The sequence below is a fragment of the Streptomyces sp. NPDC058697 genome (assembly GCF_042715345.1).
GTDB lineage: Bacteria > Actinomycetota > Actinomycetes > Streptomycetales > Streptomycetaceae > Streptomyces > Streptomyces liliifuscus.
In genome coordinates this window covers 171,055-226,560 of sequence record NZ_JBHXSU010000001.1, presented here as the reverse complement: position 1 = coordinate 226,560, position 55,506 = coordinate 171,055, and the positions used below count along the sequence as shown (strand labels likewise).

The window sequence follows — 55,506 nt, the reverse complement described above, 5'->3', positions numbered from 1 at the left end:
CATGATCGAGGCCGCGTTCCTGACGATGGGCCAGAACTGCACGGCGGGCTCCCGCATCCTGGTCCATCGCAGCATCGCCGACGACGTCCTGGCCCGGTTCACGGTCGCCGCGAGGGACCTGGTCATCGGCGACCCGGCCGACCCCCGGACGCGCATCGGCCCCCTGGTGAACCGCGCCGCCTTCGACCGGGTCGCGGGAGCCGTGGAGGCCGCCCGCGCCGAAGGAGCCCACATTCACACCGCGGGACTGCCCGACGGTCTGCCGCCGCGCGGCGCCTACTACCCGCCGACCGTCGTCACCCACGCCCCCGAGGGCAGCGACGTCCTCACCAAAGAGCTGTTCGGGCCGGTCGTGACGCTGCAGACCTTCACCTCGGAGACCGAGGCGATCGCCCTGGCCAACGCCACCCCGTACGGGCTCGCGGCCTCCGTGTGGACCCGCGACCTCGACGCCGCCCTCCGCCTGGCACGCGGCATCCAGGCCGGGGTCGTCTCGGTGAACTCCTACAGCGAAGGCGACATCACGACCCCCTTCGGCGGCTGGAAGGAGTCCGGCTTCGGCGGCGCGGAGAAGTCCACGAACGCCTTCGAACAGTGGACCAGGGAGAAGACGATCTGGATCCGAAGCCGCTGACCGACCACTGAGCAGGGCGCGTTCGAGGTGCCCCCTGCCGGCGTCAGCCCCGGGCCGGCCCCTCGGCGCCCAGCACTTCCTCCCGAAACCGCCGCGAAGAGGTGCCGTGCCAGCGGCGCACCGCTCGGCGCAGGGTCCGCTCGTCGGAGAAACCGGCCTGATGGGCGATGTCACGCAGGGTCAGTTCCGGGCGCCGCAGCAACTGTTCGACGCGCTCCCTGCGCACCCCGTCGACGAGAGCCTCGTACGTGGTGCCGCAGTCGGCCAGCCGGCGCCGGAGCGTGCGCTCGCTGGCCGTGTGCCGACGCGCCTGCTCGGCGAACGACGGCACCACCGGGAGGCTCTGCGCGATGGAGATCTCCATGACCTCCAGCAGCTCCTGGTGGTGCCGACGCGAGGTCATCTGCTCGTCGAGCGTCTCCAACGCCGACGCGAACGTCACCGGATCCCGGCCCGGCATCGGCGCCCGGGCCCAGCCGGGGTCGATGACGACACGGCTGACCGGCACACCGAAGCGGACCGGACAGCCGAAGAAGGCACCGTACGGGTCACTGTGGGCCGGTGCCGGTGCCGGTGCCGGTGCCGGTGCCGGGAACGCGAACTCCGCGATGCGCGGGGCGAATTCGGGGCCGACCGTCAACCGGGCCAGTGTGACCGCGGAGGTCAGCGCCTCCTCGATCAGAAAGACGGCGACACCCGGGTCCATGGCGGGATCGGGCAGGTCGGCACGGATGGCGAAGCCGCCGTCCTCCTCGCCGGCCGACCACACCACCATCGCCCCGGACAGGTTCTGGTACGTCACCCCGGTTTCGGCGGCCTGCCGCAAGTCCTCCGCGGCCATGAGCGCGAAACCGAGCAGCCCCCAGGCGGTCAGATGCTGCGCCGCGCCCACCTTCATGCCCAGGTGCGCGTCACCGGTGAGCTCCAGGGCTCGCCGGATCACCGCGCTGCCCTGACGGTAGGAGACCCTGAGGGCCGCCGAGCGCATCAGGGTCTCGTCCAGACCGACCTGCTCCAGATGCGGCCGCAGGTCGACACCGCGCTCGAAGGCGACCGAGGTGAGATAGCGCAGGATGTTCGGCTGGATCGTGGCCGATGTGCTGCGGCTGGTTCCCGCGGAGGCCGCCGGTACGTCGGCAACGGGCATCGCGCTCACCTCCTGCCTGGGCACACCCGTGTTCTGCCCGAGTGCACCCACCGCTTGCCTGGGCGCACCACTGTAGGCGGGCGGGACTCCAGCGGCAGCAGGTCTGGCCGGTGAAGTCCCCTGTCCGGCCCCTGGCGTCCCTCGTGTCCCGCGCGTTCGGCCCCTGGCGCCCGGGCCTGGCGTCCGGCACGCTCGGCTCAGGCCGGTTGCCTGATGCTTTCGATGATCCGGGCGAAGCCCTCCTCTCCGTGGCCGGCGTCGATCTGGCGCCGGACGAGTCGCTGGACCATGTCGACCACCTCGGTGCTGATGCCCTGGTCCGCACTGGCGGCCACCAGGTCACCGAGGTCGGAGAACGCGAGGCTCTGCTGCCCCGCCACGGTGTAGTCCCCGCCGTCGATGACCTCGGCGAACCCCTGGAAGCCGCCGGTCATGGCCGTCAGCCAGGGCGCGGCGAGCGCGGCGAACTCGCCCGCCGTCATGCCGACCGGGGCGACCATGGCGGCGCCGTGCATGAATCCGGCGAACATGACGTACATGCCGGCGAGCAGGGCGAGGTCGTAGAGGGACGCCAGCCCGGCGTCCTCACCGAAGTAGCTGGCGGTACCCCACAGTTCGAGCAGCGGCTTGTACTCGTCGAAGACCTCGGCCGATCCGCTGTAGAGGATCGAGGCCCCGGGCCGGCCGATCATGTCCGGCACGGCCATGATTCCGCCGTCCAGATACGCGACCCCTGCCTGGGCGGCCCACTCCGCCAACTCCCGTGACTGCGCCGGTGACGTCGTGGTCACGTTGACCACGGTTCGTCCGGCAAGTTCGGCGGAGATCGGATCGAGCACCTCATGGACCGACGCGTGGTCCAAGAGACACGCGATCACCAGTCGGCTGCCCAGGATCGCGTCCCGGGCTGTGGCGGCCAACTCCGCGCCCTGCGCGACGAGTTCGTCCGCCTTCCCCGGAGAGCGGTTCCAGCACGTGGTAGCGTGTCCGGCCTTCACCAGAGCACCCGCGAGAGCGGTGCCCATCGCACCCAGCCCGAGAACACTCACCCGGACACTGTTTTCGCTGTTGTCGGTCGTCATTTCCGGCGCTTCCCCTCGTGTTTGTGGTTCGGTTCGATCCTCTCCACGGCCGGTAGGGTTGACCAGTACGGACTAATTAGTCGGGTACTCACCTGTTGGTAAGTACCTTTGGGTTCTTGGGCTCTTGGGTCTTGGTTCTGGGGGGGACGGATGGCGACTTCGGCACGGCGTGGTCCCTATTTCTGCGGCATCGACGCGGCCATGGACGTCGTCGCCGGCAAGTGGAAGTCGCTGATCCTCTGGGAGCTGAACCACTACGGGGTCCGCCGGTTCGCCGAGCTGCGCCGCGGACTGCCGGGCGTCAGCGAGAAGATGCTGATTCAGCATCTGCGGGAGATGGAGGAGGACGGGCTCGTCCATCGTGAGGTGTACCGAGAGGTGCCGCCGAAGGTCGAGTACTCCCTGACGGAGCACGGCGTCTCACTCAACGCCGCCCTGGCCTCCCTCGGGGCCTGGGGCACCGAACGCATCCGGCGGATCGGCGCCGAGAAGGTCCCCGTCGACGCGGCGGGGACCCCTCAGAGCTAGACACCTGTACTGCCGGGCAGGCTCAACCGGCTTCCGGCAGGGCCCGGTTGAGGATCGCGTCCAGATCGGCCGAGGCGGGGAGCGTGCCGAAGGCGTGTCCCCAGTCGCCGCCGAGGCGGGTCGCGCAGAAGGCGTCGGCGACGGCGGCCGGGGCGTGCCGGACCAGCAGCGAGCCTTGCAGGACCAGCGCCATCAGCTCGACCAGCCGACGGGCGCCCGTCTCAGCACCGCCAGGGTCGGACAGCTGGTCCTTGAGCCGGAGCACGGCCGCGTCGAGCCGGGCGTCGGCCCCGTGCGCCAGGGCGAGCTCGGCGAACAGTGCCTCCGCGGTGTCGGGTGCCCGGCCGAGGGCGCGCAGGACGTCGAGGGCGTTGACGTTGCCAGACCCCTCCCAGATGGAGAGCAGGGGCGCTTCGCGGTAGTGGCGGGGCATACCCGACTCCTCCACGTAGCCGTTGCCGCCGAGACACTCCAGGGCCTCGGCGGTGAAGGCCGGGCCGCGCTTGGTCACCCAGTACTTGCCGACGGCGGTGGCGATCCGGCGGAACGCCGACTCCTGCGCGTCGCCACGGATCGAGCGGTCGGCCGCTCCCGCGAGCCGCAGGGTGAGCGTCGTGGCGGCCTCGGACTCCAGCGCCAGATCGGCCAGTACGTTGCGCATGAGGGGCTGGTCGATCAGCAGCGCCCCGAAGGCGCCGCGGTGCTTCGTGTGGTGGCCCGCCTCCACCAGCGTCTTGCGCATGAGCGTCGCGCTCATCATCACGCAGTCCAGACGCGTGCAGTTGACCATCTCGATGATCGTCTTCACGCCCTGCCCCTCGGGGCCCACCAGCCAGGCGACGGTGTTGTCGAACTCCGGCTCCGAGGAGGCGTTGGAACGGTTGCCGAGCTTGTCCTTCAGCCGCTGGATACGGAACGTGTTCCGGGTGCCGTCCGGCAGGATCCGCGGCACGAGGAAGCAGGACAGGCCGCCGGGCGCCTGGGCGAGGACGAGGAACACATCGCACATCGGCGCCGACGTGAACCACTTGTGGCCGCGCAGCGTGAACACGCCCGGCTCGGCCGTCGGCGCGGCCACCGTCGTGTTGGTACGGACGTCCGAGCCGCCCTGCTTCTCAGTCATCCCCATGCCCGCGAGCAGCCCGCGCTTCTCGCCCGGGACGCGCAGGCCCGGATCGTAGACCCGGCTGACCAGCAGGGGTTCGTAGACCGCGGCCAGCTCGGGCTGCCGCCGCAGAGCGGGTACGGCGGCGTACGTCATCGAGGTGGGGCAGCCGTGTCCGGCCTCGGTGTGCCCCCACACCAGTCCGGCGGCGGTCCGGGCGACATGGGCGCCGGACCTGTCGTCCGCCCAGGGCGAGGCGCCCAGGCCCTCGGCCACCGCCACTCCCATCAGCCGGTGCCAGCTCGGGTGGAAGTCGACCTCGTCGATCCGGTTGCCGTAGCGGTCGTGCGTCCGTAGCTCCGGCTCGTGGCGGTTGGCCTGCTCGCCCCACAGCTGGGCCTCTTCACCGCCGGCCACGCGACCAAGACGCCGTACATCCTCCTCGGCCCAGCTGGCGCCCTCGCGGCGCAGCCCCTCCAGCAGGGCCGCGTCGTCGGAGGCGTCGTACGGAGTGAGGGGCGGGGCCTGGTTGGTGACGTCGTGCGTGGCGGACTGCTCGGGCGCGAGTATCGGGACCATACGGCCAGTGTTGCACTATCCCTGCGGCTGCAGCAATGACGTAACACGGCATTCCTGGAGTGCGCTTCCCGCCTACGCGGGCGGTGCTGAATTCCTACGTTGCGCAGCCGTGCCCGCGTCCCGTCTCGCCTGACCGGGCACAATGCGGTCCATGCAGTCCATGCGGATGAACGCCACCCAGTCGTCGGCCGACGTCGAACTGCGCCCACTCTCCGCGCGGTCGGTCGTCCTGAGCCTGCTGCTCGGCGTGCATCCGCCGGAGCTTCCGGTGCGGGACCTGGTCCTCAGCGTCGAACCCTTCGGTATCGCCGGGTCCACGCTGCGGGCCGCGCTCAGCAGGATGGTGACGGCGGGCGACCTGGACCGCGCCGACGGGGTCTACCGGCTCAGTGAACGGCTCCTGGAGCGCCAGCGCCGCCAGGACGACGCGATCCACCCGAGGACCAGGGCCTGGGACGGCTCGTGGGAAACCGTCGTCGTCACCGCGACCGGCCGCGGACCGGCCGAACGGGCCGAACTGCGCGCCGAGTTGTCCCGCCTGCGACTGGCGGAACTGCGCGAGGGCGTCTGGCTCCGCCCGGCCAACCTGCGACGCCCCTGGCCGACCCACCTCACGGAGTTCACCCAACGCTTCACCGCACGCCCCGAACAGCCCGGCCGCGCCCTGGCCGCGACCCTGTGGCCGCTCGACGACTGGGCCCACACCGCGGCCGCGCTACTGGCCCACGTGGCCCGACTGACCCACCCGGCCGACCGCTTCGCCACCTTCGCGGCCATGGTCCGCCACCTGGTCACCGACCCCGTCCTCCCGGACGACCTCCTCCCCACCCCCTGGCCGGCACCGGCCCTGCGCGCCGCTTACACCGACTACCAACGAGAGGTGACGGAGGCGCTCCACCGGGAACCGACGTCCACGGAAGGTCTCGACTGATGGCGGCCAGGTCGGGGGAGCCGTTGTCCGAGGCGCCGGCCCGGGCGGATCCCCTGGTGCCGTCGGAGGGCTGAGGCGGTGCCGCGGTTGAGGTGGGGCCCGGGCCCCACCGCCGTTCACGGCTCTGATTCCGGGGTTTCCTCGGGAGCGGTCAGTTCGGCGACCGCTGCCGCCAGTTGCTGCCGCAGTGGTTCCGGGAGGGGCTCGCCCTGGACGGCGCCCACCATGTCCTCGGCCAGGTGGTGGAGCTTGGTGTTGGTGTTCTGGGAGACCGCCACCAGGACGTTCCAGGCGTTCTCCGGGCTCAGGCCGAAGGATGCCATCAGGACTCCGCGGGCCAGGTCGATGACCGGCCGGGTCTGCATGGCGCGCTTGAGCTGGACGACTTCCGCGCGCAGGTCCCGCTCGGCATCGTCGGGCAACGCGTCCTCCTCCGTGGGACGTTGTTTCCTGTCGGGGCGCGCGTCCTGGCCCGGAAGGGCCACGGCCCTGGCGGCCTCACCGGTGGGCGCGTACGTGGGCGTGAGTGCGGGCGCGAACAGCGACGACGTTCCGGTGACGGCGAGCAGCCGCTCGACCACCGGGTCGGCGGCCCGGATGACGACGGTCTTGGCGTCCTTCAGCGCACGCCGACGCACGCGCAGCAGGACGTTGAGACCGGAGCAGTCGCAGAACTCGACTCCGCTCAGATCGAGATCCACGCCGGTGACGGACTCGGCGAGGGCTCGACGCAGCTCCCGCTTCAGTTGCTGTTCGCCGTCGAGGTCGATCTCACCGGCGATCACGACGGCCGTACGCGCGCCGACTCGGTGTGCCTCGATCTTGAGGGACGCCGACGGACGCTCCTCCGCCGCGATGGCTGATGCCGCGCCGACGGGCTCGTACCCGCTCTCGAACTGCGAGGAAAGTGCGGTGTCTCGCATGGCAGCCGCTCCTGAGGCATCCGGCCGTCTTCAACTCCCCCAGGCTCAGCTCCCGAGCGTCACACGTCAAGCGATACATGAAAATTCTTTCGTGCTTTTGAACGCGTGAATGGCAGGTCCTATGCTGTGGCGCATGGGTGGAGTACCTGAGACACATTCCGGCTGGACCTTTCTCACCAACCACGCCCGCGTACTGGCTGCCATCGCCGACGATCAGAACACCCGCATCCGGGACATCGCCGCACGCTGCCGGCTCACGGAACGGGCCGTGCAGAAGATCATCGCCGATCTGGAACAGGGTGGTTATCTCACCCACACCAGGCAGGGGCGAACGAACGAGTACCACATCGAGCCGGGGACCATCCTGCGCCACCCGGCCGACGGCGGGCTGCCGGTCGCGGGTCTCCTCTCCGCACTGGCGCAGCACGACGCCGAGCGCGGCACCGGATCTCAGCAGCTGCAGACGGCATCCGTCTCCGAGCAGGGTTCCACCGCCGACGAGTGACGAGTGGCGCCAGGGCCACCCGGACCACCCCAAGATCGACTGGTGAGGCCGGGCGCTCAGGACTACCGTCGGTACAGCGAACGTCGACCTTCACGTCGTCGTACACGCAGGACACATGCCATGACGGGCGCTCAGACGACACCCTCGGAATCTGCCAAGTCCCCGGAGCGGGGCCGAGGCAGGGGGATCGCACTTCTCGTCATCGCCTCCTGCCAGCTGATGGTGGTCCTCGACATCACCATCGTGAACATCGCTCTCCCGCACATCCAGAGCTCGCTCGGCTTCTCTACCGAGAGCCTGTCCTGGGTGATCAACGCCTACACGCTGACCTTCGGCGGTCTGCTCCTGCTCGGCGGGCGGTTGGGCGACATCCTCGGCCGTCGCCGCGTCTTCATGTTCGGCGTCCTGCTCTTCGTGCTCGCCTCCCTGCTCGGCGGACTCTCGCAGGAGTCCTGGCAGTTGCTCGCGGCGCGCGCGCTGCAGGGCGTCGGCGGCGCCATCGCGTCCCCGACGGCCCTCTCGCTGATCACCACGACGTTCGAGGAAGGGCCCGAGCGGAACAGGGCGTTCGGCGTGTTCGCCGCGGTCTCGGCCGGCGGCAGCGCGATCGGCCTGCTGGCGGGCGGACTGCTCGTGGAGTGGCTCGACTGGCGCTGGGTCCTCTTCGTCAACGTGCCCATCGGCCTGCTGATCGTGCTGGCGACGCCCCGCTACATCCGGGAGTCCGAGCGCCATCCGGGCCACTTCGACATCCTCGGCGCGCTCACCTCCACCGCCGGCATGGTGATGCTCGTCTACGGCTTCATCCGCGCCTCGGAGGACGGCTGGAGCGACGGTCTGACCCTGGCGGCCTTCGCGGCGGCGGTCGTGCTCCTCGCCGCGTTCATCGCCGTCGAGCGCCGGTCGAAGCAGCCCATCACGCCCCTGTGGATGTTCCGCGACCGCAACCGGGCAGGCGTCTACGCGATCATGCTCAGCCTGGCCGCGGCGATGTTCGGGATGTTCTTCTTCCTGACGCTCTTCGTGCAGAACATCCTGGGCTTCAGCCCGCTGGAGGCCGGTCTCGCCTTCCTGCCGGTGAGCGCGATCATCGCCATCGGCGCGGGGTGCGCCTCGCAGCTGCTGCCCAGGTGGGGGCCCAAGCCCTTCATGACGGTCGGCGCGGTCCTGTCCGCCATCGGACTGGGCTGGCTGACCCTGACCGACGTCGACAGCACCTACGCGGGCAGCATCCTAGGTCCCATGCTGGTCTTCGGCTTCGGTATGGGTCTCAACTTCGTGGCCCTGACGCTGATGGCCGTGTCGGGAGTGGAGTCGCAGGACGCGGGCGCGGCCTCCGGGATCCTCAACGCCACCCAACAGGTGGGCGGTTCGCTCGGCCTGTCGGTGCTGGTGACCGTCTTCGGCACGGCCAGCCGCAACGAAGCCACCGATCAGGTCCGCGACTTCATGGCGGAGGCGACCCCGGCCCAGCGCCTCGAGTTCCGCAGAACCGGGGAACTCCCGCCACCCTGGAGCGACCAGGTGCTGACCTCGGGCATTTCGAGCGCGTTCATCGTCGCGGCGATCATCGCCGTCGTGGGCGCCCTGGTCGCCCTGATCGTCATTCAGGTACGCCCCGACGACCTGGAGCGCCTCCAGGGAAACGGTGCCATGGCGCCCGTGGCGTCAGGGGACGTTCCGCAGGCCGGGGACGTACAGGAGAGCCAGGCCGACGCGAGCAGGCCGCCTTCGGACCCGTCGGAGTCCCGCGAGGATCCTCCCCCGCACGGCTGAGCCTCAGGGCAGCGGCTGTTCGGTCCAGATGACCTTTCCTGCCGGGGTGTAGCGCGTGCCCCAGCGTTCGGAGAGCTGGGCGACCAGGAACAGGCCGCGACCGCCCTCGTCCGTGCTGGCCGCGTACCGCAGATGCGGTGAGGTGTTGCTGCCGTCGAAGACCTCGCAGATCAGGCTGCGGTCGCGCAGCATGCGGACCTGGATGGGACCGGTGCCGTACCGGATCGCGTTGGTGACCAGCTCGCTGAGCATCAGCTCGGTGGCGAACGCCAGGTCGTCCAGCCCCCACTCCGTGAGCTGCCGGGTGACCGACGCGCGCACCTCGCCGACGGCGGCCGGGTCGGACGGCACCTGCCACTCGGCGATGCGGTCGGCTCCCAGGGCACGGGTGCCGGCGACGATCAGGGCGATGTCGTCGCCGGGCCGGTCGGGGAGGAGGGCGTTGAGGACGCCCTGGCAGATGTCCCCGGGCGACCGGTCGGCGCCGGCCAGCGCGGTACGCAGCAGTTCGAGGCCGACGTCGATGTCCCGCTCCCGGTCCTCGACGAGCCCGTCCGTGTAGAGAACCAGACGACTGCCCTCCTCCAGCGTCAGTTCGGCCGTCTCGAACGGGAGACCGCCGAGACCGAGCGGCGGACCCGCGGGCACCTCGGGGAACTCCACGCTGCCGTCGGGGCTGACGACGGCCGGCGGTGGATGGCCCGCCCGGGCGACGGTGCATTTGCGGGAGGTCGGGTCGTAGACGGCGTACAGACAGGTGGCGCCGGTGATCGCGGCACCGCTGTCCTCGGCGGCCTCGTCCTGGTCGATGCGGCCGACCAGCTCGTCGAGGAGTCCGAGCAGCTCGTCGGGCGCCAGGTCGAGCGCGGAGAAGTTGTGCACGGCGGTCCGCAGCCGCCCCATCGTCGCCGCGGCGTGCAGCCCGTGGCCGACGACATCGCCCACGACGACCGCTACCCGGGCACCGGACAGCGGCAGTACGTCGAACCAGTCGCCGCCCACCCCCGCCTGCGCGGGCAAATAGCGGTAGGCGATGTCCAGGGCGCTCTGCTCGGGCAGATTGCGGGGCAGCAGACTGCGCTGCAGCGTCACGGCCATGGTGTGCTCGCGCGTGTAGCGGCGCGCGTTGTCGATGGAGACCGCGGCACGGGCGACCAGCTCCTCGGCGAGGGCCAGCTCCTCCTCGTCGAACGGCTCGGGCTTCTCCGAGCGCCAGAAGTTGACCACGCCCATCACCAGGTGTCCGACCCGCACCGGAACGATGATCAGCGAGTGGATCCCGTACTCCACGACCTGCGCGGTGCGCTCCAGATCCTGCGCGAGCCATCCCGGAGCCTCCCGGAGGCTGGGCTCGACCACGGCCTGGCCGGTGCCGATGCTGCGGGCCTGCGGCGTGGACGCCACGAACCGGATCCGCTCGCCCACCGGATAGAGAGGAGCGTCCTTGCGGATACCGCTGAACGCCGTACGGCGCAGATCGGTGCCCGCCTCCGGCTCCTCGCCGCTCAGCACGGCGTCGGCCAGGTCCACGGTGACGTAGTCCGCGAACCGAGGCACCGCCACCTCGGCCAGTTCCTCGGCGGTACGGGTCACGTCCAGGCCCGTACCGATGCCCACCCCGGCGTCGTACAGGAGCTTGAGGTGCTCCCGGGCCACTTCGGCCTTTCCGGACAGGGCGCGCAGCTCGGTGGAGTCGCGGAGTGTCGCGACGCTGCCGGCCGGGCCGCCCTTGAGGTCTGTGGGCCGCTGGTTGATCGCCAGCAGCCGGTCGCCGACCAGATGCACCTCGTCCGTCACGACGCGCCCCGAGGCCAGCAGACCGGCCGTGTCCGTGTCGAGGCCGAGTTCCAGCACATGCCGTCCCTCGGCGTCCCGGGGAAGATCCAGCAGCCGGTGCGCCTCGTCGTTGGCGAGCAGCAGCCGCCCCTCGCCGCTGGCGATCATCACGCCTTCGCGGACCGCGTGCAGCACCGCGTCGTGGTGCTCGTACATCCGGGTCATCTCGAACGGGCCGAGCCCGTGTGTCTGGCGCAGCAGCCGTCGGCTCACCAGTGCTGTCCCGCCCAGGGCCAGGGCGAGTGCCGCGGCCGCGGCGGTCAGCAGGAGCGGGAGCTGCCGGTCCGCGACACCGCCGACGTTCTCGGTCGTGATGCCCGCCGACACCAGGCCCACGACCTCGCCGTCGTCCGACTTGACGGGAACCACGGCCTGCACCAGCGGCCCGATGGTTCCCGTGATCTCCTCGGTGAAGGAGCGGCCCTCCAGGGCCGGTTCGAGGGTCCCGACGAACTTCTTGCCGATCCGGTCGGGCTTGGGGTGGGTGTAGCGGACCCCGTCGGTGTTCATCACCACGATGAAGTCCACCTTGGACTGCTCACGGGCCGCCTCGGCCCGCGGCTGAAGCACCGCGGTGGGATCGGAGGCACTCAGGGCGTCGCGGGTGCCGGGAGCGTTGGCGAAGGTCTCCGCGACGGCCAGGGAACGGTTCGTGGCCTCCTGGGTGCTGTCGTGCCGCACCTGCAGCACCAGGGCCACCACCGCGGCCACGACCAGCAGCAGCACGATCACCACTTGCAGGACGAACACCTGGCCCGCGACACTGCGCCCGCCCAGCGCCGACCTCAGCCCCGCCGAGGGCCCGTGCCCGCCGTCGTGGGCCCCCCGAGGATCGACTGGATGGCGCGGCGTCTGCCGTGCCCGCCGCGCATGCGCTCGGCGAGGCCGGTCACGCCTGCGCCGCGCACGCAGGCCATTGAGGCGGGGGGTCGACCGAGCCCAGGATCGACCCAAGAGTCGCACCATAAGCCCATGTCTACACTGCCGGGCGCCATGAGGCGAGAGGGTCGTGCCCCGGGAGGGGCCGACGGCCCGGGCCGAGTGGCCCAGACCAATGGCGGAAGGAGGGCCTCAGGTCCGTGGGGCGGCCCGGCTCAGGCAGGTGGGGCGGTACGTGGTGACCGCTGTCCGGTGCCGATGATCGCGGGCCGTCCGATGCTGCCGTGGGCACGATCTCGCCGCATCATGGAGAGGGGTTCCATTTGCGCGCATTTGTTCCTCAAGTGCGGGAGGCCGTCATGCACACCCCGGACCGGTACCGGCTGACCTTCACCCATGAGGGATCGGGCGTCGGCGCGACCACGGACAAGGTGGTCGTCGAAAGGACCGACACCCTGGGACCGGGCGGGAACCCGGTCTACTGCGATCCCACCGGCATCCTCCGTGCCGAGATCAGCCCGGCGGGGGAGGTGCGGATGCTGGCCAGCGGCGGCTACCAGTCGCCCCTTCCGCCCTCCGCCGAACCGCTCCGGCAGCCCTAGGAGAGTTCAGGGAACCCCCCAGGAGGTTCCTGCTTTTGGGTCCTGGGCGAGTGTTAGACGAGGAGCAAAGCGGCGGCGCTGCTGGCGCCGAGAGAGGCGCCGGCCACCGTCTGCGCGGTGGAGTGGTAGCCGAGCGCGACCCGTGACCAGCACACTCCGACCACGAGGACGTACGCGGCGAGCCACCACACGGTGTGCGTGGCGGCGAGCATCGCCACGACCCCGGAGGCGACGGCGGAGTCCACGCTGATCTTCCACGCCGTGTTCACGGCGAGCAGCACGACCGTCGTGACCCACAGGCCGAGCATCGCGACCAGGATCCCCGTGGGCGCCCCGCCGAGAAGCATGACCAGGGTCCCGAGCCCGAGGGAGCCGAGGATCACGAAGAAGATCGGCGCCCGCTGTGTACGGTCCACCACGTGCCGGTCGCCCCAGGTGCCGCGCCCGCGCTCCCACTGGATGTACGCGGCCGGCACGATCCCCGCGCACAGGGCGCCGAGCAGGCCCCACGGAACGCCGGTCCAGTCACCCGCGGCGGCGGCCCCGATCCCGGTCATTCCGCCGACCAGGACATTGCGGGACTGAAGGACGTCGGTCACGACACGGGCGGTTCTCATGCACTCGGCTCACGGGTTCCGGGGTGGGTGGCGGCGGGTGATCGGGCAGTGGCCCAGCATGTCATGTACGGCACGGGCGACGGCGTACGTCACATGGCGCGACGCGCCTGGCCGAAAGAACCGTTGGTCCCGTGCCGAGTCCCGGTTGGCGTGCTTTCAACGGATCATCAGGGGGAAACGGCATGTCAGCAGGGCCTGTTGTCGATCTGCAGCGACTCGGTGGGTACTTCACCCGCGACCCCTCTCCCGTCCACGCCGAACTCCGTGCGGGAACATCGGCCAGATCGTCAACGCGGACCGACTGGCGCTGGAGGACGTCGAGATGGGCGGGGTGGCCATCCCGGCCGGCTCCACCGTCCTGATCGCCATGGCCGGTGCCGACCGTGATCCGGAGCGCTTCCGGCAGGCCGACCGGTTCGACATCCGCCGGGACTTCCGCGGCCACATCGCCTTCGGCCACGGCCTGCACTACTGCCTGGGCGCCCCGCCGGCCCGGCTGGAGGGCCACATCGCGATCCGCGGCCTCCTGGAGCGCTGCCCGGACCTGAGGCTGGACGCCGACGGGACCGAACTGCCGTGGATGTGGGGGCTGTTGATCAGGGGTGCCCGCGAACTTCCCTTGCACTGGTGGCCGTCGGCGGGCCGGCCCTTGCTGGTTACCGGCAGTAACCGGACCGCTGTCGCCGGACCTCGGCCGCCACCAGTGCGTACGCGGTGGCAATTCCTCATCGACAACACGACCATGCGGCGCCCGGCAGGCCTGTCTGCCGGGCGCCGCAAGGTGTTTTCGGGTCGGTGCCCGCTCCGTGGCGACGAAGGCGGCACAGACGCGCCGCGCGCTCGCTGCCCCTCTCTGGGGTAAGGTCCTCGTCACTTCGGAGGCGCCCGTATCTCTCCGTCACATTGTCCGGCCGTGTACACCTGCCGGACGAGGAGGGCGTACGCGGACGAGGAGCAAGAAGCCGTATGGCGCCCTCGGGTGGGCTGGTTCATGAGAGGTTTCTATGAATCCGCGGGACGTTTGAACACTCGGGGCCTCCCCTCCGTATAGGGCGGGGGATTGCCATGCCGGCTCCGGCCAACAGAAGCGTAGGAGTAGATCCTTGGGACGCAACACGCGCAGACGCCCAACAGGCGCACGACGCGCGACCATTGGGGCGGTCGCGCTGATGCTGGGGGGAGGTGGGCTGGTAGCGGCGAACGTCTACGCGACGGCCTCCGAGAGTGGTCAGAGCCAGGCCGGTCAGGTCCTGGCCTCGGGCGCCGCCACGATCGACTGCCCGGACGTGGGCAGCCAGCTGACGGCGGTGCCGGACGAGGCGAAGGCCGAGGTCGACAAGGAACTTGCCCTCCTCGACAAGCAGATCGCCGAGGCCTACCAGCGGTTGCAGCAGTCGACGCAGGCCATCCAGCAGGACGGTGCCTTCGCCGAGAACTCGATCATGAACCCGCTGAAGGAGAAGCGAGCCGCGACCATCGAGCGGATCGCGATAGCCGTCGACCGGGTGGGAGACCGACCGCAGGGCCTTGAGTCCTTCGCGGCCTGCATACTTCGCGCCTCGGGCAACCAGGGCGAACAGGGTGGCGACGGACAGAACGGCGACCAGGGCGGCGAAGACCAGCAGGACGGCGCCGACCAGGACGGTCAGGGCCAGGACGGTCAGAACCAGGGCGAAGGCCAGGACAACGGCCAGAACCAGGACAACGGCCAGGGCCAGGGCGACGAGCAGGGCGGTCAGCAGGGCGGCAACGGCGGCCAGGCCGGCAACGGACCTGTGGCCGCCGACTTCGTGGACATCAAGTCGGTCCAGCCCAACGTGCAGAGCCCGCGCAAGCAGGGCAACGCCTCCCGCGGCACCTTCAGCACCTCCTGCGGTGTGAACGCGAACGGCCTGTTCAATTCCGACAACGTGATCGTGGCCCCCGGTGTCACCAACGGCGCCCACCACTTCCACGACTACGTCGGCAACCAGGACAACAACGCCTTCGCGAGCGACCAGGACCTGGCCAACGGCGACACGTCCTGCGAGAACAAGGACGACAAGTCCTCGTACTTCTGGCCCGTGATCCGTCTGCAGAACGGCGCCCAGGAGCAGGACGCGGGTTCGCCCGGCGGCGGCATCGAGGGCAACGCCGGTGAGATCGTCACGCCCAAGCAGGTGACCATGACCTTCGTGGGCAACCCGCAGAGCAAGGTCACCGAGATGCCGAAGCTGCTGCGCATCATCACCGGTGACGCCAAGGCGTTCGTGAACGGCACCGCCAACGCCAACGCCTCATGGAGCTGCACCGGGTTCGAGGACCGGCAGCTGAAGGACAAGTACCCGCTCTGCCCCCAGGGCAGTGACGTGGTCCGCACCTTCAAGTTCCAGAGCTGCTGGGACGGCAACAACATCGACAGCGCCAACCACCGCACCCACGTGGCCTTCGCCGACGCCAACGGCGTCTGCGGGAACGGCTTCAAGGCCATCCCGCAGCTCGTCCAGCGGATCGTCTACGACATCGACGCGCCCAGCCTGAACGACGGCGGCAAGACGACCCCGCTGTTCGCGGTCGACTCCTTCCCGGAGCAGCTGCACAAGCCGGTCACCGACCACGGCGACTTCATCAACGTCTTCGACGAGGACCTGATGGGGGAGATGGTGGACTGCATCAACGGAGGCCGGAAGTGCGACGCCGCCGACGGTGCGGGTGACGGCGCCGGTGGCGGCGCGGGCGAGGAGCCGGGCAACTCTCCGTCGCCGACGCCCGAGAACCCGCCCGGCGGGAACAACGGGGACGACGACCCCGCGGACAACGGCAACGGGAACGGCGGCGACAACGGCAACGGTGGCGAGAACACGCCGTCGCCCACGGCCACCGCCCCGTCCGGTGGGAACAACCAGGACGAGGAGCCGGCCGACAACGGCGCCGAGAACACGCAGAAGCCCTCCACCGACAGCACGCAGGCCCCCGACCCCGCCGACGGCGAGGACAAGGGCAGCGGTGAAGCGGTGCCCAAGACCGAATCGTCCCCGTCGGCCGTCCAGAGCGACGCGGCCGCGGCGACGGGTGGCGACGACAACGACCTCGGCGGCGCCGTACCGGGCCCCGAACCGTCGGGCGCCTCGGTGCTCGAACCGCAGGCGACCTCGGGCGGACTCGCCGACACCGGGACGCAGTTGTGGCCGGCCGCGGCCGGAGCGCTCCTCCTGCTCGCAGGGTTCGTACTGCTCCGCCGTATCAACAGCAGGCAGACGTGACGCGGTAGCGCCACAACGAGACAGAGCTGGGTAACGCCGTAGCGCAGTAGCGGTATCGAGGAGCCGGCCGGGGAAACCCGGCCGGCTCCTCACTTGTGTGCGCGACGGCTACCGCGACACCTCGTCCGGACCCGTGCCGAGAACCTCGGCGATGAAGCTCGCCAGCTGCTTCCGCATTTCATCCCGGGCTACGCCCTTCTGACCGGCCAGATGCTCGACGAGGTCGGCCCGGACCGTGGCGAGCAGGGCGTGCGCGGTGAAGCCGCTGTTGGTGAGGCCGGGAATCTGCTCCAGCGCGCACCGGAGCAGGCTGTGCCAACGCTCGTAGTGCTCCGCCTGGTAGGGGCTGTCGCTGCCGGTCGCCTCCAGGGCCAGGGCGAGATGGCGGTTGTCGAGCTTGAAGCACAGGAGCGCGTCGAGCAGGGCGGGTACGCGATCGAGCGGCGGAGCGTCGGGCCCCAGCGGCGGTGGGCCCTCCTCGACCGCACTCCTGACCGGTTCGAGTCGCGTCGCGTACAGCGCCCGGATCAGTCCGGTGCGGTCGCCGAAGGCCCGGAAGAGCGTCCCCTTGCCCACGCCGGCCGCCGTCGCGATGTCGGCCATGGTGACGTCGTCGGGGCTCTCGCACTTGGTGAAGAGCGTGTCGGCGGCCGCGAGTACGGCAGCCCGGTTACGGGCCGCGTCCTTGCGTGGTCTGCGCTCGGTCATGCTGCTCCTCCAGTTGCAAAGCGGACCCAGGGTCCGTATCGTCAATTGAAACGGACCGGTGGTCCGTATCGTACTGGACGGAGAAACGCATGCCCGCGAACACCTCACTGGCAGACACCTCACCGGAAGAGCTGTACCGCCACAGCCTGCGGCTGCTGCTGGACAAGGACATCGCCGCCTGGGTCGACCTGTGGGCCGAGGACGGCGTCATCGAATTCCCCTTCGCGCCCCAGGGCTGGCCCGGGCGGCTGGAGGGCAAGGAGGCCATCGCCGCCTACATGCGCCACTATCCCGACCACATCGACCTGCACGACTTCCCCGACCTGCGGATTCACCGGACCACTGAGTCGGACGTCATCGTGGTGGAGATGCGCGCCGTGGGCCGCCTCGTGGAGACCGACAGTCCCTACGACATGACCTACATCGCCGTCGTGACCGTCCGGGACGGCCTCATCTCCTCCTACCGCGACTACTGGAACCCGCTCGTCGTTCAGGAACCCGGCGTCGACTTCACCGCGAGCGGCACCCGATGAGCATCACCGGCACCACTCTGGTCATCGGTGCCACCGGCACGACCGGTAGCCGTGCCGCCGCGCGACTGATCGCCGCCGGCCACCGGGTGAAGGCCGCCAGTCGTCGCGCGACCCCGGTGCCCGGCGCGGAACCGGTCCGCTTCGACTGGGGCGATCCCGGGACCCACGCCGACGCCCTCGAAGGAGTCGACCGCGTCTATCTCATCCCGCCCCTGGGCGACTCCGACCCGGCCTCGGTCATGCTGCCCTTCCTGCGGCAGGCCCGCGCCGCCGGGGTGCGCCGCGCGGTGCTCCTCAGTTCCTCGGCCATATCCGAGGGCGGACCGGCGGTGGGAATGGTTCATCAGGCCCTGCCCGGTCTGTTCGACGAGTGGGCGGTGCTGCGGCCCTCGTGGTTCATGCAGAACTTCACCGGCGCGCACGCCCACGCTGAAACCATTCGCGAGGCCGGTGCCATCCTCACCGCGGCAGGCGCCGGCCGTGTCGGCTTCGTGGACGCCGACGACATCGCCGCCGTCGCCGTGCGCGCCCTCACCGACGACCGCGCCCCCAACGCCGATCTGGTCCTGACCGGGCCGGAGGCGCTCAGCTACGACGACATCGCCGCGATTGTCACGGAGGTCACCGGTCGACCCGTGGTCCACCATCGGCTGACCCATGAACAACTGCGCGACCGGCTCGCGGCGTTCATGCCGCTGGAGTTCGCCACGCTGCTGGCCGACATGGACCGCGCCATCGCCGATGGAGCCGAGGACCGCACCACTGGCACGGTCCAGCTCCTCACCGGCCGCCCGCCGAACGGCTTCCGCGCGGTCGCCGAACGCGAGTTGAAGGATCCGGTCCCCTCGTAGGGGACGGTACGCACCTGTGTTCGCCGGACACCGGGTCGGCCCGGCGCCCGACGAACCGCGTGCTGTCAGCCGTGGTAGCCGATGTAGCCGTTGCCGTCCCGGTCGTTGTCCCTCTTCGTGTAGCTGTGCACGTCCGCACGGCTGCCGGAGGGCTTGTAGAGGTAGATGGTGTCGGCGTCGTTGTTCCACATGAAGTTGCAGTTGTCGCGGTAGACGACGTTGTTGGCATCGGAGTCGTTGCCGTTGCCGCCGCGCAACTTCACAAAGTCACCGGGCTGGACATAGTGGTTCGCGGTGAAGGCGAAACGGTTGCCGGTCTTGTCCTTGACGACATAGCCCTTGAGATTGACAGTCGCCGAGGACGAGTAGTTCTTGATGGTCAGGTATTCCTGGTGCGTGTTGCCGGTGGTGCATCTGTTGGAGTCGCTGCCGGGTGCGTCGTACTGGACGCCCCGGACCTTCAACGCCGATGTGTACTCGGCCGCCTGGGCCGGGGCGGCAACGAGAACCGCCAGCGCACCGGCTGTGAAGGACACGGCTATGACAGGGTGCTTTCGCATGGGAATCCCCCTCCAGATCGCTATGAGGCACTGGAGCCTAGCCATGCCGTGAACGAAGTGTGTCTGGTTGGGAGTTATTGCGTCTTCCGTCATGAAAACGTGATAGTGGCCCGAAAGGTCAGGGCTGGGCCGAGCGCCCCGTCCAGGGCGGAAATCCGTTGAAACCTGTCGCCAATGCCCCTGTGGGGTGAATGCCCGCGCTCCTAGCGTGATGAACCGTCCCGCGTACGTCCGGCGGCACGTTCACACTCCAGGAAAGAGCACAGGCATGCAGTACTTCCTGCCGATCGTCATCGGCGTCGTCTACGCGCTGCTGATGTCCCTCATCCGCGAACCGCACCGGAGGCGCTTCAACGCCATCATGGTCGCGGGGGCGGGTGCCGCGTACCTCAGCGGCGGCGGGATGGGCGGCTGGGAGTTCGCGTTCACGGCGGTCGTGGCCTATGTCGCGTACCGCGGCCTGGACTCGTGGACGTTCATCGGTGTCGGCTGGCTGCTGCACACCGCGTGGGACGTCGTCCACCACGTCAAGGGCAACCCCCTCATCCCCTTCGCCCACGACTCGTCGCTGGGCTGCGCGATCTGCGACCCCGTCATCGCGCTGTGGTGCTTCATGGGAGGCCTGTCACCGCGTGAACTCCTGCGGAAGGTGCGGTCCGGGAAGACCCGGGACCACGACGCGAACGTCCCGGCCGACCCGCACTCGCGTGCAGGGCAGCCGGGACGGGCGGTGCCGCGGGATCAGACCGCCGGGGCCGGGTAGGTCGGATACTCCACCCCGGAGACGTGCTGGACGACTCGGATGACCTGGCACGAGTAGCCGAACTCGTTGTCGTACCAGAGGTAGAGGATCGCGTTGTCGCCGTCGACCTTGGTGGCGCCGGCGTCGACGATCGAGGCGTGGCGCGAGCCGATGAAGTCGTTGGAGACCGCGTCCGGGGCGCTGGTGAAGTCGATCTGGCGCTTGAGCGGTGAGGTCAGCGACACATTGCGGAGATAGTCGAGGACCTCGTCGCGGGTGGTCTCGCGCCCGAGCCGCAGGCTGAGGATCGCGATCGAGACGTCCGGCACGGGCACCCGGATCGAACTGCCCGTGATCGGCGCCTTGAGGTCGGGCAGCGCCTTGGCGACGGCGGAGGCGGCACCCGTCTCGGTGATGACCATGTTGAGCGGCGCGGAGCGGCCGCGGCGGTCGGCCTTGTGGTAATTGTCCAGCAGGTTCTGGTCGTTGGTGAACGAGTGGACGGTCTCCACATGGCCGCGCACCACGCCGTACTCGTCCGCCATCGCCTTCAGTGGCGGGACGATCGCGTTGGTGGTGCAGGAGGCGCAGGACAGGATCTGCTCGTCCGGCTTGATCGTGTCGTGGTTGACGCCGTGCACGATGTTCGGGACATCGCCCTTGCCGGGCGCGGTCAGGACGACCTTGTCGATACCCGGGCGCAGGTGCCCCGACAGGCCCTCGCGGTCGCGCCACTTGCCGGTGTTGTCGATGAGGATGGCGTCCCTGATGCCGTACGCCGTGTAGTCGACCTCCGACGGGTCGCTCGCGTAGATCACCTTGATCTCGTTGCCGTTGGCGATGATCGTGCTGTTCGCCTCGTCGACGGTGATCGTGCCCTGGAACTGGCCGTGGATGGAGTCGCGGCGCAGCAGCGAGGCGCGCTTCACGATGTCCTGCTCGCCGCCCCGGCGGACAACGACCGCGCGCAGGCGCAGGCCGTTCCCGGAGCCGGTCTTCTCGATGAGCAGCCGGGCCACGAGACGGCCGATGCGGCCGAAGCCGTAGAGCACGACATCGCGCGGCTCGCGGCGCTCGATCTTGTTGGCGCCCGTGGCGCCGGCGACGGACTCGGCGGTGAACTCGCGCACCGACAGACCGCGGTCGTCGGCCTTGTACGTCGCCGCGAGCATGCCGAGGTCGATCTGCGAAGGCCCGAGATCGAGTTCGGTGAGGGTCTCCAGGAACGGCAGCGTCTCGGTGACCGAGAGCTCCTCGCCAGCTATCTGCCGGGCGAATCGGTGGGTCTTGAGGATGCTGACCACCGACTTGTTCACCAGGGAGCGGCTGTGCAGCAGGACCGTGACGTCCCGCTCCCGGTGCAGCTTCCCGATGAGCGGGATCATCGACTCCGCGATCTCCTCGCGGGTCTTCCAGTTGGTGAACGAGTCGTCATTGACAGTCACAGGTTTATCTTTCGAGCTAGGCGGTGCTCATATGCTAAACCGCCGCCTTTTCGATCATGTCAGCGGCATCGTCAGCGGCAGTGCCGGCGGCATCGGTCGAGCGGATGGCGCACTCGCTCGCGGTGGCCGGACGGCGGCGCTCAGCGTCCCGGTGCGGCCGGTCCGGAAGCGGCCGGTCCGGATCCCGCCGGTCCGGGCGCTCCCACCCGCAGCCCGTCCATGACCAGGTCCAGGAGCCTGGTGGCGCGGGGCTGCCAGTCGCCGGCGGGGTCGATCAGCCAGAGACCGCCGATGGCGAGGATGAAGTCGTCCGCGGTGACGCCCGGGCGGATGGTGCCGGCCTCCTCGTTGGCGCGGAGGAGGAGTTCGGCCGCGGCGGACACCGGGGCGTGCCCCGGCTTCGCCAGATTCGCCGGGCCGCTGGTCGCCTGCTGGATCGCGTTCGCGATGCCGGCCTTGGCCATGCCGAACCGGGCGAGTCGGTCCATCCACTCGCGCAGGGCCTGCTCGGGTTCCCGCGTCTCGAGCAGTTCGGCGGCGCTTTCGGCGACCTGCTGTATCTCGTGGCGGTAGATCTCCAGGACGAGGGTCTCCCGATTGGGGAAGTTCCGGTAGAACGTGCCCTGCCCGACGCCCGCCTTCCTGGCGATCACGCTGAGCGGGGTGTCCGCGGAGTTCGTCAGCTCGACCAGGGCCACCTTCAGGATGCGTTCGCGATTCCGCTGTGCGTCCGAGCGCTGGGGCCCGTCCTTCTTCGGCTGCACTCGTCCTCCTCGCGGGTCCGTGTCCGAATCCCGACCTTGCCCAACCGGACAACTGTCCGTTACGTTTCCTGTGAGCGGACAACTGTCCGGTTGAGCCCACTCTAGCGCTGGGCACGGCCGGCGTGGGCGCCCGTGACCGTTGTCACCGGCGTTCCCTCTCTGAAGCTTCTGCCCGCCGGACCGTTCTTCGGAAGCGCTCCGGACACGCGAAAGAAGGCTGATCATGGCCCCAGCCACCCCCTCGACGTACAGCGCCATCAGTCTGAACATCAACGGCGAGAAACGCACGCTCTCCGTCGACCACCGCACCACCCTGCTCGACGCCCTGCGTGAGCGCCTCGACATGACCGGCACCAAGAAGGGCTGTGACCAGGGCCAGTGCGGTGCGTGCACCGTTCTGCTCGACGGCCGCCGGGCCGTGTCCTGTCTGCAGCTCGCGGTGGCGGCCGAGGGGCGTGAGATCACCACCATCGAAGGCATGGCCGCGGGCGATCAACTCCACCCTGTGCAGCAGGCGTTCCTCGACCTCGACGGCTACCAGTGCGGCTACTGCACGCCCGGCCAGATCTGTTCGGCGGTCGCAGTGATCGAGGAGCACGCGGCGGGCTGGCCGAGCGCCGTCACCGACGACGTCCGGCCCGAAGCCGCACCACCACCGCTGAGCGCCGACGAGATCCGCGAGCGGATGAGCGGCAACCTGTGCCGCTGCGGCGCGTACGTGTCGATCGTCGAGGCCGTCGCCAGGGCGGCCGCAGAGACGCAGACCGTGACGTCCGCGGACCTCCCGCAGACCGAGGAGGCGGCGGCATGAGGGAGTTCGGATACCAGCGGGTGTTCGACGTCTCCGGCGCGGTCGCGCTGCTCGACGCCGATCCCGACGCCCGCTTCCTGGGCGGCGGCACCAATCTCGTCGACCTGATGAAGACCGGCGTCGAGCGGCCCGCCCAGCTCGTCGACGTCCGCGAACTCCCGCTGGACACCATCGAGTTGACGCGAGACGGCAGCCTGCGCATCGGCGCGACCGTCACCAACAGCGACCTCGCCGCGCACCCCGAAGTCCGGCGTCGCTACCCGGCGTTGGCCCAGGCGGTGCTGGCCGGCGCCTCCGGGCAGCTGCGTAACATGGCCACCGTCGGCGGGAACCTGCTCCAGCGCACCCGCTGCGGCTACTTCGCCGACGTCACCAAGCCCTGCAACAAGCGCGTCCCGGGCAGTGGTTGCCCCGCCATCAAGGGCGAGCACCACAACCACGCGATCCTCGGCGCCTCCGACCACTGCGTGGCCACCCACCCCTCCGACATGGGCGTGGCACTGACCGCCTTCGACGCCGTCGTGTCGTACGAAACGACCGACGGGCCGGGGGAACTGCCGCTCAGCTGGTTCTACCTGCCGGTGGGAGACACTCCGCACCGCGAGACGGATCTGCCGCCGGGCGCGCTGATCACCCATGTCACGCTGCCGCCCGCCCCGGTCGCCGCCAACTCCCGCTACCGCAAGGTGCGCGAGCGGGCCTCGTACGCCTTCGCGATCGGCTCGATCGCCGCCGCGCTCGACGTCCAGGACGGCGTCGTACGCGATGTGCGTCTCGCCTTCGGGGCGGTCGCGTCCCGGCCGTGGCGGGCCCGCGCGGCCGAAAGGGTGCTGGCCGGGGCACCGGCCGACGCCGAGACGTTCGCCGCCGCCGCGGACGCCGAACTCGCGGCCGCACGGCCGCTGCCGCACAACGGATACAAGGTGACCCTGATGCGCAACCTCGTGGTGGCCGAGCTGACCCGACTCGCCGAGGAGGCCGGCCGATGACCACCGTCACGAGCGGCACCAGGGCCCTGAACGGAGCTGTCGGAACCGCGCACACCCGCGTCGAGGGCCGCGACAAGGTCACCGGAGCGGCCCGCTACGCCGGAGAGGTCCCCTTCGCCGAACTGACCCACGGCTGGCTGGTGTTGTCGACCGTCGCCCGGGGCCGCGTCCGCTCCCTGGACACCGAACCCGTTCTCGGCATGCCGGGCGTACTCACCGTCCTGCACCACGAGAACGCCCCACGGGTCGAGACCGACTACCTGGGGCTGCTCGGGTCCCCGCCGGATCCGACCGTCGCAGTCTTCCAGCACGACCGGGTGCCGCACATGGGCTGGCCGGTCGCCCTGGTCGTCGCCGAGACGTCCGAACAGGCCCGGGAGGCCGCCGAAGCACTGGTGGTGCACTACGAGGAGGAACCGCACGACGTCGACTTCTACGCGGGACACCCGGACGCGTACGCGGCGGAGGGCCATATGCCGGGCGTGACGGCGAAGGGCGACCTGGCGGCCGAACTCGCCGCGTCCGCCGTCGTGGTGGACGAGCGGTACACGACCCCGGAGGAACACCACAACTCGATGGAGCCCCACGCGGCGACGGCCCGCTGGGACGGCGGCCGGCTCGAAGTCGTCGACTCCAACCAGGGCACGACCTGGGTCGCGGGCGAACTGGCGAACCTGTTCTCGCTCGACCCGGCCTCGGTCCGGGTGCGCTCCGAACACGTCGGCGGCGGCTTCGGCAGCAAGGGCGTCCGCCCGCACCAGGTGTCCGCGGTGATGGCCGCGACCCTCCTGCAGCGCCCGGTCCGGGTCGTCATGACCCGCCGTCAGATGTTCTCGCTGGCCGGCTACCGCAGCCCCACCACACAGCACGTCAGGCTCGGCGCCGACGCCGACGGGCGGCTGCGCGCGCTGGATCACGGTTCGCTGAGCCTCACCTCGACCGTGCACGAGTTCATCGAGCCCAGCGCCGGCGTGGCACGGGTGATGTACGACGCCGACGCCCACCACACGGCCAACCGGGTCGTACGGCTCGACGTGCCGACCCCGACCTGGATGCGCGGACCGGGCGAGGCGCCGGGGTCGTTCGCCATCGAGTCGGCGCTCGACGAACTCGCCGAGAGGTGCGGCCTCGACCCGATCGAACTGCGCGTCCGCAACGAACCCGACGTGGGCCCCGTGTCCGGGCTGCCGTTCAGCGGTCGCAACCTCGTCGCCTGCTTCCGCAAGGGCGCGGACAGGTTCGGCTGGGCGGACCGCGATCCGCGGCCCGGACTGCGCCGCGACGGGCGCTGGCTGCTCGGCACCGGCACGGCGGCCGCGTCCTTCCCGGCCGGTGCCGCACCGTCCACGGCGGCCATCACGGCGGAGGCGGACGGAACCTTCACCGTGCGGATCAACGCGACGGACATCGGCACCGGGGCGCGGACCGCGCTCACCCTGATCGCGGCCGATGCGCTGGAAGTGGCACCGGACCACATCCGCGTGCGCCTCGGCGACAGCGACCTCGGACCGGCGATGATCGCGGGTGGCTCGATGGGCACCCGTTCCTGGGCCTGGGCGGTCACGGCCGCGGCCGGTGAACTGCGGGAGCGGCTCGCCCTCACCGACGGCATTCCGCCGGAAGGGATCACTGCGCGGTCGAACACCACCGAGGCCATCGGTGCCCTCGCCCCGAAGGAACGCCACTCCTTCGGAGCCCAGTTCGCCGAGGTCGCCGTGGACGGCACCACCGGCGAGGTACGGGTGCGCCGCATGCTCGGCGTCTTCGCGGCGGGCCGGATCGTCAACCCCCTCACCGCCCGCAACCAGTTCGTCGGCGGTATGACCTGGGGCATCTCCATGGCCTTGCACGAGGAAGCGGTCCGGGACCGGGCCACCGGCGGCCACTACGGCGCCGACCTCGCCGGCTACCACGTCGCCGCGCATGCCGACGTACCGCACATCGAGGCGGACTGGGTGGACGACCCCGACCCGGACGACCCCGTCGGGATCAAGGGCATCGGCGAGGTCGGCATCGTGGGCGCGGCGGCCGCCATCGCCAACGCGGTCTGGCACGCGACCGGCGTACGCCACCGGAACCTGCCCATCCGGCCCGACCGCGTCCTCATGGCGGGCGAGGATGCTTGACATCAGCGAGGAGTTGCACGGCTGGGCGGAGGAGGGCCGGGACTTCGCCGTCGCCACCGTCGTGGCCGTCGGCGGCAGCGCCCCGCGCGGCCCCGGCGCCGCCCTCGCGGTCGACAGCGAGGGCACGGTCATCGGTTCGGTGTCCGGCGGCTGTGTGGAAGGCGCGGTGTACGACCTCTGCCAACAGGCGCTGGCAGACGGCGGGACCGTTCTGGAGCGGTTCGGCTACAGCGACGAGGACGCCTTCGCGGTAGGACTGACCTGCGGCGGGATCATCGACATCCTCGTCACACCGGTACGCGCGACAGCGCCCGCCCGGACGGTGTTCCGGTCGGCGCTGTCGGCCGCCGCCGGGGGTGAGCCGACGGCCTTCGCCCGGGTCGCCCGGGGCCCGGCCGAACTCCTGGGCCAGGCGCTCCTCGTACGGCCCGACGGGTCGTACGAGGGCGGGCTCGGCGGGCACCCCGAGCTGGACCGGACGGCGGCGGCGCAGGCCCGCGCCATGCTCGACAACGGCAGCACCGGCACGATCGAGCTCTCGGCGGACGGTTCGCACTGCCCCGGCGGTGTCACGCTGCTCGTCGAGTCGAGCGTCCCGCCGCCCCGCATGATCGTCTTCGGTGCGATCGACTTCGCGTCCGCGCTGGTCCGCGTCGGCAAGTTCCTCGGCTACCACGTGACCGTCTGCGACGCCCGCCCCGTCTTCGCCACCCGGGCCCGCTTTCCCGACGCCGACGACATCGTCGTCGACTGGCCGCACCGCTACCTGCGGGGCACCACGACGGACTCCCGCACGGTCCTGTGCGTACTCACTCACGACGCCAAGTTCGACGTGCCCCTGCTGACGGAGGCCCTGCGGATGCCGGTCGCGTTCGTGGGCGCGATGGGCTCGCGCCGAACGCACGAGGACCGTGAACGCCGACTGCGTGAAGTGGGCCTGACCGAAAGGGAGTTGGCCCGGCTCAGCTCACCGATCGGGCTGGACCTCGGCGCCCGTACGCCCGAGGAGACGGCCCTGTCCATCGCGGCGGAGATCGTCGCGGCCCGGCGGGGCGGCACGGGTGTCCCGCTGACCGGCTCGGACGCACCGATCCACAGAGAGCCGATCCATGGAGATGGAGAGGGAGAGGGAGAGGGGAGCGAGCGGGGCGCCGCGGTGGCCGCCTGAAGCGCTGTCAGCCCAGCCGGGACACGTCGAGCGCGATGAGGGCCACGTGCAGTTCGGTCCGGTGTTCGCCGGATTCGAGGTCGAGGCCGAGCAGCCGCTCGATGGTGTGCAGCCGTTGGTAGAGCGTCTGCCGGGACAGCTCGCCCCGGCGAGCGGCGGTGGTCTTGTTGCCGGCGGCGTCCAGGTAGTGGCGCAGCGTCGTCAGCAGGCTGGTGCCGTGCCGGCTGTCGTGGTCGATGAGCTGGGCGAGCTGCCGCTCGGCGAAGCTCTGGACGCGCGGGTCCTGGCGCAGCGCGTACAGGAGGTGCCGCAGGCCGATGTCGGACAGCTCGTGGAAGGGTTTGTCCGTGGAGTGCGGCAGGGCCGCCTCCGCCACCCGTGTCGCCTCGCGGAAGGAACGGGCCGCGCGGGAGAGGTCGGTGACCTCGGAGCCGACGCTCACGACGGCCCCCGCGTCCAGGTTCAGCGCGGTGCGGCCGAGCTGTTCGACCGTGGGCCGCCAGGACCCGGAGGGGCGCAGGGACAGCAGCACGCCCACGCGTCCGGGGGCCAGTTCGCCCACGAGGGCGGGCACGGTCACCGTCCGCAGGTCCTCGGCCAGCCGGGTTTCCAGCTCCTCGCCGCCCGGGTGGGTGCGGGTGTCGACCAGGACGGCGAGGAAGCGGCACTCCTCGGTGGGCAGGCCCAGCGCGGCGGCGCGCGCCCGGGCCTCGTCGGGCGAGCGGTGGCGCTGTTCGGCGATGTCCCGCAGCGTGTTGCGGTGAGCGCTTCGCTCCCAGGTCGTGGCGTGGATGAGACGGGCGATGGTCAGGGTCATCGCCGTCCGCTCCAGCACGGCCACGTCCTCGGGGCCGAACGACGGGGTACGTGGGGCACGGGTCGGGGCGGGCAGCATGATGACGCGGCCCCAGGGTTCGCCCCGGTACTCCACCGGTGCCACGAGCCAGTCCTCGGGACCGAGCACCTCGGTGTGGTCGCAGGCAGGCGTCGCCCGGGAACGCCGCTCCCATCCGGTGAGCGCCTCCTCCACGGTCCGGCCCGAGGGCTCGCAGATCACCGCATGGTGGACCAGGTTCTCCAGCACGACGGTGTGGCCGCTCGTCTCCGCCGCCGCCCGGACCACCTCCTCCGGTGAGGCGCCGCGCAGCGTCAGCGCGGTGAACGCCTCGTGGATCTGCTGGGTCCTGCGCATCGCCTGCATCTGGTTGCCGACGATGAGCGCGTGGACGACCTGGGTGACCTCAAGGAAGTTGACGTCCTTGGACAGGGTGACGAGCGGCAGACCACGGCTCCGGCAGGCGTGCACCAGCGCCTCGGGCGGGCGGTGGTACCGGCGGACCAGTTCGATGACGAGGGCCGCCGCACCGATGTCGGCGAGCTCGTCCACGTACCGCCGCACCTCGGCAGGCTGCTCCGGCAGCGGCATACCGGTGGTGAGGACGAGCTCCCCGCCCTTGAGGAACGAGGCGGGATCCGTGAGTTCGGTGATGTGCACCCACTGGACCCGCCGGTCGAGACCGGACTCGCCTGCGACGACCCGGGGCTGCCCCGCGGCCAGCACGGGAAGCCCCAGCACGTCGCCCACGGTGAGGGGACGGCCCGTCACGGCCTCCGGCTCGTCCCCGTGCGGCGGTCCGGCCGTCCGGCGTTCCTCACTCACGGTGCCTCCATACGTGCCCGGCCACTCTGACAAGCCCCCGCCACCTGCGCAAGGTCGTGCCGACGGCCGTTGACCGGGCCGTTGACGACGTTGCCCGCCCGAGGAGGTTGACACAACGTCCAAATGCCGTGCCCGGAGCGGACAGATCAGACGTTGTGACGGTCCGGCTCCCTGGAAATGCTGAAGACGCCGAGCGAGAAACGACCGAGCGACATCCGACACACCGCCGGGAGACGAACATGACCACACTGTCGCCGCACCTTCGCCAGGCCACGCCCGTGGTGGCGGTCCGAGGCGAGGGCGTCCACCTGTACGGGGAGGACGGCCGCCGCTATCTCGACTTCACCGCCGGCATCGGTGTCACCAGCACCGGCCACTGTCACCCCAGGGTCGTGGCCGCCGCGCAGGAGCAGGTCGGCACGCTGATCCACGGCCAGTACACGACGGTCATGCACCAGCCGCTGCGGCAACTGGTCGACAGGCTCGGCGAGGTGCTGCCGGCGGGGCTGGACAGTCTGTTCTTCATGAACTCCGGCAGTGAGGCGGTGGAGGCCGCGCTGCGACTGGCCCGACAGGCAACCGGCCGGCCGAACGTCCTGGTCTGCCACGGCGGTTTCCACGGCCGGACCGTGGCCGCCGCCTCCATGACCACCTCCGGCACCCGCTTCCGCTCCGGCTTCTCACCGCTGATGAGCGGAGTGGTCGTCACCCCCTTCCCGACGGCCTTCCGGTACGGCTGGGACGAGGAGACCGCCACCCGCTTCGCCCTCCAGGAACTCGACTACACGCTCCAGACGATCTCCTCACCCGACGACACGGCCGCCATCATCGTCGAGCCGGTCCTCGGCGAGGGCGGATACGTGCCAGCGAACCAGGCCTTCCTTGAAGGACTGCGCGAGCGGGCGGACCGCCACGGCTTCCTGCTGATCCTGGACGAGGTACAGACGGGAGTGGGCCGCACCGGCCGCTTCTGGGGCCACGACCACTTCGGCGTCACCCCGGACATCCTGGTCACCGCCAAGGGCCTGGCCAGCGGCTTCCCGCTGTCGGGCATCGCCGCCTCCGAGGAACTGATGCGGAAGGCCTGGCCCGGTTCGCAGGGCGGCACGTACGGCGCCAACGCCGTCGCCTGTGCCGCGGCCTGCGCCACCCTCGACGTCGTACGCGACGAGAAGCTCGTCGAGAACGCCGAGGCGATGGGAGCCCGGCTGCGGGCCGGTCTGGAGACGGTCGCCTCGAACACCCCCGGCATCGGGGACGTACGAGGGCTCGGCCTGATGCTCGGCACCGAGTTCGTGACCGAGGACGGGCAGCCGGACTCCGCTACGGCCGCGCGTGTCCAACGGGCCGCGGTGGACGAGGGGTTGCTCCTGCTGCTGTGCGGCGCCTGGAACCAGGTCGTACGGATGATCCCCGCGCTGGTCGTCGACGAGACGGCGATCGACGACGGGCTGCGGGCCTGGTCCGCCGCCGTGGCAACCGGAACCTCGGCGCCGTGAGCGCTGGTCCGGACTCTCTCACGGGCCACGAGACGGCGCCGCTGCCGCCTCGCGGGCCCGGCTCGTCGGCGCCCGACGGCACCGAGGCGCTGTCGCGGCTGCTCGCCGCGACCGCCCCCGGGATGCGGGTCGACACCGGCGGCCGGACCGCCGCCTACGCGTACGACGCCTCCAACTACCGGGTGCCGCCACGGGCCGTGGCGTTCCCCCGCTCCGCCGCCGACGTCGCGGCCGTACTGAACGCCTGCCGGGAACTGGGCATCCCCGTCACGGCACGCGGCGGCGGCACGAGCATGGCGGGCAACGCGATCGGCCCGGGCGTCGTCCTGGACTTCTCCCGCCACATGAACCGCGTGCTGGACATCGACCCCGCGGCCGGTACCGCCACGGTCGAGGCCGGAGTGGTGCTCGACGACCTGCGGACGGCCGCGGGGCGGCACGGGCTCACCTTCGGCCCCGACCCGTCCTCGCACAGCCGGTGCACGCTCGGCGGCATGATCGGCAACGACGCGTGCGGCAACCGGTCCGTACGCCACGGGCGGACCGGCCGCCACATCGAGTCGCTGGAGATCGTCACCGCCGACGGCGTCCACGCGATCGCCGACCACAACGGGCTGCGCGCGGCCGATCCCTCGGACACCGCGTCCGTCGAGCGCGTCGTCCGACTCGCCGACGAGGTAAGGCAGTTGGTCGCGGACCATCTCGCGCTCATCCGGACCGAGCTCGGCCGGATCCCGCGGCAGGTCTCCGGCTACCAGCTTCAACACCTGCTGCCCGAGCACGGCTTCGACATGGCCCGCGCCCTGGTCGGTACCGAGGGCACCTGCGCGGTCGTCGTCGCCGCGACCGTCCGCCTCGTGGAGACGGCTCCCGCCTCGGCTCTGCTGGCCCTCGGCTACGACGATGTCGTGGACGCAGCCGAGGACGTACCGGAGATCCTGCGCTGGTCGCCCACCGCGGTCGAGGGCATGGACGAGGCCATCGTCGCGACCATGCGCGCCCGCCGGGGAACGGACTCCGTCACCGGGCTGCCCGGCGGACGGGCCTGGCTGTACGTCGAACTCGACGGCGACGAGGAGGAGTTGGTCACCGGCCGCGCGGCCGAACTCCTCGACACCCTCAAGGCGCGCGGGCGGATGGTGGACGGGCGGCTGGTGGCGAGCCCGGGGGAGCGGCGGTCCCTGTGGCGGGTCCGCGAGGACGGCGCAGGTCTGGCCGCCCGCCTGCTGGACGGCGGGGAGTCCTGGCCGGGCTGGGAGGACGCGGCCGTCGCCCCGGAGGACCTGGCCGCCTACCTGCGCGACTTCCGCGCACTGCTGGCCGCGCACGAACTGACCGGCGTCCTGTACGGGCACTTCGGCGCGGGCTGCGTCCATGTGCGCGTCGACTTCGACTTCGCCACGGACACCGGCCGGGCCGCCGCCCGCCGCTTCCTCCAGGAGGCGGCCGCGTTGGTGGTCAGGCACGGCGGCACACTCTCGGGCGAGCACGGCGACGGCCGGGCACGCGGTGAACTGCTGGAGGTCATGTACAGCGACCGGATGATCCGGGCCTTCGCCGCCTTCAAGCGCGCCTTCGACCCGGAGGGGCTGCTGAACCCGGGCGTCATCGTGGCACCGGCCGCGCTCGACGCCGACCTGGCCCTGCACGGCCCGCCGGTACCGGACGGCCGCCCGACGCTCTTCACCTTCCCGCACGACGACGGCTTCGCCGGCGCCGCCCGCCGCTGTGTCGGCATCGGCCGCTGCCGCTCAGACGCGTCGGCGGGCGGCGTGATGTGCCCCAGCTACCGCGCCACCGGCGACGAGAACGACTCCACCCGGGGACGGGCACGGGCCCTCCAGGAGATGCTGCGCGGCGAGACCGTCCACGACGGCTGGCGCTCGACGGACGTCCGCGACGCCCTCGACCTGTGCCTGTCCTGCAAGGCCTGCTCCACCGACTGCCCCGTCGGCGTCGACATGGCCACGTACAAGGCGGAGTTCCTGCACCAGCACTACCGGGGTCGGATCCGGCCCCGCTCCCACTACTCACTGGGATGGCTGCCGCTCACGGCGGCTCTGGCCGGGCGGGTCGCGAGACCACTGAACGCGCTGCTCCGCGGGCCCGTCGGAAGGCTGCTCGCGCGGGCCGGCGGCGTCACCAGGAAACGTACGATCCCCGCCTTCGCCTCCCGGCGCTCGCTGCGGTCCGCCCTGCGCACGTCCACCGACGTGCCGACCGCACTGCTCTTCGTCGACAGCTTCACGCGCGCCTTCCGTCCTCAGGTGGCCGGGGCCACCGCACGCGTGCTCGCCGACGCGGGGCTACCCAGCGCCGCGCGGGACGGGCTGTGCTGCGGGCTGACCTGGGTCAGCACCGGCCAACTGTCCGTGGCGCGGCGGGTCATGGCACGTACCGTGGCCCGGCTCGACGGCGGACCCGACAGCGAACTGCCGATCGTCGTCGCCGAGCCCAGCTGCGCCGCCGCCCTCAAACGCGACGTTCCCGAACTGCTCGGCACCGAGGTCGCCCGACGGGTCGCGGCACGAGTCCACACCCTGACCGGCGCGTTGACCGACCTCGCCGCACCCGGCTGGAACCCGCCCCCGCTGCCGGAGTCGGTGCTGCTGCAGACCCACTGCCACGAGTACGCGACCTTCGCCAGCCGCCGCCCCCGCGATCTGCTGGCCCGCCTCGGGATACCCGAGGTGACCGAGGCGGAGGGCTGCTGCGGACTCGCCGGGAACTTCGGCTTCGAGGAACAGCACTACGACACCTCGATGGCCGTCGCCGACCTGTCGCTGCGGCCGCACCTCGACGCGGCGGCCGACACCTCACCGACCGTGGTGGCCGACGGCTTCAGCTGCGCCACCCAGATCGACCACCTCGGCCGGCTCGCGGGCGGCCGGGGAACCCGTGCCCTGCATCTCGCGGAACTGCTCGACCCCGCCGCCCCCGCCCGTGCCGACCAGCCTGGAGACACCCCGTGAGCATCCTGAACGACGTACCCAAGCAGCTGTTCATCGGCGGCAAGTGGCTGGACGCCGAAGCCGGCGCCACGATGCCCGTGGACGACCCGGCGACCGGCGAGATCCTCTGCCGGGTCGCCGACGCAGGACCCGAGGACGCCCGGCTCGCCGAGGATGCCGCCGTCGCGGCACAGGAGGACTGGGCCCGTACGGCACCTCGTGCGCGCAGCGAGATCCTGCGCCGCGCCTACGAGATCATCCTCTCCCGCACCGACGAGCTCGCCCTGCTGATGACCTCCGAGATGGGCAAGCCGCTGGCCGAGGCCCGGGGCGAAGTGGCGTACGCGGCCGAGTTCTTCCGCTGGTTCTCCGAGGAGGCGGTCCGCGTCGACGGCGGCGGCTACGGAGTGCTGCCCGACGGCCGCAACCGGATGCTGCTGACGCGCCGCCCCGTCGGCCCCTGTCTGCTGATCACGCCGTGGAACTTCCCGCTGGCCATGGGCACCCGCAAGATCGGGCCCGCGATCGCGGCGGGCTGCACGATGGTGTTCAAGCCCGCCCCGCAGACCCCGCTGACCAGCCTCGCGCTGGCCGGGATCCTCCGGGAGGCGGGCCTGCCGGACGGCGTGCTGAACGTCGTGACCACCTCACGGGCCGACAAGGTCGTCGAGCCGCTCCTGAGGGGCGGTCGCATCCGCAAGCTGTCCTTCACCGGCTCCACGCAGGTCGGGCGGATCCTGCTCGCCCAGTGCGCGGACACCGTCGTACGCGCCTCGATGGAGCTGGGCGGCAACGCCCCGTTCATCGTCTTCGACGACGCCGATCTCGACGCCGCGGTGGACGGCGCGATGATCGCCAAGATGCGCAACATGGGCGAGGCGTGCACGGCCGCCAACCGCTTCTTCGTGCACAGCTCCGTGGCGGACGACTTCGCGGCGCGGCTCGCCGAACGCATGGGGGCGCTCGTCGTGGGCCCCGGCACCCAGGAAGGCGTGGACGTCGGCCCGCTCATCGACGACGCGGGCCGCGCCAAGGTCGAGGAGCTGGTCGCCGACGCCGTCGGGCGGGGCGCCCGGGTGCTCGTCGGCGGCGCCACTCCGGACGGGCCCGGCCGCTTCTACCCGCCGACCGTGCTGGCCGGCGTGGACCCGGGCAGCCGGCTGATGGACACGGAGATCTTCGGCCCGGTGGCGGCGATCCTCACCTTTGACGACGAGGACGAGGTGATCCGCGCCGCCAACGACACTCCGTGGGGGCTCGTCGGTTACGTCTTCACCGAGGGCCTCGACCGGTCCCTGCGGGTCAGCGAGCGCCTGGAGGTCGGCATGGTCGGCCTCAACACGGGACTCGTGTCCAACCCGGCCGCCCCCTTCGGCGGCATCAAGCAGTCGGGGCTCGGCCGGGAGGGCGGCCGGGTGGGTATCGACGAGTTCTTGGAGTACCAGTACCTGGCGATGCCGGTGAAGTGACCGGCCGCGCGCCCACATCGCGCCCGGCCCGCCGCTGCGGTCCGGGCGCGCACCGGTGCGTACGGCTCAGGGGCGCGGGTCGGTTCCGTCCAGCAGAGCCACGACGTTCTCGGCCGTCTTCCGGCCGGCCCGCTGCTTGATCAGGCCCTCCTTCGCGACGGCCCGCACATGGATCCGGGTGGTCCACTCGCCCGCGCGAGTCACGTCCACGGTGATCACCACCGGGTTCATGGAGAGGGCTCCGCCGCCGGTGAGCACGCGCAGGGTCACCCGGTCCGTCGTCGCTTCGAGGACCACCGGATGTGCACCGCGGGCCATGCCGAAGAGCAGCGTACGGACGCGTTCGAGGGTGGTGTCGAAGTCCAGCGGCAGCTCACGGTCTGACTCGCCGACGTCGTTCCTCATGAAGCGGGAGGCGAACTTCCCACCGGGATTGATGCTGCCCAGGGCCTCCGCCAGGAGCCTGTCCTCCGGCTGCCGCATTGCGCCTCCCACTTCTGTGCCTGCCCAGCCTCTGTGCCTGCCGGTCGAGGCAGTTCGCCAAGAGTGCGCCACCCGTCAGGGGTTTTCAATGCGCATCTTTCGCCCCCGCCGCCCCTACCCATTCCCGTCACTACTCGGGGGCCAGCCCCCGAACCCCCGCTCCTCAAACGCCGGAGGGGCTGACCCGGCACTGGACGGCAACGCGATGATGGCAGGTATGCGCATCCGAATCGACGCCGTCGACCTGCCCGGCCGTACCGGTCCCGCCCCCGCCGACGGCAACGTCCCGGCGTACGACAACATCCATGTCGCCGTCCAACGCCGTGACCGTCCGGCCGAACTCCTCGAACCGCACCCGGGCGACGCAAAGTCGGCGACCTGGACGCTGGAGTGCACCGCGGTCACCTCACCGACCGGCACCGAGATCAAGGGCCCCTACGTGCAGGACCGGCTGGGGCGCCGGTTCATCTACCTGTCCTGGGGCACGGTCGACGAGTCCGGCGTCTTCAGCATGTTCCGCCGGGCCAAGCTCATGCTCGACGTCGTCCCGGAAGAGGTACTCGCCGCGGCCGCCCGCGAAGGCCTGCTCGTGGCCCGCCTCGGCCTGACCGACGAACGGGGCGGCCCCCTGTGCGCGCGGGTCGAACCCCCGCACGTCACATGGACCGCCGAACCCGCCGAGGCGGCCTGACCGGCCGCACACAAGAATTCCTGGCGGAGTGTCGATTCGGCGTACCGCTGTTCGTCGGTGGGGCGCAGGGGCCCACAGGGGCCTCGTCAATACCTGGAGGAAACATGAAGTACATGCTGCTGGTCTGCGGAGACGACACCGCCGACACCTCCGGCGTGGCCCCCGTCGAACCCTGGGTCGAGGAGCATGGCGTCCAGCGCGGCGTACGGCTGCACGGCCACCGCCTGCAGTCGCCCACGGAGGCGGTCACCGTGCGGGTGCGCAACGGCGAAGTGCTGCGCACCGACGGGCCGTTCGCGGAGACGAAGGAGTACATCGCCGGGTTCGACATCCTTGAGTGCGACAGCCTGGAGGAGGCCGTCGAGGTGGCGGCGAAGCATCCCGTCGCGAGCTTCGGGGCCATGGAGGTGCGCGCGTTCTGGGAGGACGGCGACGCCGAGGAGGAGATCCGCCGCCTGGACGCGGAACTGACCGCGGCCGGCCGCGACCGCGACTTCGACCGGGCGATGGCCTGCTACGCGCCGGACGTCGAGGTCTTCCACCCCGTGAGCGGTCTGGAGCAGCGCGGGATCGAGGCCCTGCGCAAGGCCGAGGAGATGTGGTTCTCCACGCTGGCCGGGCCGGTGGAGCGCGAGGTGCTCGTATTCCGCGTACGGGTCGACGAGAGCATCGCCTTCAGCCACGCCCTCGTACGGATGCGCGCCACGCTGGTCGGCGGTGGTTCGCTGGACACCACGGCACGGGTGACCACCGGTTACCGTGCGGCGGGCGACCGCTGGCAGATCGTCCACCAGCACACGTCCGTTCCCTTCGACGCGGGGATCACGGACGCGGGCATCACGGGAGCCTCCGCAACCGGATGAGGACCGGTCGAGCGCCGTCAGCCGGTCCTCAGCACGCGGTCCGCGTTGGTGACCTGCTTGCGGATGTCCCGCTTGACCGCGTCGAGTTCCCGGGTCTTCGCGCTCATCGCCCGCCGCTGGTAGGCCGCGTCGACCGAGGACCAGACGCCGATGACGTTCGTCTCGCGTTTGCACCGTACGTCCGTTTCGGCCAGGGCGATCTCGGCCCGGGTGGCCTTGGGACCCGTGAACTCGGGCTTCTTGCCCGGCGTTCGAGTCGGATCGGCGTACTGGTGGCCGTGTCGTTTCATGCAGTGCGACCAGGCGCGGAAGACCTCCACCACCCGTGGATCCTTCTGCGAGTCGCTGTAGCTGCCGATGTTGATCGTGCCGACGAGCTCGCGGTTGCCGATCTTCTCCGGGTCGCCCGACAGGGCCGCCGTGGCCTCGCCCTGGCATCCGCCGGCCGGAAGGGTGCGCCCGCGTGCGTCCTTGGCCGCCGGGGTGCCGTCGTCGCGGAGGCCCGTCAGAAGGACCATCTCTTCAGGCCCGGGCTTGGGACCCGGGCTCTTCTCCTTGGAGCGACTCGGTGCCGTGCCGGGTGCCGGGTGGTATCCGTACCGGGCGGCGAGCCGAGCGTCCGTGATCCCGTACCGGTGGGCCGTGTTGGCCGGGTTCAGTGTGCCGGTGTCCGGTGCGGATTCGGTGGGGACGGGCCAGCGGTGGCCGAACCGCTCCATGCAGGACGCGGTCAGCACCGCCCGCGCCCTGAACAGCCGGGCGACCTGCCGGTCGGTGAACAGGTAGGGCTCGATGGGCAGGACCAGCGATCCGACGCCGAGCATCGTCGGCACCCCGGTCACGGGAGGCGGTCCTGACACCTTCGGCCTCGGCTCGGCAGCCTGTCCCTCCGCACAGCCCGCGAGGGCGGCGCAAAGGACGACCGCGGCCCCGGTCCGCAGTGTGCGCTGCCTGGTTCGCGCCCGCATGTCATGTCCCCCTTGTGTGTGCGGCCGTACGAAAAGGCCCGTACGAAAGGCCCCGTACCAAGGGCTCGTACGGAAGGGCCCGTCCGAAGCTCTCGGACGGGCCCGAGCAGCCCGATGTCAGCCGACGTACCACCAGCTCATCGAGGCGTTGTTGTTCCGCACACCGCTGTTGAGCTGCCGGGAGTTGCCCGGGTAGAAGTCGTCGTAGGGAGCGCTGCCGCTCGCGTTGTAGTTCTCGTTGTAATAGATCCGCGCGGCGTAGCTCGCGTCGTTGTTCCAGGCGCGGTTCACGTTGTTCTTGACGAGTCGGCCACTGCCCTCACCGCCCGCGGCGAAGGTGTGCCCGGCGAAGTCGCTGACCCAGCCGCCGTACTTGCTCCAGGAGCTGTTGCTGGACGCGCTGTAGTAGAGGTAGATGTTGCCGTCCCAGTCGGCGCGCTGGGCCTCGGCGGGCGCGGACGCGTCGGCCTGGGCGGACGCCGGGGCGGTGGCCAGGACGGTGGTCCCGGCGACGAGAGCTGCCGCGACCGCGAGGGAACCGACCATTCGACGTGCAGTTGTCACGAAGTCCTCCGTTTGCCTACGGGCGGCGACGGAAACCGTCGGCGGTTTCCGTCGCCGTACCCCCGTGGTGACTGGCCCTGAAACTAGGCCGGTTCAGGGAACTCACAGGAACAGTTTCGGCCGTCGCCGAAAGACCAGGGCTGGCGGAATCGGAGCTATCGCACCCCGCGTTCATCGGCCAGAGTGGGGCGCCTGGGGTAGCAGCCTTTCGGGGGGAAGTTGATGCTGCGTATCCATTTCAGCGCCGAGGACCTCGGCCGTATTCGTCTGGCGACCGGGCCGGATCCTGCCTGGGAAGCCCTGCTCAGCCTTCATGTGCTCGGCGGTCCCGACATCGATGTCGAATTGCGGCGATGGCGCACGCACGTCCGGACGTCGCTGGACACGGCCGCACGGCCGTTGCTGCACCTCGTTCCGCCTCGCGGGTACTCGCCCGACTTCCTGACACCGGCCGAGGGGACCACTGACCCCGAAGCAGCCGTCGACACGATCCTGTCCACCTCGCACACTCGCCTGCGGACGGACGTGGCGACGCTCGGGCAGCAGCGGAGACTGCCTTCGTGGGCGGCCGCGCTCTCCTCGGGCCTGCCCGCGGCCAGACGGGGACTCGGCACGGCCCTGCGCCGCTATCACCGGCAGGCGCTGTACCCGTACTGGACACAGATCAGCGCCTCGGTGGACGCCGAACGGGCCCTGCGCGCCAAGGCGTTCCTGGCCGGCGGGACCGACCGGCTGCTGAGCGGGCTGCACCCCACGGTGCAGTGGCGTGCGCCGGTCCTGCAGGTGTCCTATCCCGAGGACCGGGACGTCCACCTCCAGGGGCGCGGACTGCGGCTCGTGCCCTCGTACTTCTGCCGGGGGAGGCCCATCGCGCTCCGCGACGGTTCCCTGCCCCCCGTGCTGGTGTACCCGGTGAACCGGGGCATCGACTCCTTGCGTCCCGCCGGTGCCGTGGGGAGAGCGAGCGCACTCGACCGTCTCCTCGGCCGCACCCGGGCGGCGACCCTCGCCACGATCGCGGAGGTGGAGCACGCGACCGGCAACGAGATCGCCCGCCGGCTGGCCATCTCGCCCGCGTCGGTCAGCGAACACGCGACCGTGCTGCGCGACGCGGGCCTGATTCACAGCCTGCGCGTACGCAACACCATGCGGCACACCCTCACACCACTGGGCACGGAGCTCCTGCAAGGCCGGGCGGCACGGCCCGCCGACGTTGCAGAGCAGAGCCACACGGACGGTGCGGCAGGAGCGCTCGCTCCGTCGACCAGATGAGCAACTTGGCCTTTTGGGGCAGGGGACAGCGGACATCGGACATCGGACAGTGGCGTCGGAGGCCGAGGCATGGGGGGCGGGTGCGGGACAGGCCGCCCGGCGACTGGCCGTACGGCGTGCTCGTCCTCGCTGGACGCCCGCTGAGCCCTGTAGTCTCCCCGCCGCTCCGGCCCATGCCCTGGCCCGTGCTCTGCCGACCGCTGTTCACCCGGGCCCGGCGCCCTGATCGGCTGTTTGGAGCAGGTGCGCGAGCGGTGGGCCTCCCGTGAGCCGATGCTGGGCGTGTCCTGCCCCGTCTGCCCGGGAATGATGATGCCGCTTCAGTGTCACCCTCGTCTGCGCCTGTGCCTCGTCACTGTGCTGGCCGCCGCCTCCATCGGCAGCGGGACGCTCCAACCGGCCGCCGCGGCTCCCGGCGACGGTTCCCACGACCACCCGGACCAACTGCAGCGACAGCTCGACCAACTGGTCGCCGCTCCGGGCGGCCCGCCGGGAGTGGTGGTCCTCCTGCAGAGCGGCGACAAACGCCGCGTACTGCGCGCCGGAGTCGCCGACCTGACGACCGGCCGTCCGATCGGACCCCGCGACCACACGCGGATCGCCAGCGCGAGCAAGGCCTACAGCGGCGCGGTGGCCCTGCGTCTCGTCCAGCACGGCGCCCTGGACCTCAACGACACCATCGGGGCACGACTCCCGCGCCTGCCCCGAGCCTGGGCGAAGGTGACGCTGCGACAGCTGCTGCAGCACACCAGCGGTCTGCCCGACTACAGCCGGGATCCGGAGTTCCTGCGTCTGCTCGCGGCCGACCCCCGACGGCACTTCGACTCGCGGCGTCTGCTCGACTTCGTCCGTGACGAGCGTCTGCTGTTCCGCCCTGGCTCCCAGTACCGCTACTCGAACTCGGACAACATCGCCGTCGCCCTCATGGCCGAAGCGGTGACCGGCGAACGCTACGAGACACTGCTCCGCAAGATCGTCTACCGCCCCCTGGGCCTGCACGAGACCAGCCTCCCGCAGGGGTACGAGATGGTGCGGCCCTTCATGCACGGCTACGACGTCGGTGAGGTCCCGCCGCTGGATGTCAGCGAGTTGATCGGCGCCTCCGGAGTGTGGGCCTCGGGCGGGATCATCTCCACGCCGCTGGACATGAACGGCTTCATCCGCGGCTACGCGAGCGGCGCCCTGACCTCCCCGGCCGCGCTGCGCCAACAACGCCGATGGGTGGACGGCGCCTCCGAACCGGCCGGCCCCGGCCGCAACAAGGCGGGGCTCGGCATCTTCCGCTACACCACCCGGTGCGGAGTGGTGCTCGGGCACACCGGAAACACCCCCGGCTACACCCAGCTGCTCGCCGCGACACCGGACGGGCGGCGCTCCCTCACCGTCTCGCTCACGACCCAGGTGAACCAGACAACGACTCCGGACCTGCTGCGGAAGGTCCGTGCGATGGAGGAATCGGCCGTGTGCTCGCTGCTGCGCATGGGGTGATCGCCGGAGGGGGGGCCTCGGAGGCGCCCGGTTGCGCGATCGCTTGACATGTTCCTGCCGTAGTGGGTCTATGGGAGCGCTCCCACGTTTCTTCTGATGCTCAGGTTTCTTGGCGCTCACTCCCTGGAGTCGCAGTGAGAACAACAAGAAGCACCACACGAGGCACGACAAGCAGCACGACAAGCAGCGCAACAAGCGGCACGACAAAAGGCACGACGACCAGCACGATACGAGCGAGCCACTTAGCGGCCCTCCTGACCCGACTGGTCACCCTCCTCGGGCTCGTCGCTCTCGGTGTCCTCGGTCCGGCGACGGCTCATGCCCAGTCGCCCGGTGCTCTCGCCACCGGCCTTCACATCAACGACGGCCGCCTGGTCGAGGGCAATGGCAACGACTTCATCATGCGCGGCGTCAACCACGCCCACACCTGGTACCCGGGCGAGACGCAGTCACTGGCCGACGTGAAGGCGCTCGGCGCCAACACCGTCCGCGTCGTCCTCTCCAACGGTCACCGCTGGACCAGGAACAGCGCGGCGGACGTCGCCGCCGTCGTCGGCCAGTGCAAGGCCAACCGGCTCATCTGCGTCCTGGAGGTGCACGACACCACCGGATACGGCGAGGACGCCGCGGCCGGCACGCTCGACCAGGCGGCCGACTACTGGATCGGCCTCAAGGACGTACTCGTCGGTGAAGAGAACTACGTCATCGTCAACATCGGCAACGAGCCCTGGGGCAACACCAACCCGGCCGGCTGGACCGATCCCACGATCGCCGCGATCAAGAAGCTGCGCAACGCCGGGTTCGAGCACACCATCATGGTGGACGCGCCCAACTGGGGCCAGGACTGGCAAGGCGTCATGCGTGCCAACGCCCAGTCCGTGTACGACGCCGACACGACCGGCAACCTGATCTTCTCGATCCACATGTACAGCGTGTACGACACCGCCCAGGAGATCACCGACTATCTGAACGCCTTCGTCAACGCCGGACTCCCCATCCTCATCGGTGAGTTCGGCGGGCCTCCCGACCAGTGGGGTGACCCGGACGAGGACACCATGATGGCGGCGGCCCAGCAGCTCGGGCTCGGCTATCTGGCCTGGAGTTGGAGTGGCAACACCGACCCGATACTCGACCTGTCGATCGGGTTCGATCCCAGCCGGCTCAGCTCATGGGGCCGGCGCATCTTCAACGGCGCCAACGGAATCGCCCAGACGTCCAGGGAAGCGACCGTCTTCGGCGGCGGCAACCCGGGGGACACCCAGGCCCCGACCGTCCCCGGAACCCCGGCCGCCTCCGCGGTGACGGCCACCTCCCTCACCCTCACCTGGACCGCCGCCACCGACAACGTCGGCGTCACCGGATACGACGTCGTCCGCGTCAGCGGCGGCTCCGAGAGCACGGTCGCCGCCTCCACCACCAACACCGTCGCCGTGACAGGCCTGACCGCCGACACGACGTACACCTTCGCCGTCTACGCCCGCGACGCCGCCGGGAACCGCTCGGCCCGCTCGGCCACGGTGAATGTCAGAACCGACGAGGGCGGCGGCACGCCCGGTGCGGGCTGCTCGGTCGGTTACCGCGTCGTCGGCGAGTGGCCGGGCGGCTTCCAGGGTGAGATGACCATCCGCAACACCGGCACCACCGCCATCAGCGGCTGGACACTTGCCTTCGCCTTCGCCAACGGCCAGACCGTCACCAACATGTGGGGCGGGACCCCCACCCAGAGCGGCGGCGCGGTGAGCGTCACCCCCGCCTCCTACACCTCGACCATCCCCGCCGCCGGCTCGGTCACCGTCGGCTTCACGGGAAGCAAGGGCGCCACCAACACCGCTCCGACTGCGTTCAGGCTCAACGGCAGCACCTGCGCCACCACTTGACCCGCCTCGCCCTTGCCGGTGGGGGCCGCCGGCCCCCACCGGCAAGGCAGGTCTGTTCCCGGCCGCGGTCAGCCCGGCTTCTCGCCTGTCTCGCAGATCAGGCGGGCGATCTCGCGCAGTTTGATGTTGCGGTCCTGCGATGCCTTCTTGAGTACCTTGAAGGCCGTGTCCTCGGTCAGTCCGTGCCGCTCCATGAGGATGCCCATGGCCTCGCCGATCTCGTGCCGGGTCTCCATGGCGTGGCCGAGCTGCTGATGCGTACGGGCCGCGGAGAAGGCCACGGCCGCGTGCGAGGCGAGGATCCAGCCGGCACGCTGAGCGGCCTCGTCGAAGGTGCCCGGCTGCCGGGAGTACACATTGAGGGCGCCGAGATCGTCGTCCTCGGTGAAGAGGAGAAAGCCCATCGCGCTTCCCATGCCCAGCTTGTGCAGCTCGGGGGCGAAGCGGGGCCAGCGGGCATGGGGTTCGCGCAGGTCCTGGATGGTGTAGACCTGCTGGCGGTCGGTCACCGCGTCGAAGCAGGGGCCTTCCCGCAGATCCTGCTGGATCCGGTCCGCGCGGCGCACGAGATCGCTCGTCGCCGCCAGCGCGTGCACCTCGCCCCGCCGCACGGTGAGGATGCCGGCGTGGTCGCATCCGTTGATCAGGACCGTCGCATGCTCCACGATGCGGTCCAAGGTGTCCTGCGCCGAGTCCTGGGCCAGCAGATCCCGCGCCATCTCCGCCAGGGCGACGGCGAACCGCTCCCAGATCTCGCCCGGCTCATCGGCCATGTGTCACCCGCTTGTGTGGTCGAAGCGCCCTCGCCGCTCCGCTGGGGGCCCATTTTGCCATCCGGGCGTCCCCGTCGCGTAGTGCAGTCCGGACCGGTCCGCCGGAGCTCGATCACGCCTGGGATTCCTCCGACACCCGCCGCTCGGTGGCGCCGATGTAGTCGTGGAGGACCTGACGGGAGCGGGTGAGCGTGTCGATGTGTTCGTCCAGCCCCTGCAGGCGCGCCCGAAGGGTGTCCAGCAGTTCCGGACAGGGTTCGAGATCGGGGGCCGTGCCCGTGACGCAGGGCTGCAGGTACCCGATCTCCTCGGTCGACAGTCCGGCCTCCAGCAGCCGCCTGATCTGGACGACGGTCAGGACGGCGTCGTCCGGGTACTCGCGGTAGCCGCTGCTGCCGCGGCCGGGCTCCAGCAGCCCCTGGGCCTCGTAGTAACGCAGCTGATGCGTGCGGACCCCGGTCCGCCGGCTCAACTCCCCGATCAGCACGCCGATTCCCCCTTGACCTTCATACCGGTGTGAACGTTGACGATTCTGCCATGACCACCAACTCATCCAGGGGGAGCACATGACACAGAATCGCGATGCCGACCGCACGCCCGTGACGATCATCGGACTGGGGCTGATGGGCCAGGCACTGGCCGGAGCGTTCCTGCGCGACGGGCACCCCACGACCGTGTGGAACCGCACGGCCGAGAAGGCCGGACCGCTGATCGCACAGGGCGCGACACTCGCGGACTCGATCGGCGACGCCGTCGCGGCCAGTCCACTCGTGGTCGTCTGCCTCTCGGACTACGACGCCGTGCACAAGCTCCTCGATCCGGTGGGCCAGGCCCTCGACGGCCGGGTCCTGGTGAACCTGACCTCGGGCACCTCGGAGCAGGCCCGCGAGACGGCCGAGTGGGCGGCGCGGCACGGCGGCGACTACCTCGACGGCGTGATCCTGGCCGTCCCTGCGGGCATCGGCACGGGGGACGCCATCATCGTCTACAGCGGGCCCGGGCCGGCCTTCGACCTGCACGAGCCCACGCTGAGGAGTCTGACCGCGGCAACGACGTACCTGGGCGAGGACCACGCCCTGTCGTCGCTGCACGACATGGCCGTGCTGGGCCTGATGTGGGGCGTCCTGAACGGATTCCTGCACGGTGCCGCGCTGCTCGGGGCGGCGGGGGTGGACCCCGTGGGGCTCGTCCCGCTCGTGAGGCAGGGGATCGGGATCGTGACCGACTGGCTGCCCGGCTACGCGCAGCAGATCGCCGAGGGTACGTACCCGGCCCTCGACGCCACCCTCGACACCCACCGGGCCGCCATGGAGCACCTCGTCCACGAGAGCGAGTCCCGCGGTGTCAACGCCGACCTGCCCAGGTTCATCCAGGCCCTGGCCGACCGGGCCGTGGCCGACGGACGCGGCGGTGACGGCTACGCGGCGATGATCGAGCAGTTCCGCAAGCCCTCGGAAGCGCGATCATGACCGCCCGTCGGCCTCGCTCCGCCGCCCGTCGGCCTCGCCCGGTCGGGAATAGCCGGGCCGGGGTGGCGACTTGGCCCTGGACATGACCGCCACACCATTCGACCCACGCACACTGCTCGCGGAGAGCCGACTCGGCGTTCTCGCGACGATCAAGTCGGACGGCCGCCCCCAGCTGTCGCCCGTCATGCCCTTCTACGACCGGGAGGCCGGTGTTCTCTACGTTTCGATGACCGAGGGACGAGCCAAGACGGCGAATCTGCGCAGGGACCCGCGAGCGGCACTGGAGGTCACCGGCCCCGACGGAGGGTCGTGGGCGACGGCCGAGGGCACGGCGACCCTCACCGGGCCGGGAACGGACCCCCACGGCCCGGAGGTCGAGGCGCTGGTGGACTACTACCGGCGCGCCTCCGGTGAGCACCCGGACTGGGACGAGTACCGCTCGGTGATGGTGACCGACCGTAGAGTGCTCATGACGATGAGCGTCACTCACGTGTACGGCGCCAGGATCCGCTGAAGGCACCACGGCGAGCGTCGCCCGGAGCGGGCCCGGGCGGCGCACCCACCGCCGGAACGTGCTCATCGCCATGACGCGCGGGGCTTGAAACCGGGGAGCGCGGGCTTGAAACCGAGGAGTGGTATTCCGTAACCGGGACACCCGTCGGTCACGAGGGCCGGACGAGCGGCTCCGGAGAGTACTCCGGAGCCGCTCCGGCCCAGTTGTCAGTGCTCTCCGCAACAATGCGGAGCAGCGAGAACGTCATCGTCCCGGCGATGCGCGATCGCACCCGTTCGACGAAAGGCCGCCCGTACATGACGCCCGCCCTCCACCGCCGAGCTGTGCCGCGCACCCTGGACGGAGACCGCTGATGAAGCTCCGAGCCGTCCCGCGCACACCCGCTCCGCTCGGCCCCGGCGGTGCCGAGGTTCTGCGTCTCATCACGGTGCAGCGAGTTCCCGTCTGGCTGACCGTGCACGCCAACGGCCGTCGCCGGTACGGCTACTGGCAACCCCTCAGCTCCGGTGCCGGACTCGGCGTCTGCCATGTGGCCCTGCCCACCGACGAATGCGACGCGCTGCAGGCGGCGGGCCGGATCGTACTGGGGGACCCGGTCGTGGACCCGGCGAAGACCACGTACCCCGTGCGCCCCGCGGAGCCGGGTGCCCCACCTGTGGCCGGCACACCACGTCAGACCCGGCAGGCCCTCTCCGCGTGAACCGAGGGCCCTCTCGCCACGGGGCGGCTCAAGATGACTGAACGCTGAGGCAGGAAGGCGGTGCCCGTCAGAAGGAGGGCGGTGCCCGGCCTCTACCGGGGTGAGAGCGGGACGACGGCGGTGATGCGCTTTCCTCCGGCGTCGAGCTCCGAGATCGTGATGTCACGGGCGAGATGGCAGACGATCGGCCAGCCGTGGCCTCCGACCCGCATGAACCCGCGGTCGTCGATGTGCCGTGCCGATGTGGGCAGTTCCCCGCTGCGGTCGCTCACCGACAGGCGTACGTCCCAGTCGTCCAGCGTCACTTCGAACTGGGTGACGCCGCCGCCGTGCAGCATCGCGTTGGTGGTGAGCTCCGAGGCGACGAGCAGGGCGTCGCCGACGGCCTCGTCACCCGCCACGGTGTCGCGGTCACCTGCCACGGTTTCGCGGCTGCGGGATCGTCGTGCGCCTTCGAAGGCGTGCCTGACCGCCTCGCGCACCTCGGCCGGACTGCGCGGTCCCGGTGAACGAGGCCGGCCGGGGACCGTCACCGTTTCGACCGGGTGCGTCCGGTGCTCCGCGCACATTCTTCGCTCCTTCGCCTTGAAAAGACCCGAAAGTCGGCGGGCCCGCCGCAGCGCGCGACGGGCCCTGCGGAATTGATGATCACCATCAGTGCCGGAATATGTCCTTCGTCTTTTCCTTGGCCTGGCGGGCGTCACCCTTGGACTGCTCGGCCCGGCCCTCGGCGGTCAGCCGCTCGTTGCCGACAGCGCGGCCTGCAGCCTCCTTGGCCTTGCCCTTGGCCTGCTCCGTCTTGGCTCGTGCCTTCTGGTTCCTGGCCACTGGGGATCACGTCCTCACTGCATCGGTGGTGCGCTCTACTATTACGGCTGACCGGGGAAAGCCCGTCCAAACACGGGTGGGTCGAGAATTCGGCGGGCTTCCCCCGAAGGGCCGAATCATTCCTGACCCGGAAAAGGATTCACCGAATTTCACAGAACGAGGAGAAGTGAGCGATGGGGACCGCTGAGCACGTTCCGCAGACGCGGGACATGATCGGGGAGGAGCTGTCCGGTGACGAGGCGCTCACCGCGCTGCGGCACTACGGAGGCCGTCGCCTGCTGGTGGACGCGTTCTCCCGCTTCCGCTACGCGGACGGCTTCACCAGCGCACGCTCCCTCGGCTTCCAGGTGGTCCTCGGCATGGTGCCCTTCACCATCGCCCTGGTGGGCGTCGCCACCACCGTCCACACCGAGAGCGTCGGCCGGATCATCGAACTCACCCTCAGCCGGATCGTGCCCGGCGCCAGCGCCGACCTGGTCGAGGACGCCCTGGCCGAGACCGAGCGCAGTGCCGGGTCCGGGATCTGGAGCGCCCTGGCGATGTGGCTGGGCCTGGCCTTCGCCGTACTCAATCTGGCCTCGGCCATGGCCCAGGTCGAAAGGGGCGCCAACCGCATCTACGGGATCGAGCGCGACCGTCCGCTCCTGGCCAAGTACGGCCGGTCCCTGCTGCTCGCCCTCGCCGCGGGCATGCCGATGGTCCTCGGCTTCCTCGTCCTGGTCGCCGGTGACGCGGTGGGGGAGTCGGTCGTCCAGGCCCTCGGCTGGTCGCGCGACAACCTCGACTGGTGGGGGCCGCTCCAGGTGCCGCTGGGCGTGATGTTCGTCTGGGTCGCCTCGGCGGTGATCTTCCGCTGGGCGCCCCGCAGGGACCAGCCGGGCTACACCTGGCTCGCCTTCGGCTCGGCGGTCCATCTGGTGCTGTGGGTCGCGGCCACCTGGCTGCTGGCGTTCTACGTCGCCAGCAGCGGGTCCTTCGGCGCCGTGTACGGCCCGCTCACAGCCTTCGTCGCGCTGCTGCTGTGGGCGAACCTCACCGGCATCGCGCTCTTCCTCGGTGTCGCCTTCGCCGCCCAGCTCGAAGCCGCCCGCGCCGGGATCACCGACCCCGTGAAACCGGACCCGGGGCCCGGTCCCTGATCACCTCGTCGTGGCTCGTAACGATCAGGGCGGGTCAGCCGTTGCCGTATGGGTGTGTCGTGATAGTCTTGATCCAGTTGCAATTGTAGTTCCCGCACACTTCAAGTGGCTCGGATGATTACATATCGCCGGGCGCTTTTGTATTTCCGGCGCTCTTTCCGGACGGGTTCATTGCGGCGACGCAGGGGTTCACACAGTGCGGACCCCCGGGTACTGCCCCGAAGGGGAAATGACATGGCTACTGGAACCGTCAAGTGGTTCAACTCGGAAAAGGGCTTCGGCTTCATCGAGCAGGAGGGCGGCGGCCCCGACGTCTTCGCCCACTACTCGAACATCGCCACCCAGGGCTTTCGTGAGCTCCAGGAGGGCCAGAAGGTGAACTTCGACATCACCCAGGGTCAGAAGGGCCCGCAGGCGGAGAACATCACGCCTGCCTGACGTCGAATCGCACAAGGCAGCTGGGGTCCCACCTCGCGGTGGGGCCCCAGCTTGCTGATTTTCCAGGAAGTCCCGACCGGGACTTCCCTCTTGTGTCATATCGCTGCGGCCGGCGCTTTTTCCGGTCCCGCAGCCGGCTCGTTCTTGCAATTCGTTCGGCTCGCGTCCGCCGAGAATTCCTCGATACGTGCCCTATCGAGGAAGGTTCTTCATGAACCGTTCAGCTCGCACGAACGATGGTTTTTCCAAGGGCCGCAAGGACGGCTTCGGCGGTTCGGGCCGGGGCGGCCGTGCCCGCCCGCAGGGCCAGGGGCGGCCCGTCACCCGGTCGGGTGGCGGTGGGCGTCGGCCCGCCGCGCTGCAGGGCGAGTTCACGCCGCCCACCACCGTCAACCCGGGCCTTCCCGCCGTCGCTACCTTCGGTGAACTGGGCCTCCCCGCCGAGTTGCTGGACACGCTCACCCGCCTCGGCGTGACCGAGCCGTTCCCGATCCAGGCCGCCACGCTGCCGAACTCCCTCGCGGGCCGTGACGTCCTCGGCCGCGGGCGCACCGGCTCGGGCAAGACGCTCGCCTTCGGCCTGGCACTCCTCGTGCGCCTGGCCGGGCGGCGTGCCGAGCCCCGGAAGCCGCTCGCGATGATCCTCGTTCCCACCCGTGAGCTGGCCCAGCAGGTCACCGACGCGCTGACTCCGTACGCCCGGCCGCTCAAGCTGCGGCTTGCCACCGTGGTCGGCGGTATGTCGATCGGACGGCAGGCCGGGGCGCTGCGGGCCGGTGCCGAGGTCGTCGTCGCGACCCCGGGCCGTCTCATGGATCTCGTCGAGCGCAAGGACTGCCGTCTGGACCGGGTGGAGATCACCGTCCTGGACGAGGCCGACCAGATGGCCGACATGGGCTTCATGCCCCAGGTCACCGAGCTGCTCGACCAGGTACGGCCCGACGGCCAGCGGATGCTGTTCTCGGCCACCCTGGACCGCAACATCGACCTCCTGGTCCGGCGCTACCTCCACGACCCGGTGGTCCACTCGGTCGACCCCTCGGCGGGCACGGTCACCACGATGGAGCACCACGTGCTCTATGTGCACGGTGCGGACAAGCACGCCGCCGCCACCGAGATCGCCGCCCGCGACGGGCGGGTGCTGATGTTCCTGGACACCAAGCACGCCGTGGACCAGTTCACCCGGCATCTGCTGGGCAGCGGGGTGCGGGCCGCGGCGCTGCACGGCGGCAAGTCGCAGCCCCAGCGCACGCGCACGCTGGCCCAATTCAAGGACGGCCAGGTCACGGTGCTGGTGGCGACCAATGTCGCGGCCCGAGGCATCCACATCGACGACCTCGACCTCGTCGTCAACGTGGATCCGCCCGCCGACCACAAGGACTATCTGCACCGCGGAGGCCGTACGGCCCGTGCCGGGGAGTCCGGCAGTGTCGTCACGCTGGTGCTGCCCAATCAGCGCCGTGACATGACCCGTCTGATGTCCGACGCCCGCATCAGGCCGCAGATCACCCAGGTCCGCTCGGGCGAGGCCGAGCTGAGCCGCATCACCGGTGCCCGGGCGCCCTCCGGGATTCCCGTCAACGGAAGCGCGCCGGTCACGGAGCGCCCCCAGCGCGGCGGCACTCCCTTCCGCGGCATGGGCACCCGTCCGGGACGCGCCGGTGGCGAGTCTCGCCGCTCCGCCGAGGCTCGGCAGACGGCCGAGGCCCGCAAGGCCGCCCGGGTCCGTCGCGGCGCCTAGGGCCTGTCGGACAATTCCCGTCTGCCTGTCGGGCAGGCCCTGGACCGGGCGCAGGACGGTTCCTGAGTGGCGGCGGGCGCGGAGATCCACCATTTTGGACCCAGATGCGATCATGTTGGCCACATCGGGGAAGTCGAGTCCCATGAGCGAATCAGAGTTTCCGCCCGAAGACCGGCCCGTGGACCTCTATCTCGACCTGTTGCGCGTGCGTATGGCGCCGTCGGACTACGCGGTGCTGCTCCGCATGGTCGAACCAGTACTGGAGGCGATGCAGGAGCAACGCGCTGGGCCGATCGAGTTGAGTCTCGAAGGCCAGGACGGCGCCAGCGTCTCGCAGGAGGTCCGCGACGAGGCGTCCCTCGTCGTGGCCGTCGCCGTCACGGGACGGCTGGACAACCAGATCGTCGAGATCGAGACCGAGGAGGTCGGACCCGTCAGGGTCGTCACGGACTCCGGCACCGCGGCCGACCCGGCCCGCTGCCAGGAGATCGCCGACTTCATCGGTGAACGGCACCGCCAGGACGAGGAGCTGCGCGGCATCGCGGAGGTGAGCGGCCTGCCCACCGATGTCTGACCCCCGCCGCGGCCCCGGGACCCGTCCGGGGCCGGCGTACGAGGTGTGGCGCGGGACGACGGCACCGGTGAGTACCGGTGCCAGACGCGTCACACAGCACGCGTTCTCGTCGTGTCCCGGACAGGGGCCTGCGATGCTTCCGCTCGTGTCGATCATCTCGTCCGAGCCGGAACCGATCACGCCCGACGCCCCGGTCGCATTGAGCCGCCCCCTGCTCACCCAGCAGTGGCTGGACCTCACCTTCGTGCACTGGGCCGTGGATCCGGCGGCCGTGGCGGGACTGCTGCCGGACGGCACCGTTCCCGACACCGTGGACGGCGTCACGTTCGTCGGGCTGGTCGCGTTCCGGATGCACAAGGTGGGCTGGCTGCGCCTGCCGGGCGTGCCGTACTTCGGCTCCTTCCCGGAGACCAACGTGCGCCTGTACTCGGTGGACGCGCACGGCCGGCGCGGAGTGGTCTTCCGGTCCATGGACGCCTCCAGGCTCCTGCCGGTGGTCATGGGACGGCTCGCGTTCCGGCTGCCGTACGTGTGGTCCCGTATGTCCGTGCGGACCGGCGAGGACACCGTCGGCTACACCAGCGCGAGGCGCGTACCGGGACCGCGCGGCGCGTACAGCCGGCTGGTCGTCAGGCCAGGGGAGCGCATAACCGAGCCGACCGGCCTTGAGCACTTCCTGACCGCCCGGTGGGGCATGCACAACCCGTTCTTCGGCGACGCGGGCTTCCTGCCGAACGACCATCCGCGCTGGCCGCTGCACCGGGCGACGCTGGTCGAGTGCGAGGAGAACCTCATCGAGTCGGCCGGGCTGCCGACACCGGCCGGGGAACCGGTGAGCGTGCTGTACTCCCCGGGGGTCCCCGTGCGTCTCGGGCGCCCGATTCCTCCGCCACGCGGATGAGCCCGTACGGCTGACCCCTTCGGGGGAGCCTTCAGGGGAGCGCTGTCACTCAGCGATGGCGCCCCGACACCGGGCGGCGTGCCGTCAGCAGCAGCGCTATGTCGTCGGGGCGGTCGGCGACGTGCCGGGCCTTGGCGGTGAGCCGGTCGGCGACTGCGGCCAGCGAACGGCCGCCGGGGCGGGCAGCGGGGGAACCGGCTCGTGCCAGGGCCACGCGCAGCGCCGTGATTCCCTCGTCGATGTCGACGCCCGGCCGCTCCACCAGCCCGTCCGTGTAGAGCGCGAGGATGGCGCCGGGCTCCAGCTGCAACTCCGTCACCGGGTACTGAGCGTGTGCGTCGACGCCGAGCACGACGCCGCCGGGGATGTCCAGGACGTGGGTGCGGCCGTCCGGGAAGCGCAGGATCGGCGGCGGATGCCCGGCGCGGGCGACCCGGGCCAGACCGGTGAGGGGGTCCAGCCGGATGTAGCAGCAGCTGGCGAACAGACCGGGATCGAGGTCGATCAGGAGCCGGTTGGTGCCGCTGAGGACCTCGTCGGGCGGATGGTCGCCGAGCGCGAAAGCCCTTACGGCACTGCGCAGTTGCCCCATGGTGGCGGCGGCCTGGACACCGTGTCCCTGGACGTCGCCGATGACCAGGGCGAGACCGTCCCCGGACTCCACGACGTCGTACCAGTCCCCTCCCACGTCCATTCCCTGGGTGCCCGCCAGATAGCGCCCGACGGTCTCCACCCGTGGATGGCCCGACAGACGCCGGGGGAGGAGAGCCTGCTGGAGCCCGCGGGCGAGCGCGGCCTCGGTGTCGTAGCGGTGTGCCTTCTCCATGGCGTGGGCGATCAGCCCGGCGAGGGCGGTGAGCACCGTACGTTCCTCGGTGCTGAAGTCGCGGGGACGGTCGAAGCCGAGAATGCAGGAGCCGACGGGGCGCCCGGAGGCGATGAGGGGCAGGAAGGCGCGGGCTCCTTCCGTCGCGTCGAGCGGGATGCCGGGATAGGCGGCCGTGAGCTGGTGCATCGACTCGAAGAAGAGCGGCCGACCGGTGGTGAGGGTCTCCACGCCGGGCAGCCGGGTGTCGAGACCGACCCCGTCGAACGGCGCGAGGAATCCCTTGGGGAAGCCCGATTCCCAGGCCAGATACAGATGACGGTCCTGCAGCAGGTAGATGGCGAGCCGACGCCCGCCGAAGGCCGGCAGCAGTTCCTGCATCACGACCGCGGACACCTGGTGGGCGGTGACCGCCTCGGTCAGCGCGATCGCGAGGATGATCGGGCGGTACAGCGGAGCCATGGAGGTGACCGCGGCCGGTGAACCGTCGGCCAGGGGCACGTCGGCCGGTGCGTCCACCCCGGGGCGCGGCGTCGGCTCGGGAGACGGGTCCTGCATGCGGTCGGCCGGAACGAGCTTGCAGGTCAGGGTGTCGGGACCCGGATAGACGGAGAGCGAGAACCAGTCACCTCCGTGCGGATCCGCGAGGGACTTCTCCTCGTCCTGGAGCGGCCGTACGACGTGGCAGTGCACCGGATGCGGTGCCAGCAGGGCCTCCCGCAGGTGGTCCTCGTAGGAGGGCCTGTCCATCCACGGCACCGCCTCCCACAGGATGCGGCCCAGCAGCTCGGACCGTGGGCGGCCCAGGATCTCCGCAGCCCGCGGATTCGCGTAGACGATCAGGCCCAGCCGGTCGAGGCAGAACACGCCCTCCGGGAGCAGGTCGGCCGCCTTGTCGGCCGCCGAGCCGGCGTGCGGATCGAGGACGATGCCGCGGACGGGGTGCATACCGGAGTGCGTTCCGAACGGGACGGACGTGTCGTGCGGGGTCCAGAGCTCCAGCAGCCGATGCGTGCCGTCGACGGCACGCACATGCAGGGGCAGCGGCGGCGGTCTTCCCGCGGCCGTCTCCCGCAGGGCGGCCAGGACCTGATGGGAGTCGGCGGCGGCCACGGCGTCCGCGAGCGCCTGCGGGGTGTCGGCGGACTCTCCCGGCGCCACTCCCAACAGGGCGCGCAGCCGGTTGTCGGCGGTCACGACATCCGTTGCCGGATCCCAGGCGAATCGCCCGACGGGCGCGGCGGGAGGCCTCGCGGCCGGTGGGCGCACGCACAGCGGTTCGTCGTCCCAGGTGACCGGAGACCCGTCGGCGCCCTCCAGGCTCCGCAGGGCCGCGCCCAGGTCCTCGGCCAGCTGTGCCATGCGGTCGCGGTCGGGCAGCACGGTGGTGGCGTCCGACGTCGAGGGGCGCAGCAGGGTCAGTACGCCGTAGACCGTCGACCCTCCGACCACGGGCACGTACACGGATCCGAACTGGAACGGCAGGCCCGCCGCGAACTGGGGGTAGCGGCGCATTGTCTCCGTGGCGTCCGGGAGCACCACCTGGACGCCCAGCCGGTAGGCGTCCGCGACGGGGAACCGACGGTCGACGTGCAGGCGCCACCAGGGCCGGAACAGTGGCCCGGGCAGCCCTGAGAGCACGGCCAGCCGCAGGAGCCCGGGCGTACTGGACCGCAGGTACACGCCTCCCGCGAAGCCGTCGGCCGCCCCGATCGCCTCCGCCGTGATCCCGGTCAGCAGCGCGGCCAGGCGTCCGGGCGTCCGGGTGTCGTGCTCGGCTCTCCCAGTCATCGGCCCTACCTCGTCCGTGCGCCGCCGAGTGGCTGACACAGCAAGAATGCGCCACGAGGGCCTCCGCCTGCACCCGGGCGGGGAACTCCGTGTGAATCCGACGAGGGTACCGGCGCCCATGTGGGCCCGGGTGCCCGGAACCGTGACAGTCGGGTGGCCGGAGACTACCGTCCGGCAGGTCCTGGGGACAGTACTCGGCCACCCGTGATCGTGGCAGACGGGATCGGCCCGGTCGGTGTCAGGCCGCCGGTCGCACCAGGCCGGACTCGTAGGCGAAGACCACCGCCTGGACGCGGGCGTGGGCGCCGATCTTGGCGAGGATGTTGCTGACGTGGGTCTTCACGGTGGTCGGGGCGATGGACAGGCGCTCGGCGATCTCGGCGTTGGACCAGCCCGAGGCGACGGACATGAGGACGTCGCGTTCGCGCCCGGTGAGGGTGCCGAGGCCGACCGCTCCGTCCAGAGGGCGGACCGGGCGCTCCTGACGGACGGTGTCGATGAGCGTGCGGGTCAGACCGGGAGTGATGACGGCGTCCCCGGCGGCCACGATGCGGATGGCCGCGGTCAGCTCGTCGGGGGTGGCGTCCTGGAGAAGGAATCCGGCCGCTCCGGCGCGCAGGGCGGCGTAGGCGCTTCTCTCCCGGCCGGCAGGTGTCAGGACGAGTACGCGCGGGCGCTGTCCACCGGTTCCGGTGAGTTCGGAAACCAGCGGGAGGAGGGAGGGGTGGGCGATGCGGCGGATGGTCGCGATGCCGTCCGTGTCGGAGACGTTGCTGTCCAACAGGACGACGTCGGGGCGGAGTTCGGCGCTGAGGCGAACCGCCTCGGCCCCGGTCGAGGCTTCGCCGACGACGGTCAGGTCGGGCTCGGCGGCCAGTAGCATCCGCAGGCCGAGCCGCTGAAGGGACTGGTCGTTCACGATGAGTACGGAGGTCATGGCAGGC

General features: G+C 70.7%; 51 protein-coding genes (1 of these 51 only partly in view). 31 read left to right on the top strand and 20 right to left on the bottom strand.

What is annotated here, in order from left to right; all coding sequences use genetic code 11:
- A protein-coding gene (locus tag ACFWXQ_RS00990) for an aldehyde dehydrogenase family protein (protein ID WP_383943810.1) crosses the window boundary here: on the top strand, nt 1–634 show its final stretch. 809 nt of this gene lie to the left of the window's left edge; only the last 634 of its 1,443 coding nucleotides appear in the window; its start codon lies beyond the left edge, outside the window; its stop codon occupies nt 632–634.
- A 43-nt stretch (nt 635–677) separates the two neighbouring features.
- Here ACFWXQ_RS00990 and ACFWXQ_RS00985 read toward each other — a convergent pair whose 3' ends face one another.
- Together ACFWXQ_RS00985 and ACFWXQ_RS00980 are read right to left on the bottom strand one after the other, a co-directional pair.
- Nucleotides 678–1,781 (bottom strand): AraC family transcriptional regulator ligand-binding domain-containing protein, encoded by a 1,104-nt coding sequence (locus ACFWXQ_RS00985; protein ID WP_383943813.1) that lies wholly within the window; start codon nt 1,779–1,781, stop codon nt 678–680.
- 197 nt (nt 1,782–1,978) lie between these two features.
- Nucleotides 1,979–2,830, bottom strand: a complete 852-nt coding sequence (locus ACFWXQ_RS00980) for an NAD(P)-dependent oxidoreductase (RefSeq protein WP_383943816.1) — start codon at nt 2,828–2,830, stop codon at nt 1,979–1,981.
- 183 nt (nt 2,831–3,013) lie between these two features.
- Here ACFWXQ_RS00980 and ACFWXQ_RS00975 point away from each other — a divergent pair, with 183 nt between their 5' ends.
- Entirely contained in the window at nt 3,014–3,391 is a 378-nt protein-coding gene (locus tag ACFWXQ_RS00975; RefSeq protein WP_383943819.1) for a winged helix-turn-helix transcriptional regulator, read from the top strand.
- A 22-nt stretch (nt 3,392–3,413) separates the two neighbouring features.
- On the opposite strand, the gene ACFWXQ_RS00970 is transcribed toward ACFWXQ_RS00975, so the two are convergent.
- Nucleotides 3,414–5,075, bottom strand: coding sequence for an acyl-CoA dehydrogenase family protein (locus ACFWXQ_RS00970; RefSeq protein WP_383943822.1), 1,662 nt, complete (start codon nt 5,073–5,075; stop codon nt 3,414–3,416).
- Between the two features lie 160 nt (nt 5,076–5,235).
- Between ACFWXQ_RS00970 and ACFWXQ_RS00965 the strand changes: the two genes are divergently transcribed.
- A complete protein-coding gene (locus ACFWXQ_RS00965) occupies nt 5,236–6,006 on the top strand; it encodes a PaaX family transcriptional regulator C-terminal domain-containing protein (RefSeq protein WP_383943846.1) in 771 nt (256 codons plus the stop codon).
- 116 nt (nt 6,007–6,122) lie between these two features.
- On the opposite strand, the gene ACFWXQ_RS00960 is transcribed toward ACFWXQ_RS00965, so the two are convergent.
- Nucleotides 6,123–6,929, bottom strand: coding sequence for an anti-sigma factor antagonist (locus tag ACFWXQ_RS00960; protein WP_383943825.1), 807 nt, complete (start codon nt 6,927–6,929; stop codon nt 6,123–6,125).
- 133 nt (nt 6,930–7,062) lie between these two features.
- Here ACFWXQ_RS00960 and ACFWXQ_RS00955 point away from each other — a divergent pair, with 133 nt between their 5' ends.
- Both ACFWXQ_RS00955 and ACFWXQ_RS00950 read left to right on the top strand, forming a co-directional pair.
- On the top strand, nt 7,063–7,434 hold the full coding sequence (locus ACFWXQ_RS00955) for a helix-turn-helix transcriptional regulator (protein WP_383943828.1): 372 nt from the start codon (nt 7,063–7,065) through the stop codon (nt 7,432–7,434).
- Nucleotides 7,435–7,554: 120 nt separating this feature from the next.
- Nucleotides 7,555–9,210, top strand: a complete 1,656-nt coding sequence (locus ACFWXQ_RS00950) for an MFS transporter (RefSeq protein ID WP_383943831.1) — start codon at nt 7,555–7,557, stop codon at nt 9,208–9,210.
- Nucleotides 9,211–9,213: 3 nt separating this feature from the next.
- Here ACFWXQ_RS00950 and ACFWXQ_RS00945 read toward each other — a convergent pair whose 3' ends face one another.
- Nucleotides 9,214–12,012 carry a SpoIIE family protein phosphatase gene (locus ACFWXQ_RS00945; RefSeq protein ID WP_383943834.1) on the bottom strand — a complete coding sequence of 933 codons (2,799 nt, stop codon included), beginning with the start codon at nt 12,010–12,012 and terminating at the stop codon, nt 9,214–9,216.
- A 272-nt stretch (nt 12,013–12,284) separates the two neighbouring features.
- Here ACFWXQ_RS00945 and ACFWXQ_RS00940 point away from each other — a divergent pair, with 272 nt between their 5' ends.
- Nucleotides 12,285–12,527: a DUF6296 family protein gene (locus tag ACFWXQ_RS00940; RefSeq protein WP_200394105.1), complete on the top strand. Its 243-nt coding sequence runs from the start codon at nt 12,285–12,287 to the stop codon at nt 12,525–12,527.
- 53 nt (nt 12,528–12,580) lie between these two features.
- Here the strand turns inward: ACFWXQ_RS00940 and ACFWXQ_RS00935 are convergent, their stop codons facing one another.
- Nucleotides 12,581–13,144, bottom strand: a complete 564-nt coding sequence (locus tag ACFWXQ_RS00935; protein ID WP_383943837.1) for a hypothetical protein — start codon at nt 13,142–13,144, stop codon at nt 12,581–12,583.
- On the opposite strand from ACFWXQ_RS00935, the gene ACFWXQ_RS00930 reads away from it, so the two are divergent.
- The gene (locus ACFWXQ_RS00930; protein WP_386267234.1) at nt 13,143–14,006 is read left to right on the top strand and encodes a cytochrome P450; all 864 of its coding nucleotides are present in this window, start codon (nt 13,143–13,145) and stop codon (nt 14,004–14,006) included. The genes ACFWXQ_RS00935 and ACFWXQ_RS00930 overlap by 2 nt on opposite strands.
- A gap of 307 nt (nt 14,007–14,313) precedes the next feature.
- The gene (locus tag ACFWXQ_RS00925; RefSeq protein ID WP_383954857.1) at nt 14,314–16,386 is read left to right on the top strand and encodes a DUF1996 domain-containing protein; all 2,073 of its coding nucleotides are present in this window, start codon (nt 14,314–14,316) and stop codon (nt 16,384–16,386) included.
- A gap of 108 nt (nt 16,387–16,494) precedes the next feature.
- Here ACFWXQ_RS00925 and ACFWXQ_RS00920 read toward each other — a convergent pair whose 3' ends face one another.
- Nucleotides 16,495–17,094 (bottom strand): TetR/AcrR family transcriptional regulator, encoded by a 600-nt coding sequence (locus ACFWXQ_RS00920; protein WP_383954855.1) that lies wholly within the window; start codon nt 17,092–17,094, stop codon nt 16,495–16,497.
- Nucleotides 17,095–17,183: 89 nt separating this feature from the next.
- Here ACFWXQ_RS00920 and ACFWXQ_RS00915 point away from each other — a divergent pair, with 89 nt between their 5' ends.
- Nucleotides 17,184–17,627 carry a nuclear transport factor 2 family protein gene (locus ACFWXQ_RS00915; protein ID WP_383954853.1) on the top strand — a complete coding sequence of 148 codons (444 nt, stop codon included), beginning with the start codon at nt 17,184–17,186 and terminating at the stop codon, nt 17,625–17,627.
- Nucleotides 17,624–18,478, top strand: coding sequence for an NAD(P)H-binding protein (locus ACFWXQ_RS00910; RefSeq protein ID WP_383954851.1), 855 nt, complete (start codon nt 17,624–17,626; stop codon nt 18,476–18,478). The genes ACFWXQ_RS00915 and ACFWXQ_RS00910 overlap by 4 nt, the downstream gene beginning before the upstream one ends.
- A gap of 65 nt (nt 18,479–18,543) precedes the next feature.
- Here the strand turns inward: ACFWXQ_RS00910 and ACFWXQ_RS00905 are convergent, their stop codons facing one another.
- Entirely contained in the window at nt 18,544–19,038 is a 495-nt protein-coding gene (locus tag ACFWXQ_RS00905) for a lamin tail domain-containing protein (protein ID WP_383954849.1), read from the bottom strand.
- Nucleotides 19,039–19,306: 268 nt separating this feature from the next.
- Between ACFWXQ_RS00905 and ACFWXQ_RS00900 the strand changes: the two genes are divergently transcribed.
- Nucleotides 19,307–19,801 (top strand): DUF6010 family protein, encoded by a 495-nt coding sequence (locus ACFWXQ_RS00900; protein ID WP_383954847.1) that lies wholly within the window; start codon nt 19,307–19,309, stop codon nt 19,799–19,801.
- Here ACFWXQ_RS00900 and ACFWXQ_RS00895 read toward each other — a convergent pair.
- Complete coding sequence (locus ACFWXQ_RS00895; protein ID WP_143641243.1) at nt 19,780–21,225, bottom strand: glyceraldehyde-3-phosphate dehydrogenase; 1,446 nt, start codon at nt 21,223–21,225, stop codon at nt 19,780–19,782. The two genes, ACFWXQ_RS00900 and ACFWXQ_RS00895, sit on opposite strands and share 22 nt — an antisense overlap.
- Before the next feature lie 140 nt (nt 21,226–21,365).
- Nucleotides 21,366–21,989: a TetR/AcrR family transcriptional regulator gene (locus ACFWXQ_RS00890; protein WP_386267230.1), complete on the bottom strand. Its 624-nt coding sequence runs from the start codon at nt 21,987–21,989 to the stop codon at nt 21,366–21,368.
- Nucleotides 21,990–22,212: 223 nt separating this feature from the next.
- On the opposite strand from ACFWXQ_RS00890, the gene ACFWXQ_RS00885 reads away from it, so the two are divergent.
- The 4 genes from ACFWXQ_RS00885 to ACFWXQ_RS00870 are packed head-to-tail and all read left to right on the top strand — an operon-like array spanning nt 22,213 to nt 27,083.
- Complete coding sequence (locus ACFWXQ_RS00885; RefSeq protein WP_383954842.1) at nt 22,213–22,800, top strand: 2Fe-2S iron-sulfur cluster-binding protein; 588 nt, start codon at nt 22,213–22,215, stop codon at nt 22,798–22,800.
- A complete protein-coding gene (locus tag ACFWXQ_RS00880) occupies nt 22,797–23,789 on the top strand; it encodes an FAD binding domain-containing protein (RefSeq protein WP_386267228.1) in 993 nt (330 codons plus the stop codon). The genes ACFWXQ_RS00885 and ACFWXQ_RS00880 overlap by 4 nt, the downstream gene beginning before the upstream one ends.
- Nucleotides 23,786–25,915, top strand: a complete 2,130-nt coding sequence (locus ACFWXQ_RS00875; protein ID WP_383947942.1) for a xanthine dehydrogenase family protein molybdopterin-binding subunit — start codon at nt 23,786–23,788, stop codon at nt 25,913–25,915. Before ACFWXQ_RS00880 ends, ACFWXQ_RS00875 begins: the two co-directional genes overlap by 4 nt.
- Nucleotides 25,908–27,083 carry an XdhC family protein gene (locus ACFWXQ_RS00870; protein ID WP_383947945.1) on the top strand — a complete coding sequence of 392 codons (1,176 nt, stop codon included), beginning with the start codon at nt 25,908–25,910 and terminating at the stop codon, nt 27,081–27,083. The genes ACFWXQ_RS00875 and ACFWXQ_RS00870 overlap by 8 nt, the downstream gene beginning before the upstream one ends.
- 7 nt (nt 27,084–27,090) lie before the next feature.
- Here the strand turns inward: ACFWXQ_RS00870 and ACFWXQ_RS00865 are convergent, their stop codons facing one another.
- Complete coding sequence (locus ACFWXQ_RS00865; RefSeq protein ID WP_383947948.1) at nt 27,091–28,743, bottom strand: PucR family transcriptional regulator; 1,653 nt, start codon at nt 28,741–28,743, stop codon at nt 27,091–27,093.
- Between the two features lie 239 nt (nt 28,744–28,982).
- On the opposite strand from ACFWXQ_RS00865, the gene ACFWXQ_RS00860 reads away from it, so the two are divergent.
- The 3 genes from ACFWXQ_RS00860 to ACFWXQ_RS00850 all read left to right on the top strand — a co-directional run bounded on the left by ACFWXQ_RS00860 (nt 28,983) and on the right by ACFWXQ_RS00850 (nt 34,662).
- Nucleotides 28,983–30,242, top strand: coding sequence for an aspartate aminotransferase family protein (locus ACFWXQ_RS00860; protein ID WP_383947951.1), 1,260 nt, complete (start codon nt 28,983–28,985; stop codon nt 30,240–30,242).
- 122 nt (nt 30,243–30,364) lie between these two features.
- On the top strand, nt 30,365–33,214 hold the full coding sequence (locus ACFWXQ_RS00855) for an FAD-binding and (Fe-S)-binding domain-containing protein (protein WP_383947987.1): 2,850 nt from the start codon (nt 30,365–30,367) through the stop codon (nt 33,212–33,214).
- 5 nt (nt 33,215–33,219) lie between these two features.
- Nucleotides 33,220–34,662 (top strand): NAD-dependent succinate-semialdehyde dehydrogenase, encoded by a 1,443-nt coding sequence (locus ACFWXQ_RS00850; RefSeq protein ID WP_386267492.1) that lies wholly within the window; start codon nt 33,220–33,222, stop codon nt 34,660–34,662.
- 66 nt (nt 34,663–34,728) lie between these two features.
- Here ACFWXQ_RS00850 and ACFWXQ_RS00845 read toward each other — a convergent pair whose 3' ends face one another.
- On the bottom strand, nt 34,729–35,145 hold the full coding sequence (locus ACFWXQ_RS00845; RefSeq protein WP_383947954.1) for a hypothetical protein: 417 nt from the start codon (nt 35,143–35,145) through the stop codon (nt 34,729–34,731).
- Nucleotides 35,146–35,362: 217 nt separating this feature from the next.
- Here ACFWXQ_RS00845 and ACFWXQ_RS00840 point away from each other — a divergent pair, with 217 nt between their 5' ends.
- Both ACFWXQ_RS00840 and ACFWXQ_RS00835 read left to right on the top strand, forming a co-directional pair.
- Nucleotides 35,363–35,836 (top strand): DUF5990 family protein, encoded by a 474-nt coding sequence (locus ACFWXQ_RS00840; RefSeq protein WP_383947993.1) that lies wholly within the window; start codon nt 35,363–35,365, stop codon nt 35,834–35,836.
- A gap of 104 nt (nt 35,837–35,940) precedes the next feature.
- A complete protein-coding gene (locus tag ACFWXQ_RS00835) occupies nt 35,941–36,699 on the top strand; it encodes a nuclear transport factor 2 family protein (RefSeq protein WP_383947956.1) in 759 nt (252 codons plus the stop codon).
- Between the two features lie 17 nt (nt 36,700–36,716).
- On the opposite strand, the gene ACFWXQ_RS00830 is transcribed toward ACFWXQ_RS00835, so the two are convergent.
- Complete coding sequence (locus ACFWXQ_RS00830; RefSeq protein ID WP_383947959.1) at nt 36,717–37,541, bottom strand: hypothetical protein; 825 nt, start codon at nt 37,539–37,541, stop codon at nt 36,717–36,719.
- A gap of 243 nt (nt 37,542–37,784) precedes the next feature.
- Complete coding sequence (locus ACFWXQ_RS00825; protein ID WP_383947962.1) at nt 37,785–38,231, bottom strand: hypothetical protein; 447 nt, start codon at nt 38,229–38,231, stop codon at nt 37,785–37,787.
- A gap of 222 nt (nt 38,232–38,453) precedes the next feature.
- On the opposite strand from ACFWXQ_RS00825, the gene ACFWXQ_RS00820 reads away from it, so the two are divergent.
- From ACFWXQ_RS00820 to ACFWXQ_RS00810, 3 genes are all read left to right on the top strand, one after another.
- Nucleotides 38,454–39,503 (top strand): ArsR family transcriptional regulator, encoded by a 1,050-nt coding sequence (locus ACFWXQ_RS00820; protein ID WP_383947965.1) that lies wholly within the window; start codon nt 38,454–38,456, stop codon nt 39,501–39,503.
- Between the two features lie 312 nt (nt 39,504–39,815).
- Complete coding sequence (locus ACFWXQ_RS00815) at nt 39,816–40,991, top strand: serine hydrolase domain-containing protein (RefSeq protein ID WP_383947996.1); 1,176 nt, start codon at nt 39,816–39,818, stop codon at nt 40,989–40,991.
- Between the two features lie 254 nt (nt 40,992–41,245).
- The gene (locus ACFWXQ_RS00810; protein WP_383947999.1) at nt 41,246–42,868 is read left to right on the top strand and encodes a cellulase family glycosylhydrolase; all 1,623 of its coding nucleotides are present in this window, start codon (nt 41,246–41,248) and stop codon (nt 42,866–42,868) included.
- 68 nt (nt 42,869–42,936) lie between these two features.
- Here the strand turns inward: ACFWXQ_RS00810 and ACFWXQ_RS00805 are convergent, their stop codons facing one another.
- Together ACFWXQ_RS00805 and ACFWXQ_RS00800 are read right to left on the bottom strand one after the other, a co-directional pair.
- Nucleotides 42,937–43,641, bottom strand: coding sequence for a GAF and ANTAR domain-containing protein (locus tag ACFWXQ_RS00805; protein WP_383947968.1), 705 nt, complete (start codon nt 43,639–43,641; stop codon nt 42,937–42,939).
- Between the two features lie 112 nt (nt 43,642–43,753).
- The gene (locus ACFWXQ_RS00800; RefSeq protein ID WP_383947971.1) at nt 43,754–44,128 is read right to left on the bottom strand and encodes a MerR family transcriptional regulator; all 375 of its coding nucleotides are present in this window, start codon (nt 44,126–44,128) and stop codon (nt 43,754–43,756) included.
- 79 nt (nt 44,129–44,207) lie between these two features.
- On the opposite strand from ACFWXQ_RS00800, the gene ACFWXQ_RS00795 reads away from it, so the two are divergent.
- From ACFWXQ_RS00795 to ACFWXQ_RS00785, 3 genes are all read left to right on the top strand, one after another.
- Entirely contained in the window at nt 44,208–45,110 is a 903-nt protein-coding gene (locus tag ACFWXQ_RS00795; RefSeq protein ID WP_383947974.1) for an NAD(P)-dependent oxidoreductase, read from the top strand.
- Nucleotides 45,111–45,192: 82 nt separating this feature from the next.
- Nucleotides 45,193–45,624, top strand: a complete 432-nt coding sequence (locus ACFWXQ_RS00790) for a PPOX class F420-dependent oxidoreductase (protein ID WP_383947976.1) — start codon at nt 45,193–45,195, stop codon at nt 45,622–45,624.
- 352 nt (nt 45,625–45,976) lie between these two features.
- Nucleotides 45,977–46,324 (top strand): hypothetical protein, encoded by a 348-nt coding sequence (locus tag ACFWXQ_RS00785; RefSeq protein ID WP_383947979.1) that lies wholly within the window; start codon nt 45,977–45,979, stop codon nt 46,322–46,324.
- A gap of 92 nt (nt 46,325–46,416) precedes the next feature.
- Here the strand turns inward: ACFWXQ_RS00785 and ACFWXQ_RS00780 are convergent, their stop codons facing one another.
- Both ACFWXQ_RS00780 and ACFWXQ_RS00775 read right to left on the bottom strand, forming a co-directional pair.
- The gene (locus ACFWXQ_RS00780) at nt 46,417–46,893 is read right to left on the bottom strand and encodes an ATP-binding protein (protein ID WP_383947981.1); all 477 of its coding nucleotides are present in this window, start codon (nt 46,891–46,893) and stop codon (nt 46,417–46,419) included.
- An 85-nt stretch (nt 46,894–46,978) separates the two neighbouring features.
- Nucleotides 46,979–47,152, bottom strand: coding sequence for a CsbD family protein (locus ACFWXQ_RS00775; RefSeq protein WP_269649886.1), 174 nt, complete (start codon nt 47,150–47,152; stop codon nt 46,979–46,981).
- Nucleotides 47,153–47,325: 173 nt separating this feature from the next.
- Here ACFWXQ_RS00775 and ACFWXQ_RS00770 point away from each other — a divergent pair, with 173 nt between their 5' ends.
- The 5 genes from ACFWXQ_RS00770 (at nt 47,326) to ACFWXQ_RS00750 (ending at nt 51,945) form a co-directional block, all read left to right on the top strand.
- On the top strand, nt 47,326–48,291 hold the full coding sequence (locus tag ACFWXQ_RS00770; RefSeq protein WP_383947984.1) for a YihY/virulence factor BrkB family protein: 966 nt from the start codon (nt 47,326–47,328) through the stop codon (nt 48,289–48,291).
- Between the two features lie 234 nt (nt 48,292–48,525).
- Nucleotides 48,526–48,729 carry a cold-shock protein gene (locus tag ACFWXQ_RS00765; protein WP_055614959.1) on the top strand — a complete coding sequence of 68 codons (204 nt, stop codon included), beginning with the start codon at nt 48,526–48,528 and terminating at the stop codon, nt 48,727–48,729.
- 211 nt (nt 48,730–48,940) lie between these two features.
- Nucleotides 48,941–50,470, top strand: a complete 1,530-nt coding sequence (locus tag ACFWXQ_RS00760) for a DEAD/DEAH box helicase (RefSeq protein ID WP_383952436.1) — start codon at nt 48,941–48,943, stop codon at nt 50,468–50,470.
- A gap of 142 nt (nt 50,471–50,612) precedes the next feature.
- The gene (locus ACFWXQ_RS00755) at nt 50,613–51,044 is read left to right on the top strand and encodes a hypothetical protein (protein ID WP_383952434.1); all 432 of its coding nucleotides are present in this window, start codon (nt 50,613–50,615) and stop codon (nt 51,042–51,044) included.
- 145 nt (nt 51,045–51,189) lie between these two features.
- Nucleotides 51,190–51,945, top strand: a complete 756-nt coding sequence (locus tag ACFWXQ_RS00750) for a YqjF family protein (RefSeq protein ID WP_386267220.1) — start codon at nt 51,190–51,192, stop codon at nt 51,943–51,945.
- A 49-nt stretch (nt 51,946–51,994) separates the two neighbouring features.
- Here ACFWXQ_RS00750 and ACFWXQ_RS00745 read toward each other — a convergent pair whose 3' ends face one another.
- Both ACFWXQ_RS00745 and ACFWXQ_RS00740 read right to left on the bottom strand, forming a co-directional pair.
- A complete protein-coding gene (locus ACFWXQ_RS00745; protein ID WP_383952430.1) occupies nt 51,995–54,562 on the bottom strand; it encodes a SpoIIE family protein phosphatase in 2,568 nt (855 codons plus the stop codon).
- A 238-nt stretch (nt 54,563–54,800) separates the two neighbouring features.
- A complete protein-coding gene (locus ACFWXQ_RS00740; protein WP_383952428.1) occupies nt 54,801–55,499 on the bottom strand; it encodes a LuxR C-terminal-related transcriptional regulator in 699 nt (232 codons plus the stop codon).
- Between the last annotated feature and the right edge of the window lie 7 nt (nt 55,500–55,506).

What these genes read in the sequence shown, in the direction of transcription:
- ACFWXQ_RS00985 (WP_383943813.1), bottom strand. Translation starts at nt 1,781, where the DNA reads ATGCCCGTTGCCGACGTACCGGCGGCCTCCGCGGGAACCAGCCGCAGC.
- ACFWXQ_RS00975 (WP_383943819.1), top strand. Translation starts at nt 3,014, where the DNA reads ATGGCGACTTCGGCACGGCGTGGTCCCTATTTCTGCGGCATCGACGCG.
- ACFWXQ_RS00970 (WP_383943822.1), bottom strand. Translation starts at nt 5,075, where the DNA reads ATGGTCCCGATACTCGCGCCCGAGCAGTCCGCCACGCACGACGTCACC.
- ACFWXQ_RS00965 (WP_383943846.1), top strand. Translation starts at nt 5,236, where the DNA reads ATGCGGATGAACGCCACCCAGTCGTCGGCCGACGTCGAACTGCGCCCA.
- ACFWXQ_RS00960 (WP_383943825.1), bottom strand. Translation starts at nt 6,929, where the DNA reads ATGCGAGACACCGCACTTTCCTCGCAGTTCGAGAGCGGGTACGAGCCC.
- ACFWXQ_RS00955 (WP_383943828.1), top strand. Translation starts at nt 7,063, where the DNA reads ATGGGTGGAGTACCTGAGACACATTCCGGCTGGACCTTTCTCACCAAC.
- ACFWXQ_RS00950 (WP_383943831.1), top strand. Translation starts at nt 7,555, where the DNA reads ATGACGGGCGCTCAGACGACACCCTCGGAATCTGCCAAGTCCCCGGAG.
- ACFWXQ_RS00945 (WP_383943834.1), bottom strand. Translation starts at nt 12,012, where the DNA reads ATGGTGCGACTCTTGGGTCGATCCTGGGCTCGGTCGACCCCCCGCCTC.
- ACFWXQ_RS00940 (WP_200394105.1), top strand. Translation starts at nt 12,285, where the DNA reads ATGCACACCCCGGACCGGTACCGGCTGACCTTCACCCATGAGGGATCG.
- ACFWXQ_RS00930 (WP_386267234.1), top strand. Translation starts at nt 13,143, where the DNA reads ATGCACTCGGCTCACGGGTTCCGGGGTGGGTGGCGGCGGGTGATCGGG.
- ACFWXQ_RS00935 (WP_383943837.1), bottom strand. Translation starts at nt 13,144, where the DNA reads ATGAGAACCGCCCGTGTCGTGACCGACGTCCTTCAGTCCCGCAATGTC.
- ACFWXQ_RS00925 (WP_383954857.1), top strand. Translation starts at nt 14,314, where the DNA reads ATGCTGGGGGGAGGTGGGCTGGTAGCGGCGAACGTCTACGCGACGGCC.
- ACFWXQ_RS00920 (WP_383954855.1), bottom strand. Translation starts at nt 17,094, where the DNA reads ATGACCGAGCGCAGACCACGCAAGGACGCGGCCCGTAACCGGGCTGCC.
- ACFWXQ_RS00915 (WP_383954853.1), top strand. Translation starts at nt 17,184, where the DNA reads ATGCCCGCGAACACCTCACTGGCAGACACCTCACCGGAAGAGCTGTAC.
- ACFWXQ_RS00910 (WP_383954851.1), top strand. Translation starts at nt 17,624, where the DNA reads ATGAGCATCACCGGCACCACTCTGGTCATCGGTGCCACCGGCACGACC.
- ACFWXQ_RS00905 (WP_383954849.1), bottom strand. Translation starts at nt 19,038, where the DNA reads ATGCGAAAGCACCCTGTCATAGCCGTGTCCTTCACAGCCGGTGCGCTG.
- ACFWXQ_RS00900 (WP_383954847.1), top strand. Translation starts at nt 19,307, where the DNA reads ATGCAGTACTTCCTGCCGATCGTCATCGGCGTCGTCTACGCGCTGCTG.
- ACFWXQ_RS00885 (WP_383954842.1), top strand. Translation starts at nt 22,213, where the DNA reads ATGGCCCCAGCCACCCCCTCGACGTACAGCGCCATCAGTCTGAACATC.
- ACFWXQ_RS00880 (WP_386267228.1), top strand. Translation starts at nt 22,797, where the DNA reads ATGAGGGAGTTCGGATACCAGCGGGTGTTCGACGTCTCCGGCGCGGTC.
- ACFWXQ_RS00875 (WP_383947942.1), top strand. Translation starts at nt 23,786, where the DNA reads ATGACCACCGTCACGAGCGGCACCAGGGCCCTGAACGGAGCTGTCGGA.
- ACFWXQ_RS00870 (WP_383947945.1), top strand. Translation starts at nt 25,908, where the DNA reads ATGCTTGACATCAGCGAGGAGTTGCACGGCTGGGCGGAGGAGGGCCGG.
- ACFWXQ_RS00860 (WP_383947951.1), top strand. Translation starts at nt 28,983, where the DNA reads ATGACCACACTGTCGCCGCACCTTCGCCAGGCCACGCCCGTGGTGGCG.
- ACFWXQ_RS00855 (WP_383947987.1), top strand. Translation starts at nt 30,365, where the DNA reads ATGCGGGTCGACACCGGCGGCCGGACCGCCGCCTACGCGTACGACGCC.
- ACFWXQ_RS00845 (WP_383947954.1), bottom strand. Translation starts at nt 35,145, where the DNA reads ATGCGGCAGCCGGAGGACAGGCTCCTGGCGGAGGCCCTGGGCAGCATC.
- ACFWXQ_RS00840 (WP_383947993.1), top strand. Translation starts at nt 35,363, where the DNA reads ATGCGCATCCGAATCGACGCCGTCGACCTGCCCGGCCGTACCGGTCCC.
- ACFWXQ_RS00835 (WP_383947956.1), top strand. Translation starts at nt 35,941, where the DNA reads ATGAAGTACATGCTGCTGGTCTGCGGAGACGACACCGCCGACACCTCC.
- ACFWXQ_RS00820 (WP_383947965.1), top strand. Translation starts at nt 38,454, where the DNA reads ATGCTGCGTATCCATTTCAGCGCCGAGGACCTCGGCCGTATTCGTCTG.
- ACFWXQ_RS00815 (WP_383947996.1), top strand. Translation starts at nt 39,816, where the DNA reads ATGCCGCTTCAGTGTCACCCTCGTCTGCGCCTGTGCCTCGTCACTGTG.
- ACFWXQ_RS00805 (WP_383947968.1), bottom strand. Translation starts at nt 43,641, where the DNA reads ATGGCCGATGAGCCGGGCGAGATCTGGGAGCGGTTCGCCGTCGCCCTG.
- ACFWXQ_RS00795 (WP_383947974.1), top strand. Translation starts at nt 44,208, where the DNA reads ATGACACAGAATCGCGATGCCGACCGCACGCCCGTGACGATCATCGGA.
- ACFWXQ_RS00790 (WP_383947976.1), top strand. Translation starts at nt 45,193, where the DNA reads ATGACCGCCACACCATTCGACCCACGCACACTGCTCGCGGAGAGCCGA.
- ACFWXQ_RS00785 (WP_383947979.1), top strand. Translation starts at nt 45,977, where the DNA reads ATGAAGCTCCGAGCCGTCCCGCGCACACCCGCTCCGCTCGGCCCCGGC.
- ACFWXQ_RS00780 (WP_383947981.1), bottom strand. Translation starts at nt 46,893, where the DNA reads ATGTGCGCGGAGCACCGGACGCACCCGGTCGAAACGGTGACGGTCCCC.
- ACFWXQ_RS00770 (WP_383947984.1), top strand. Translation starts at nt 47,326, where the DNA reads ATGGGGACCGCTGAGCACGTTCCGCAGACGCGGGACATGATCGGGGAG.
- ACFWXQ_RS00765 (WP_055614959.1), top strand. Translation starts at nt 48,526, where the DNA reads ATGGCTACTGGAACCGTCAAGTGGTTCAACTCGGAAAAGGGCTTCGGC.
- ACFWXQ_RS00760 (WP_383952436.1), top strand. Translation starts at nt 48,941, where the DNA reads ATGAACCGTTCAGCTCGCACGAACGATGGTTTTTCCAAGGGCCGCAAG.
- ACFWXQ_RS00755 (WP_383952434.1), top strand. Translation starts at nt 50,613, where the DNA reads ATGAGCGAATCAGAGTTTCCGCCCGAAGACCGGCCCGTGGACCTCTAT.
- ACFWXQ_RS00745 (WP_383952430.1), bottom strand. Translation starts at nt 54,562, where the DNA reads ATGACTGGGAGAGCCGAGCACGACACCCGGACGCCCGGACGCCTGGCC.
- ACFWXQ_RS00740 (WP_383952428.1), bottom strand. Translation starts at nt 55,499, where the DNA reads ATGACCTCCGTACTCATCGTGAACGACCAGTCCCTTCAGCGGCTCGGC.